This window comes from Streptomyces sp. NPDC001530, from assembly GCF_042894545.1.
Taxonomy (GTDB): domain Bacteria; phylum Actinomycetota; class Actinomycetes; order Streptomycetales; family Streptomycetaceae; genus Streptomyces.
This window is the reverse complement of sequence record NZ_JBIAVS010000031.1, coordinates 1-57,671: the sequence shown is the minus strand read 5'-3', so window position 1 is coordinate 57,671 and position 57,671 is coordinate 1. Positions and strand designations below refer to the sequence as shown.

General features: G+C 69.1%; 38 protein-coding genes and 2 pseudogenes (1 of these 40 running past the window's edge). 18 read left to right on the top strand and 22 right to left on the bottom strand.

What is annotated here, in order from left to right; genetic code table 11:
* On the top strand, positions 1 to 2,997 hold the 3' portion of the coding sequence (locus ACFY0T_RS43605; protein WP_388884081.1) for a GH92 family glycosyl hydrolase. Its footprint begins 828 nt before the window's first position; only the last 2,997 of its 3,825 coding nucleotides appear in the window; its start codon lies off the left edge, out of view; it ends in the stop codon at positions 2,995 to 2,997.
* 71 nt (positions 2,998 to 3,068) lie between these two features.
* Here ACFY0T_RS43605 and ACFY0T_RS43600 read toward each other — a convergent pair whose 3' ends face one another.
* A complete protein-coding gene (locus ACFY0T_RS43600) occupies positions 3,069 to 6,338 on the bottom strand; it encodes a GH92 family glycosyl hydrolase (protein ID WP_388884079.1) in 3,270 nt (1,089 codons plus the stop codon).
* Between the two features lie 359 nt (positions 6,339 to 6,697).
* Positions 6,698 to 7,770: pseudogene (locus ACFY0T_RS43595) on the bottom strand (lytic polysaccharide monooxygenase).
* A gap of 927 nt (positions 7,771 to 8,697) precedes the next feature.
* On the opposite strand from ACFY0T_RS43595, the gene ACFY0T_RS43590 reads away from it, so the two are divergent.
* Positions 8,698 to 11,370, top strand: coding sequence for a tetratricopeptide repeat protein (locus tag ACFY0T_RS43590; RefSeq protein WP_388884077.1), 2,673 nt, complete (start codon positions 8,698 to 8,700; stop codon positions 11,368 to 11,370).
* A gap of 18 nt (positions 11,371 to 11,388) precedes the next feature.
* Here the strand turns inward: ACFY0T_RS43590 and ACFY0T_RS43585 are convergent, their stop codons facing one another.
* The 7 genes and pseudogenes from ACFY0T_RS43585 to acnA form a co-directional block, all read right to left on the bottom strand.
* Complete coding sequence (locus ACFY0T_RS43585) at positions 11,389 to 12,933, bottom strand: hypothetical protein (protein WP_388884075.1); 1,545 nt, start codon at positions 12,931 to 12,933, stop codon at positions 11,389 to 11,391.
* Positions 12,930 to 13,622: an aspartate/glutamate racemase family protein gene (locus tag ACFY0T_RS43580; RefSeq protein WP_388884073.1), complete on the bottom strand. Its 693-nt coding sequence runs from the start codon at positions 13,620 to 13,622 to the stop codon at positions 12,930 to 12,932. Before ACFY0T_RS43580 ends, ACFY0T_RS43585 begins: the two co-directional genes overlap by 4 nt.
* Entirely contained in the window at positions 13,619 to 14,719 is a 1,101-nt protein-coding gene (locus ACFY0T_RS43575) for a MalY/PatB family protein (protein ID WP_388884071.1), read from the bottom strand. The genes ACFY0T_RS43580 and ACFY0T_RS43575 overlap by 4 nt, the downstream gene beginning before the upstream one ends.
* A gap of 52 nt (positions 14,720 to 14,771) precedes the next feature.
* Positions 14,772 to 15,566 carry a serine O-acetyltransferase gene (locus tag ACFY0T_RS43570; RefSeq protein WP_388884069.1) on the bottom strand — a complete coding sequence of 265 codons (795 nt, stop codon included), beginning with the start codon at positions 15,564 to 15,566 and terminating at the stop codon, positions 14,772 to 14,774.
* Positions 15,563 to 16,462 carry a PLP-dependent cysteine synthase family protein gene (locus ACFY0T_RS43565; RefSeq protein WP_388884067.1) on the bottom strand — a complete coding sequence of 300 codons (900 nt, stop codon included), beginning with the start codon at positions 16,460 to 16,462 and terminating at the stop codon, positions 15,563 to 15,565. Before ACFY0T_RS43565 ends, ACFY0T_RS43570 begins: the two co-directional genes overlap by 4 nt.
* A gap of 235 nt (positions 16,463 to 16,697) precedes the next feature.
* Positions 16,698 to 16,859 (bottom strand): annotated as a pseudogene (locus ACFY0T_RS43560) (ATP-binding protein); the annotation flags it as partial.
* Between the two features lie 240 nt (positions 16,860 to 17,099).
* The gene (gene acnA, locus ACFY0T_RS43555; protein ID WP_388884065.1) at positions 17,100 to 19,814 is read right to left on the bottom strand and encodes an aconitate hydratase AcnA; all 2,715 of its coding nucleotides are present in this window, start codon (positions 19,812 to 19,814) and stop codon (positions 17,100 to 17,102) included.
* 328 nt (positions 19,815 to 20,142) lie between these two features.
* On the opposite strand from acnA, the gene ACFY0T_RS43550 reads away from it, so the two are divergent.
* The 3 genes from ACFY0T_RS43550 (at position 20,143) to ACFY0T_RS43540 (ending at position 22,663) form a co-directional block, all read left to right on the top strand.
* Entirely contained in the window at positions 20,143 to 20,718 is a 576-nt protein-coding gene (locus ACFY0T_RS43550) for a hypothetical protein (protein WP_388884063.1), read from the top strand.
* 153 nt (positions 20,719 to 20,871) lie between these two features.
* Complete coding sequence (locus tag ACFY0T_RS43545) at positions 20,872 to 21,069, top strand: DUF4236 domain-containing protein (protein ID WP_388884061.1); 198 nt, start codon at positions 20,872 to 20,874, stop codon at positions 21,067 to 21,069.
* A gap of 64 nt (positions 21,070 to 21,133) precedes the next feature.
* Positions 21,134 to 22,663 (top strand): helix-turn-helix domain-containing protein, encoded by a 1,530-nt coding sequence (locus tag ACFY0T_RS43540; protein WP_388884060.1) that lies wholly within the window; start codon positions 21,134 to 21,136, stop codon positions 22,661 to 22,663.
* A gap of 132 nt (positions 22,664 to 22,795) precedes the next feature.
* On the opposite strand, the gene ACFY0T_RS43535 is transcribed toward ACFY0T_RS43540, so the two are convergent.
* The 5 genes from ACFY0T_RS43535 to ACFY0T_RS43515 form a co-directional block, all read right to left on the bottom strand.
* Complete coding sequence (locus ACFY0T_RS43535; RefSeq protein WP_388884058.1) at positions 22,796 to 23,413, bottom strand: hypothetical protein; 618 nt, start codon at positions 23,411 to 23,413, stop codon at positions 22,796 to 22,798.
* 55 nt (positions 23,414 to 23,468) lie between these two features.
* Positions 23,469 to 23,771: a hypothetical protein gene (locus ACFY0T_RS43530; RefSeq protein WP_388884056.1), complete on the bottom strand. Its 303-nt coding sequence runs from the start codon at positions 23,769 to 23,771 to the stop codon at positions 23,469 to 23,471.
* Positions 23,768 to 24,910 carry a hypothetical protein gene (locus tag ACFY0T_RS43525; protein WP_388884054.1) on the bottom strand — a complete coding sequence of 381 codons (1,143 nt, stop codon included), beginning with the start codon at positions 24,908 to 24,910 and terminating at the stop codon, positions 23,768 to 23,770. Before ACFY0T_RS43525 ends, ACFY0T_RS43530 begins: the two co-directional genes overlap by 4 nt.
* 44 nt (positions 24,911 to 24,954) lie before the next feature.
* Entirely contained in the window at positions 24,955 to 25,179 is a 225-nt protein-coding gene (locus tag ACFY0T_RS43520; protein ID WP_240634269.1) for a hypothetical protein, read from the bottom strand.
* 173 nt (positions 25,180 to 25,352) lie between these two features.
* On the bottom strand, positions 25,353 to 33,989 hold the full coding sequence (locus ACFY0T_RS43515; RefSeq protein WP_388884051.1) for a DNRLRE domain-containing protein: 8,637 nt from the start codon (positions 33,987 to 33,989) through the stop codon (positions 25,353 to 25,355).
* 305 nt (positions 33,990 to 34,294) lie between these two features.
* On the opposite strand from ACFY0T_RS43515, the gene ACFY0T_RS43510 reads away from it, so the two are divergent.
* The 4 genes from ACFY0T_RS43510 to ACFY0T_RS43495 all read left to right on the top strand — a co-directional run bounded on the left by ACFY0T_RS43510 (position 34,295) and on the right by ACFY0T_RS43495 (position 39,332).
* Positions 34,295 to 34,834 (top strand): hypothetical protein, encoded by a 540-nt coding sequence (locus ACFY0T_RS43510; protein WP_388884049.1) that lies wholly within the window; start codon positions 34,295 to 34,297, stop codon positions 34,832 to 34,834.
* A gap of 55 nt (positions 34,835 to 34,889) precedes the next feature.
* Entirely contained in the window at positions 34,890 to 36,440 is a 1,551-nt protein-coding gene (locus ACFY0T_RS43505; RefSeq protein WP_388884047.1) for an N-acetylmuramoyl-L-alanine amidase, read from the top strand.
* Between the two features lie 466 nt (positions 36,441 to 36,906).
* The gene (locus ACFY0T_RS43500; RefSeq protein ID WP_388884045.1) at positions 36,907 to 38,880 is read left to right on the top strand and encodes a serine/threonine protein kinase; all 1,974 of its coding nucleotides are present in this window, start codon (positions 36,907 to 36,909) and stop codon (positions 38,878 to 38,880) included.
* A gap of 104 nt (positions 38,881 to 38,984) precedes the next feature.
* Positions 38,985 to 39,332, top strand: a complete 348-nt coding sequence (locus tag ACFY0T_RS43495) for a VOC family protein (RefSeq protein WP_388884043.1) — start codon at positions 38,985 to 38,987, stop codon at positions 39,330 to 39,332.
* A gap of 78 nt (positions 39,333 to 39,410) precedes the next feature.
* Here the strand turns inward: ACFY0T_RS43495 and ACFY0T_RS43490 are convergent, their stop codons facing one another.
* On the bottom strand, positions 39,411 to 39,839 hold the full coding sequence (locus tag ACFY0T_RS43490) for a DUF6299 family protein (protein ID WP_388884041.1): 429 nt from the start codon (positions 39,837 to 39,839) through the stop codon (positions 39,411 to 39,413).
* A gap of 411 nt (positions 39,840 to 40,250) precedes the next feature.
* On the opposite strand from ACFY0T_RS43490, the gene ACFY0T_RS43485 reads away from it, so the two are divergent.
* Complete coding sequence (locus ACFY0T_RS43485; protein WP_388884039.1) at positions 40,251 to 40,445, top strand: DUF5999 family protein; 195 nt, start codon at positions 40,251 to 40,253, stop codon at positions 40,443 to 40,445.
* Positions 40,446 to 40,482: 37 nt separating this feature from the next.
* On the opposite strand, the gene ACFY0T_RS43480 is transcribed toward ACFY0T_RS43485, so the two are convergent.
* Positions 40,483 to 40,881, bottom strand: a complete 399-nt coding sequence (locus tag ACFY0T_RS43480; protein ID WP_388884037.1) for a RidA family protein — start codon at positions 40,879 to 40,881, stop codon at positions 40,483 to 40,485.
* A complete protein-coding gene (locus ACFY0T_RS43475) occupies positions 40,878 to 42,017 on the bottom strand; it encodes an acyl-CoA dehydrogenase family protein (protein WP_388884035.1) in 1,140 nt (379 codons plus the stop codon). The genes ACFY0T_RS43480 and ACFY0T_RS43475 overlap by 4 nt, the downstream gene beginning before the upstream one ends.
* A 128-nt stretch (positions 42,018 to 42,145) precedes the next feature.
* Here ACFY0T_RS43475 and ACFY0T_RS43470 point away from each other — a divergent pair, with 128 nt between their 5' ends.
* The 5 genes from ACFY0T_RS43470 (at position 42,146) to ACFY0T_RS43450 (ending at position 47,499) form a co-directional block, all read left to right on the top strand.
* Positions 42,146 to 43,822: an AMP-binding protein gene (locus ACFY0T_RS43470; protein ID WP_388884033.1), complete on the top strand. Its 1,677-nt coding sequence runs from the start codon at positions 42,146 to 42,148 to the stop codon at positions 43,820 to 43,822.
* 15 nt (positions 43,823 to 43,837) lie between these two features.
* Positions 43,838 to 44,680: a PaaX family transcriptional regulator C-terminal domain-containing protein gene (locus tag ACFY0T_RS43465; RefSeq protein WP_388884031.1), complete on the top strand. Its 843-nt coding sequence runs from the start codon at positions 43,838 to 43,840 to the stop codon at positions 44,678 to 44,680.
* A gap of 136 nt (positions 44,681 to 44,816) precedes the next feature.
* Positions 44,817 to 45,368 carry an adenylyl-sulfate kinase gene (gene cysC, locus ACFY0T_RS43460; RefSeq protein WP_388884029.1) on the top strand — a complete coding sequence of 184 codons (552 nt, stop codon included), beginning with the start codon at positions 44,817 to 44,819 and terminating at the stop codon, positions 45,366 to 45,368.
* Positions 45,365 to 46,285, top strand: coding sequence for a sulfate adenylyltransferase subunit CysD (cysD, locus tag ACFY0T_RS43455; protein WP_388884027.1), 921 nt, complete (start codon positions 45,365 to 45,367; stop codon positions 46,283 to 46,285). The genes cysC and cysD overlap by 4 nt, the downstream gene beginning before the upstream one ends.
* 2 nt (positions 46,286 to 46,287) lie before the next feature.
* Positions 46,288 to 47,499 carry a sulfate adenylyltransferase subunit 1 gene (locus tag ACFY0T_RS43450; protein WP_388884025.1) on the top strand — a complete coding sequence of 404 codons (1,212 nt, stop codon included), beginning with the start codon at positions 46,288 to 46,290 and terminating at the stop codon, positions 47,497 to 47,499.
* Between the two features lie 160 nt (positions 47,500 to 47,659).
* On the opposite strand, the gene ACFY0T_RS43445 is transcribed toward ACFY0T_RS43450, so the two are convergent.
* Together ACFY0T_RS43445 and ACFY0T_RS43440 are read right to left on the bottom strand one after the other, a co-directional pair.
* The gene (locus ACFY0T_RS43445; RefSeq protein WP_388884023.1) at positions 47,660 to 49,927 is read right to left on the bottom strand and encodes a bifunctional salicylyl-CoA 5-hydroxylase/oxidoreductase; all 2,268 of its coding nucleotides are present in this window, start codon (positions 49,925 to 49,927) and stop codon (positions 47,660 to 47,662) included.
* Positions 49,928 to 49,934: 7 nt separating this feature from the next.
* Positions 49,935 to 50,762: an enoyl-CoA hydratase family protein gene (locus ACFY0T_RS43440; RefSeq protein WP_388884021.1), complete on the bottom strand. Its 828-nt coding sequence runs from the start codon at positions 50,760 to 50,762 to the stop codon at positions 49,935 to 49,937.
* A gap of 329 nt (positions 50,763 to 51,091) precedes the next feature.
* Here ACFY0T_RS43440 and ACFY0T_RS43435 point away from each other — a divergent pair, with 329 nt between their 5' ends.
* The gene (locus tag ACFY0T_RS43435) at positions 51,092 to 51,544 is read left to right on the top strand and encodes an ATP-binding protein (RefSeq protein ID WP_388884019.1); all 453 of its coding nucleotides are present in this window, start codon (positions 51,092 to 51,094) and stop codon (positions 51,542 to 51,544) included.
* Here ACFY0T_RS43435 and ACFY0T_RS43430 read toward each other — a convergent pair.
* From ACFY0T_RS43430 to ACFY0T_RS43420, 3 genes are all read right to left on the bottom strand, one after another.
* A complete protein-coding gene (locus ACFY0T_RS43430; protein WP_388884017.1) occupies positions 51,504 to 52,946 on the bottom strand; it encodes an amino acid permease in 1,443 nt (480 codons plus the stop codon). The two genes, ACFY0T_RS43435 and ACFY0T_RS43430, sit on opposite strands and share 41 nt — an antisense overlap.
* A gap of 139 nt (positions 52,947 to 53,085) precedes the next feature.
* Positions 53,086 to 54,093: an ornithine carbamoyltransferase gene (argF, locus tag ACFY0T_RS43425; RefSeq protein WP_388884015.1), complete on the bottom strand. Its 1,008-nt coding sequence runs from the start codon at positions 54,091 to 54,093 to the stop codon at positions 53,086 to 53,088.
* A 95-nt stretch (positions 54,094 to 54,188) separates the two neighbouring features.
* Positions 54,189 to 55,412, bottom strand: coding sequence for an arginine deiminase (locus ACFY0T_RS43420; protein WP_388884013.1), 1,224 nt, complete (start codon positions 55,410 to 55,412; stop codon positions 54,189 to 54,191).
* A 164-nt stretch (positions 55,413 to 55,576) separates the two neighbouring features.
* Between ACFY0T_RS43420 and ACFY0T_RS43415 the strand changes: the two genes are divergently transcribed.
* Both ACFY0T_RS43415 and ACFY0T_RS43410 read left to right on the top strand, forming a co-directional pair.
* Positions 55,577 to 56,656, top strand: coding sequence for an SPFH domain-containing protein (locus tag ACFY0T_RS43415; protein WP_388884011.1), 1,080 nt, complete (start codon positions 55,577 to 55,579; stop codon positions 56,654 to 56,656).
* The gene (locus ACFY0T_RS43410; RefSeq protein WP_388884009.1) at positions 56,653 to 57,546 is read left to right on the top strand and encodes a hypothetical protein; all 894 of its coding nucleotides are present in this window, start codon (positions 56,653 to 56,655) and stop codon (positions 57,544 to 57,546) included. The genes ACFY0T_RS43415 and ACFY0T_RS43410 overlap by 4 nt, the downstream gene beginning before the upstream one ends.
* The last annotated feature ends 125 nt before the right edge of the window (positions 57,547 to 57,671 follow it).

The window sequence follows — 57,671 nt, the reverse complement described above, 5'->3', positions numbered from 1 at the left end:
GCGTACTCGTACAACAAGGTCTTCGACGTCAACGTGGCCGTCGGGCGCGACACCGAGCTGTCGTACCGGATCTTCCCGTCGATGGCGGACGGCGACCGGGACTACGACGCGACGAACGTGGCTGTGGACCTGGTCTTCACCGACGGCAGCTACCTCAGTGACCTGGGCGCGACGGACCAGCACGGCTTCGCACTGACGCCGCAGGGGCAGGGCGCGGCCAAGGTGCTGTACGTCAACCAGTGGAACAACGTCGCCTCGCGGATCGGTTCGGTCGCGGCCGGAAAGACGGTGGACCGGATCCTGCTGGCGTACGACTCGCCGAAGGGGCCCGCGAAGTTCCGCGGCTGGCTGGACGACGTCTCGCTGCGGGTGAAGCAGCCCGAGAAGCCGAAGGCGCATCTGTCCGACTACGCGTCGACCATCCGCGGCACCAACTCCAGCGGCGGCTTCTCGCGCGGCAACAACTTCCCGGCGACGGCCGTCCCGCACGGCTTCAACTTCTGGACGCCGGTGACCAACGCGGGTTCCCTGAGCTGGCTCTACGACTACGCCCGGGCGAACAACTCGGACAATCTACCCACGATCCAGGCGTTCAGCGCGAGCCATGAGCCCAGCCCCTGGATGGGTGACCGGCAGACCTTCCAGGTGATGCCGTCGGCTGCGTCCGGCGCCCCGGACACCGGCCGGGAGGCCCGCGAGCTCGCCTTCCGGCACGAGAACGAGACCGCGCGCCCCTACTACTACGGGGTGACCTTCGAGAACGGGCTCAAGGCGGAGATGGCGCCGACGGACCATGCGGCGGCGCTGCGCTTCACCTACCCCGGTGACGACGCGAGCGTGATCTTCGACAATGTCACCGAGCAGGCGGGGCTGACGCTCGACAAGGAGCACGGGATCGTCACCGGCTACTCGGACGTGAAGTCCGGGCTGTCGACGGGGGCGACGCGGCTGTTCGTCTACGGGGTGTTCGACGCGCCGGTGACGGACGGGGACTCGTCCGGGGTCAAGGGGTACCTCCGCTTCAAGGCCGAGGACCACACCGTCACCCTGCGCCTCGCCACCTCACTGATCAGCGTCGACCAGGCGAAGGACAACCTCCGCCAGGAGATCCCCGACGGCACGTCCTTCGGGACGGTCAAGGAGCGGGCGCAGAAGCAGTGGGACAGGCTGCTCGGCAAGGTCGAGGTCGAGGGCGCGACACCGGACCAGCTGACGACGCTGTACTCCAGCCTGTACCGGCTGTATCTGTACCCCAACTCCGGCTTTGAGAAGGTCGGTTCGAAGGACCAGTACGCCTCGCCGTTCTCACCGATGCCGGGTCCGGACACCCCCACCCACACCGGAGCGAAGATCGTCGACGGCAAGGTGTACGTCAACAACGGCTTCTGGGACACCTATCGGACGACCTGGCCGGCGTACACGCTCCTGACGCCCAGTCAGGCGGGTGAGATGGTCGACGGCTTCGTGCAGCAGTACAAGGACGGCGGCTGGACCTCGCGCTGGTCCTCTCCCGGATACGCGGACCTGATGACCGGCACGTCGTCGGACGTGGCGTTCGCGGACGCGTATGTGAAGGGTGTCGGCTTCGACGCGGAGTCGGCGTACGACGCGGCCCTGAAGAACGCGACCGTCGTCCCGCCGACGTCGGGCGTGGGCCGCAAGGGCATGACGACCTCGCCCTTCCTCGGCTACACGAGCACCGACACCCACGAGGGGCTGTCGTGGGCGCTGGAGGGCTACCTCAACGACTACGGCATCGCGAAGATGGGCCAGGCCCTCTACAAGAAGACCGGCGAGAAGCACTACAAGGAGGAGTCCGCGTACTTCCTCAACCGCGCCCAGGAGTACGTGAACCTCTTCGACCCGAAGGCCGGCTTCTTCCAGGGCCGTGACACGAAGGGCGACTGGCGGGTCGAGTCGTCGAAGTACGACCCGCGTGTGTGGGGCTACGACTACACGGAGACCAACGGCTGGGGCTACGCGTTCACGGCGCCCCAGGACTCGCGGGGTCTGGCGAACCTGTACGGCGGCCGCAGCGGCCTCGCGGAGAAGCTCGACGCGTACTTCGCGACGCCCGAGACGGCCTCCCCGGAGTTCGTGGGCTCGTACGGCGGAGTCATCCACGAGATGACCGAGGCCCGTGACGTACGGATGGGCATGTACGGGCACTCCAACCAGGTGGCCCACCACGTGAATTACATGTACGACGCGGCGGGCCGGCCGTGGAAGACGCAGAAGAACGTCCGCGAGGTCCTCTCCCGCCTCTACACCGGCAGCGAGATCGGGCAGGGCTACCACGGCGACGAGGACAACGGCGAGCAGTCGGCCTGGTACCTCTTCTCCTCGCTCGGCTTCTACCCGCTGGTGATGGGCAGCGGCGAATACGCCGTCGGCTCCCCGCTGTTCACCAAGGCGATCGTCCACCTGGAGAACGGCGAGGACCTGGTGGTCAAGGCACCGAAGAACAGCGCGAAGAACGTGTACGTGCAGGGTCTGAGGGTCAACGGCAAGACGTGGACGTCGACTTCACTCCCGCACTCGCTCATCTCCCGTGGTGGAGTGCTGGAGTTCGACATGGGATCCAAGCCGTCCTCGTGGGGCACCGGCAAGAACGCGGCACCCGTGTCGATCACGCAGGACGACAAGGTGCCCGCGCCGCGCACGGACGCCCTCAAGGGAGAGGGAGCGCTCTTCGACAACACGTCGGCGACGGACGCGACGGCCACCACCGTGGACCTGCCCATCGCCGCTGACACCAAGGCAGTTCAGTACACCCTGACGTCGTCCTCGGACCACACCAAGGCTCCGAGCGGCTGGGTCCTCCAGGGCTCGGATGACGGCACGCAGTGGACGGACGTGGACAAGCGCTCCGGCGAGTCCTTCACCTGGGACAAGCAGACCCGCGCCTTCACGGTCGCGGACCCGGGCACGTACACGCACTACCGCCTGGTCCTCGACGGTGAGGCGACGCTCGCGGAGGTGGAACTGCTGGCCTGACGCACACCCCCACGGGAGAGGGGCGGGCGCGGAGTGATCTCCGCGCCCGCCCCGCGTTCATGTGGTGCGGTTCAGCTCACCGCGAGCGTGAAGACATGCAGGTCGGCGTTGTCCGGCAGCGTCACGCTCTTGATGGTCCTGCCGGACGGGGCCTGGAAGGGCTTGGTGGCGAAGACGTACGTCGTCACCGGATCCTTGTCGGCGCCCGCGACGTTGCGGTACGCGGCCTTGGCGACGGTCTCGTTGCCGTACTGGACGGTGCCGGCTCCGCCGCCGACGGTCCAGTCGGTGAAGGAGAGGTCGATCGAGTCCGTGGTGCCGTCGGTGTAGGTGACAGTCGCCTTCGTCTGCTGGTTGCCGTTGACCGCGCTGCCGATGAAGGACAACTGGCTTGACGCTCGGGTGAGTTCGATGCTCTGGCCGGTCGCCGAGGCGTTGTCGGGGCGGCCGGAGGGGGAGGCGGGCCAGGTGTAGCCGAGGCCGTCCACGGTGCCCTGCTTGCCGGGGGTCAGGCCCGCGTCGGCGAGGGCCTGACGGGAGTAGCTCCAGCCACCGCCGTCGTAGTCGGCCTCGTCGTGGTCACCGGTGTCGTCCGAGATGCCGGTGTTGTTGTACGCGGCGAGCAGGGTCCCGGGGGCCGCGACGGTGAGGGCCACCGGCTGCTCGTACGAGGTGTCGGTCGAGGTCACGGTGACCTTGACGTCGTAGAAGCCCTGCTGGGCGTCCTCGCCCGCCGACAGGGTGATCTGCTGGGCGCCGTCGGTCACCGCGCCCTCGGCGGGAGTCGCCGTCACACCGTCCGGCACGTCCACGCGGAAGCGCACCTCGGGACCCGCGCCGCCGCTCAGGGCGAGGGCGCGGATGTCGAGCTTCGTGCTGCGGCCGGGCGCGAGCGTCGCCGTGGTCGGGCCCACACCGATCTGGTACGGCTGCTCGCCCTCGCGGAAGGAGGGCGGAGCGGCGGCCTCGGAGCTGCCCCACTGCTGGTCGGGGGTGTCGCTCAGTGTGTAGTCGAGTGTGCCGCCGTCCCGGACGAAGGAGGCCGGGAGCCAGGGCCGGTCGCTGGTACGGCCGTTGACCTTCAGGGAGTGGATGTACGGGGCGTCGGCGGCCGCGCCCTGCGCTCGGATCTCGATGTCGGCGCCGCCCGGCCGCTCTATCTCCACGCTCGGGAACAGCGGTGAGGACAGGGTGAGTTCGGCGCGGGAGGGCACCTGGGGGTACATGCCGAGCGAGGAGAAGACGTACCAGGACGACATCGCGCCGAGGTCGTCGTTCCCTGGAATGCCGCCCGGCTGCGTCGACCACAGCCGGCTCATCGCCGCGCGGACGGTCTGCTGCGTCTTGTAGGGCGCGCCCGCGTAGTCGTAGAGGTACGGCACGTTGATCGACGGCTCGTTGTCCAGCTCGGACTTGTCGCCGCCGCTGCCCGTGAAGGCCCAGCTGCCGTCGGCGTTGTGGAAGAAGGCGTCCAGGCGGTCGAGGGCCTTGTCGCGGCCGCCCATGGCCGCGAAGAGCCCGGCCGGGTCGTGCTGCACCATCCAGGTGTACTGGGCCGCCGTACCCTCCACGAATCCGTTGCCGGTCGCCGGGGTGAAGCCGGTGACCCAGCTGCCGTCCGCCTTGCGGTTGGCGATGTAGCCGCCGCTCGGGTCGGCCGCGATGTTGAAGTTGTTCTGCCACCACTGGGAGCGGCGGACGAAGTCGGCGGCGGTCTTCTTCTCCCCCGCTGCCAGGGCGAGTTGGGAAATCGCGAAGTCCGCGCCCGACATCTCCAGGGTCTCGGCGGCGCCGCCCCAGGCATTCGACACGGACGGCATGTAGTGCTGCTTCAGGTACTTGTCGAGCGATGGCCGCTGGCCCACCGACAGGACCGGCTTGCCCGCCGACGAGAGGTCCTGCTCGGTCGGTACGGTCGCCGCCCGGACCAGGGACTCCAGCGCGCCGCGCAGATCGAAGTCCGTGCCGCCGAAGGCCCGGATGCCCGCGAGCGCGGCCGGTGACGGGTCGCCGTTCATGACGTGGGTGCCCCTCGCGCCGTGCAGCCAGCGGTCCCAGACTCCCCCGTTCTGCCGGGCGAGTTCGAGCAGCGACTGCGCGATGTCGGAGCCGGTGTCCGGGTTGAGGAGGGTGAGCAGCTGCACCTGGGAACGGTAGACGTCCCAGCCGGAGAAGGTGCCGTACTGCGCCTGGTGGCCGCGGCCGACGACATGGACCTTGTCGTCGGGGCCTCGGTATCTGCGGTCGGCGTCGCTGATGACGTTCGGGTGCAGGAGGGCGTGGTAGAGAGCGGTGTAGAAGGTGGTGCGCTGGTCGTCGGTGCCGCCGCCGACCCGGACGGCACCGAGCCGGTCGCGCCAGGCGCGGTGGGCGGAGTCCTGGACCGAGGCGAAGGACCGGGACGGCGGGTTCTCCGCGGCGAGGTTGGCCTCGGCACCCGCCTGACTCACGTACGAGATACCGACCTTGACGTTCACCGGGTCCGTGCCGGGCGCGAACTCCACATAGCCGCCGGCGCCCTTGCCCGCGACGGGCCGGCCGCCCTGCCCGAATCCGCCGGTGCCGCCGCCGGCCTCCGTCGCCCCCGGGCTCAGCTTGTCGTCCCGCCAGGTGCCGGTCGCCTTGAAGTCACGGTCGAAGCGGGCTGTGAAGTAGAGGGTGTAATAGGCGCGTTGCCCCTCCGGGTCGAGGTAGCCGCAGAAGTTTCCGGAGGTGACGGACCCGGAGACCGTGCGCGTCGCCGGGTCGATCTTCAGGGACGAATCCGTCGAGCCGACCTCGGAGTTGGCGGTACGGATCAGCAGGGAGGCGGGTTTGTCGGCGGGGAAGGTGAAGCGGCCCGAGCCGGTGCGCGCGGTCGCCGTGAGGTCGGCGGTGACACCGGAAGCGAGCCCGACCTTGTAGTGGCCGGGCTCCGCGGTCTCGTCGGCGTGCGCGAAGTCGGCCGCGTACACGGCGTCCTTGGTGTCGCCCGCCGGCGAGGAGGTGACCTCACCGGCGTACGGGAAGAACGGGATGTCGCCGCTGCCGCCCGCGCAGCCCGTGCCGGACATGTGGGTGAGGCTGAAGCCCCGGATGCGCGTGGCGTCGTACTGGTAGCCGCCCGGCGCGGCGGTGCGGGTGGCGTCGCCGCGGGTGTTCTCGGGGCTCCAGGAGAGCATGCCGAAGGGCACGACGGCGCCGGGGAAGACATTGCCGCCGTTCTTGGTGCCGATGAGCGGATCGACGTACGCGGTGGGGTCCCGGACGAGATCAGGGGGAGCGGTGGCGGCCACCGCGGGGGTGATCCCACCGGCCGCCAGGGCGATGGCCAGCAGGACGGATGACGGACGGAAACGCATGACGCGGCCCCTCCTCCTTCGGACGGGTCGCGCACCACGGGTCGCACAAGCCGCAGGGACAGTAACGTGCGCCACGGGCACCACGGAAGACCGCGTACAGTCCGGCAGATGGCAGACGCACCTGGCACACATCTCAATGGACCTGCGCACACGTCGACCGGTGCCAACTGGCTTGACATCGTTGTCCGTTGAGGCGGTAGAGTCATGTACAGACCATTCGACAACGTTGTCGCTCACCGCGATCACACAAGCCATGCACCATCCCGGGCGGGGCCTCCCCCGATCCCGCCCGGGCTCGCGGACCGGGTGAGTCCCGAACAGCCCACCCGGTCCGCCCTGAGCAGCTTGAGATCAAGGGATCAACCCACCCGACAAGAAGGGTTGTTGACGGATCGTCACCGGAGCTCGAGACGACGTACCCGAACGTCGCGCTCCTGCCCGGATCCAGCGCCCCGTTCCAGTCGGCGTTGTGCACCATCACCTCCTGGCCGTTGTACGTCGCGTTGCCGTTCCACAGGCTGACGACCGACTGCCCGCTCGGCAGTGTCCAGTCGACCATCCAGCCGAGCATCGGCACTTCGCCGGTGTTGGTGACGGTCACCTCGGACTGGTAGCCGCCGGACCAGCTGTTGGTCGTACGACGGGTGGCGGAGCACTCGCCAGGGACCGGGTCGGTCGGGTTGCCAGGTTCGTGAATGCCCGTCACTTCGCCGTCGCCGCCGTCGAAGACGACGTCGGAGCAGGAGTAGAAGGTCTCCGCGCTGTCCGAGCGCTGCCAGACCATGTAGATGATGTGGCGGCCCGACTTGTTCGCCGGGAGCTTGCCGCTCCAGGAGTAGTTGGCCTCGACCGTGCCCGGGGTGCCGTTGAGCGGCGGGTGGTCGACCGTGAGGAACGGCTGGTCCTCCATGTCGTTCCAGGTGAGCGTCTTGGTCGGGTCGAAGCCGTCCTTGGTGATGTAGACGGAGAACCAACCCGGGTGCGCGGCCCAGGCGTTGTACGAGAAGTCGACCGTCGCGCCCGAGGTGAGATGGGTGAGTGGCCAGTCGCCGCGCGGCAGATTGAACCCCGTGAAGTTGGTGTTGCCGCCGCTGCACAGCTCGCCGTCGGGGACGAAGCCGCGGGTGCGCCCTGCACCGTCCGAGCGCAGCACCGAGAACCAGTTGTAGAACGGCGTGGTGCCGCTCACCTGCTGCGCCGCCTTGCAGGCCGGGTTCACGGGTTTGATCTCACCGGTGTCGGTCAGCCCGTCCTGCCAGCACAGGAAGGTGCGGCTGCCGGGCTTCATGGGGGTGCCGTGGGCCTCCGCCCTGCCGCCTGTCATCGCGACCAGGGTGAGGGCCGGGACGACGGTGAGTAGGGCGAGGAGGATGAGGAGGAGGGGTCGGCGGGGAGTGGGCCGCGGTAATCGCGGGATTTTTGTCATAGCCATGACACTTCAACGCCCCTTCGCTCGATGGTCGTGAGGAACGTGCGAATGAAGGCGCGTGGGGTGGGGGCGATCCCGGGGGCGGGTTCCGGTCCACCGGGTGTGGGAGCGCTCCCACCTCACTCGGTGGTGAAGTTAGCGCGGACCGGGACCGCTGTAAACGCCTGACGCACGAGGGCCGCGCCTGGGGTGGGTGCGGCCCTCGCGTGGACGGAGAAGCTGGTGATGACGGAAAATGGATGGCGGTTACGTCTGTCGTGGGGCGGTACGTCAGTGGTGGTGCGGCGAGGTCAGCAGGTGCTGACGCCGACTCATTGCCGGGCGCTCTGGCGCCGCCCGGGCCCACCGCCCGGGGCGCCGGAGGCCGAGGGGTCGCCGTGCCGGTTTCGTCGTCGGCGAGTGCGGCCCAGGCTCCGGCGCCGCCCATGGTCGCAACCGCCGCGGCACCACCGGCGAGGAAGACCTCCGCATGAAGGTACGGCGGCTCGCGTGAGCGCGTCTGCCCTCCCCATTGTCGAGCTCCGTCATCGTCGCAGGCTCCCTTCGCCATGGGCACGTCCACTACGGACGTCCGCGCGCCACCGACTCTCGTGGGCGACCGAGGCGCGAAATCGTCTCGAATCGACCAGAGAATCGAAATGCATATTCAGGGATGCCCAGGCGCATCACCGTTACCAATAGCCACCAATGGCAAGTCCGTTCGATTCAGAAATGTTCTCGGACGTGCTTGCACATAGCGGCAGGGATTCCTGGTGACGGGGCGACGGATGTGCAGAAAGTCGAATACGCAAGGGTCTATGCAGAACATGTCAGTCAATGATTTAGTCAACGACAATGCCCGCCGAGAGCATCGCCATTCGTCCTCGACTGAGGAACGGCACATCGGCTCTCATGGGGCGGGCGACCAGATGTTGCCGTTTTCGGGGGATTATGGCCACACATCTCAAACCAGTCCTGCTCGCCAGTGGGGCGGCTTTGGCCGTGGCGCTGCCAGGCATCCTCGCCGCGGCGCACCTCAAGTCGCCTGTGGTGGTGGCCAGTTCCGTCGGACTGGCTGCCGTGGTGACTGTGTTCGCGGGCTTCTGGAAGGACGAGCTCCTCCAGACATTCCAGCGGGATCGGAACCATGCGACCTTCGTACGCGACGGATGCCTCACCACCAAGGGGCACATGCCTCTGGTCCGCCAGGTGGTCGAACCGACGTGGCTCGGTGTCCATGCGGCGCGCGGCGTCACAGGGCGAGGAACGACGAGCCAACCTCCGTACGTGCCGCGCGACATCGACGACGAGCTGCGGGAGCACTTGGCTGCGGGGGCCTTTGTCCTCATCGTCGGAGACTCGACGGCGGGAAAGTCCCGTGCCGCATACGAAGCGCTCGCGGCAACTCTGCCGCATCACACGCTGGTCGCCCCGCAACAGCGCACCGCCCTGCCTTACGCGATCGAGCAGACGGCCGGCACACCGCGTGTCGTCCTCTGGCTCGACGACCTGGAGCGGTTCCTCGGCGACGGCGGCCTGACCCGGAATCTGATCACCAGGTTCCTCGACGCAAACGGTCAGCACCGCGTTGTCCTGGCGACGATCAGGTCGTCGGAGCTCGACACGTATGTGCGTACGGACAATGGCTCACGTCCCCTCAATCGCAATGTGCTGGACGCGCTCGCCCTGGCTCACCGTATAGACCTTCCCCGCATGTTCTCCGCGGCGGAGCGCAACAGGGCCGAGACCCGCACCTGGGATCCGCGGATCACGGCGGCATTGAGCCACGCGGACCGGTTCGGTATCGCGGAGTATTTGTCGGCCGGTCCGGAACTGTTGCACTTATGGCACGCCGCTCGCGACGGAGGGCCTCACACGCGTGGTGCCGCCCTCATCTCGGCTGCGGTCGACTGTCGCAGGGCAGGCGTGACCGCCCCACTGCCACGGCCCATTCTCGAGGAACTGTCCGTGCACTACCTCCCCAACCGGGGCGGCATCCCCTATCAGGGCGAGGCATTGAGTCATGCGTGGGCCTGGGCCACCGAGGTCCGCACGACGACCGCGCTCCTCACCGCGGTCGGCACGGACACGGTCGAGGTGTACGACTATCTCGTCGACGAAACAACGCGCACGGCCGCTTCCCCGGTCTCCGACATCACCCTCACGACGACACTCCGTTTCGCGGACGCGGCCGACGCCATGCGGGTGGGGACCATCGCCCGGGCCCACGGCAAATACGGGATCGCTCTGAGTGCGTACGAGGAAGTGCGGAACGCACGAATCGCCTCACTGGGTGAAGAAGACCCAGAAACGCTGACCAGCAGAGGGAACTATGCAGCTGTACTGCGGGTACTGGGCCGACTGCAGCAAGCCGAAGCGGAACACCGGGCGGTTCTGGAAGCACGGATCCGTGTTCTGGGCATGGACGACCCAGCCACCTTGGTGAGCCGGAACAACCTTGCTCTCGTACTCCACGACCTGGACCGTCTGGAAGAAGCCGAGGAGCAGCACCGGATCGTCAGCGACATACGCAAACGTGATCTGGGGGAAGACCATCCGGCAACTCTTACGAACCGCAACAATCACGCCTTCGTGCTGCACGACCTCGGACAGGCCACCGCGGCCGAGGCGGAGCACTGCGCCGTGCTCATGGCATACAAGAGGCTGCTCAGCGCCGCCGAGGCCGAAGCAACCGCCGGCTCTCCCAATATCGCCGCCCTGCTGAGGTCGTTGGGCAGGCTGGAGGACGCCGAAGCCGAGCATCGTACGGTCCTCGACACCAGTACCCGGGTCTTCGACCCCGACCATCCCGATGCACTGACGAGCCGCGGCAGCCCGACGCTGGTCCTCCACGCCGTCGAGAGGCTCGACGAGGCGGAAGAGATGCACCGTTCGGTCTTCGAGGGGTACGCCCGTGTCCTGGGCCCCGACCACCCCTCCACCCTCACCAGCCGTGAGAATCTGGCCGTGGTCCTGCATGCTCTGGGGCGCGTGGCCGAGGCAGAGGCGGAACACCGGGCCGTCGTGGAGAACTTCTCCAGGGTGCTGGGCCCCGACCACCCCTCCACCCTCACCAGCCGGTCGAACCTCGCGGTGGTTCTGCAAGCTCTGGGGCGAGCGGCGGAGGCAGAGACGGAACACCGGGCCGTCGTGGAGAACTTCTCCAGGGTGCTGGGCCCCGACCACCCCTCCACCCTGACCAGCCGGAACTACCTCGCGGCCCTGCTCCTGTCTCGAGGCAGGACCGCGCAGGCCGAGATCGAGCAGCGGACGGTGTTGGAGGGATTCCTGCGTGTCCTGGGCCCCGACCATTCCTCGACGTTGACGACTCGCGGCAATCTGGGCGTCGTGCTGCACGCGCTCGGCAGCTTCGCGGAGGCGGAAGCAGAGCACCGTGAGGTCCTGGAGAGGTTCACCCGGCTGCGTGGCCCCCACCATCCATCGACATTGACGAGTCGTTCGAATCACGCGGCTGCCATGCACTCCATGGGGCAGGTGGCGGAGGCCGAGGCAGAGCACCAAGCAGTGCTGGAGGGGTTCATCCGCGCGCTCGGCCCCGATCATCCCCGTACTGTGCGCGCCCGGGAGCTGCTGGGGCGTGGCAGGGGCCGCCGGTCGCGCTGAACAGCCTGGAACAAAGTCTCAGACGACCGCCTCGGGGAACTGCGCCACGCGGTTCCCCAGTGACTCAAGGAGCTCGGTGAACTCGCTCATGAGTAGGTCGCACTCGTCTGCCGAACGGCCGATCACCGTGGCACCCACCTTTCCGAAACGGCCGAAAGCAGGCCATAGATGGGGCACCACACCCCGTTCCACAGCTGAGTTCAGGGAGAGCCGAGGTGAACGCCGCAATGCCCCGATCAGCTCTTCGGTGGACAGCCCCCGGCAGGACGGTACGAGCACGCTGTCTGTTGCACGGAAGCAGACGTCATGGCCATCACGGTGTCTCAGCTCCCCCGACGTATCCCGAGCCAGCGGGACCACGGCCCGTACGGTCCTGTTCGGATGTGTACTGCCCGTCTGCCGCACGTTGATCTCTGTGGCGAAGAGCGACGGGGTCACGCTTCCTGCGCCGAACGACGCCACAATGAAGTCAACGCCGACATGGCCGACCACACCTCGCGCCGCCAGAGCCGAAAAGACCTGTGCTGCCTGGCGTGCCACTTCATCGCGGTACGTGCGGTCGGCCGGATACCGACAGCCGAGGAAGTCGCCGCTGACACCCACGTGTTGATCGTGGACGCCCAACGACTCCACACGGATCCGGGTGTCTTGCCCTCTGCTCAGAAAGGCGAGGGCGCTCGGATACCTCAGTCGGCCGGCCGACGCACTCCTGACGTGCTGCTCCACTATGGCGCCTTCCTGGCGCAGCCAGTTCAAGAAGTGCGCTCGCCGCACACCCGGGCCCATGGGCCGCAACGTGGTGCACAGTTCCCTCTCGATAGCGGCCGGGCAGTCGGTGCCTATCGCGACGAGGGCGTTCCCATGACCCGAGCCGAAACCGCGGTCGAGCTTGACGACCCAGTTGCCCGGGCCGTGGGCCCGTACCAGTGCGGACAGCCGCGCAGCGAGGGAAGCGACATCATGGTCGGCCACGTATGAGCCCGGCAGGTGGCTCACACCGGCCGACCGGAACAGTTGTCGGCTTCCTGACTTGTCTCCCCACCCGAGCATCTGAGGGTCTGCCTCGAGCAGGTTGGTGCCAAGGGCTCGCGCGAGGGCGGCCATGCGCCGACTCGATGCGAAACACGCGAGCCCCTCCACCGTGTGGCCCGAGCGACGGGCAGCATCGAGAGTCCGCCGCAGCCGCCTGACGAGACGGGCATCGTCGAGGACCTTCTCGCTCAGATGCCGGTCGCTGTCGTCGTCGATCTCGACCAGGGCGTGGCGGGCACGGCGGTCGTCCGCGCAGGCGGTACTCGACGGCACGACGCCCAGAAGGTAGTCCTCAACCCCGGCGCCCACGGGCGGAGCCTGCAGCATGATCAGGGCAAGGCCGTTGTCCGACGCCACGTTCAGGGATTCCCACAACCCTCGTGAAGAGGAGAGCCAGCGCCCCACTCCGAACGACATCTCCTGAGCGGAGAACTCCTGGGACGGACAGACGATGCGCACTCGCAGCCCTGAGCGTGTCGCCAGCGTGGCGTCCAACCGGTCGAGAGGTGCTGCCGGCGTCTTGGCCGTCATGCGCCGAGTGCCCACTCCAACGCTGTCTGGACATGGATGAGCGTGGTGTCGAAGACGGGCAGCGGACTGCTGTGTTCGTCGATCAGGAGACCGATCTCCGTGCAGCCCAGAATGACCGCTTGGGCCCCTTTGCGGGCCAATGACTCGACGATCCGGACGTAGGTTTCCCGAGAGGAGTCAAGAACTTGGCCTCGGCACAGCTCGTGGTAGATGATCTTGTGGACCAGTGCCCTCTCCTCCGCCTCGGGCACCATGACCTCGAACCCTCGCTCCACCAGGCGGTCCCGGTAGAACGCCTGCTCCATCGTGTAGCGCGTACCGAGGAGGGCCACCTTCTCGACACCCGCTCCCTGCAGTGCGGTTGCGGTCCCGTCCGCGATGTGAAGTACCGGGACATCGACGCTGGCTTGAATCGCCGGGTAGACACGGTGCATCGTGTTCGTACAGATCAGGATGCAGTCGGCCCCCGCGAGTTCCAGCTGTTGAGCACGCTGCCCGAGATACTTCCCGGCTTCCTCCCACGCACCCCTTTCCTGCAGTCTTTCGATTTCGGCGAAATCGACGGAGTGCATCACGCACGCGGCGGAGTGGAGGCCTCCGAGTCGATCCCGCGTCCCTCGATTGAGTTGTTGGTAGTAATACGCTGTTGACTCCCAGCTCATACCGCCCAACAAGCCAATGACCCTCATGCGCCCCATCCTTTCCTACCGCCCGCCTCAAGTGCGTGGCGAAATCTTTCGAGTATCATTTCGAGCCGCGCCTCGGATGTTCCGAAATTAAGCCGGACAAACCCTCCAAACGGCGATCCAAAGACCGTACCAGGCTGAAGCGCGATCTTCGCCGCATTCAAAAAGTAGGTGTACGGATCAGGATCTACCCGCGCTGCCCGTAGATCGATCCACGCAAGGTACGTGGCGGCCGGCGGCTTGAAGGACACTTGCCCGAACTGTGACAAAAATTCTATCAAGTTAGCCCGATTGGCACTCAATTGCGCCTGGAGTTGTTCCAGCCATTTGTCGCAGTGCTCCCATGCCGCAATCGTCGCAGTCAACCCCAGTGCGCCGGCACCGCTGCGCAGATGCCACGGCAACCTCCGGAACCTCGTGTGCAGCTCTTCGCTGCCGAAATGTCCGACGGCGCAGCGCAGGCCGGCGATATTGAAAGCCTTCGCGGCCGACGTGAACACGATGGTGCGCTCGGCGGCGTCACCGACCGAGGAGATCGTCCGACAAGCGGTGCCCTCATAGGAGATCTCGGCATGGACCTCATCGGCGAAGATCACCGCGTCGCTGTCCGCGGCCAATCCTGCGAGTGCCTCCAGCGTGCGCAGGTCGAATACATGCCCTGTCGGGTTGTGTGGTTGGCAGAGCAAGATCAGCCGGATCCGCCGCGACCGAACCACTGCCGCCAACGCTGCCGCCGCCCCGTCCTCGCCCAGGTTCCCCACGGGGAGGAGCACCGGCCGGCGTCCGAGTGACCGAATCGCCTCGATGAAGGGCGGATAGGTCGGGGTGTGAGTGAGGATGTGGTCGCCCCGTTGTGTGAACGCGAGAATCACACAGCACAGCGCTTGAATAATCTGTGCGCAGACCTCGACCGCCTCCGGGTTCGCGCGCCATCCCCGACGCGTTGCCATCCGTTCCGCGAACAGGTGCGCCAATCGGGAGGGCGCGCCGCCGGTGTAGTCGGGGTAGCCGAGGTCGGATCGGCCGACAGCATCACGCAGCGCGGCCCGGATGGGTGGCGCGACGGCGAAGTCGAGTTCCGCGATGTCCGCCGGGATCACTCCGGGGTCGGCACGGCCCCATTTGAGACTCAGGCCAGACCGTAATTGATCGTCAGAGAGCGCAACTAGGCGCATCGTCGCTCGCCCCCAAAGGCGCCGGGCCAACGCCCGGGGCGGCCTCCACGCTGTCGCCCCCCACCCGTACCCTGCTGCTCCGGGCCGTGATCTGCAGCGTGGAGAGGACGCGGATCCTGGAACCCGCGGGCACGTCCGCGGTGATCCTGGCGCCGGATTCGATCCGGCAGTCGTCCCCAATGGTCACTGGACCGAAGACCGCCACGTTGCCGGCGATCTCCACCCGGTCACCGACGTGGGGATGCCGCCGACCAGCACCGCGGTCCGCCCGGCCGGTGATCGACCGGCTGCCCAGCACGACGTTCTGCAGCAGATAGCAGTCGGCGCCGATGCGCACCTGTTCGCCGATGACCGTCCCGTAGCCGTGGTCAATGACCATCCGGCTGCCGATCACGGCTGCCGGATGGATTTCGACACCGGTTTCCACCTTCGCCGTCTCCGAGATACATCGCGCGGCTATCGCGATGCCATGATCCGGATGCTGACCACCGGGCATGGTGGCTCCGATCCGATGCAGCTCATGAGCCACACGATGGGCCAGCAGAGCCCGGAAACCGAGGTAACTCTCGTACACATAGACCACGCTCGACCGCGCCGCCGGATCCCGGGCCGCGAGGGCATACAGATCTTCGAGCACCTTCAGCGGTACGTTCGACATCAACTCCTGCGCCCTTGCCGGACCGAGCCCGGCCCGTGTGAGCCGCTTCCCCACCGGACGCAGTATTCGCCTCATATCCGCCTGGATCCGTTGGATCGACACCGTGTTCTTCATTCGTAGTCCTCTCCGCGGTCGTACAGAAAAGAGACGAAGACGACCTTGGTCGACACGGTATTGAGGTCCGAGGAACTGACCTTGCGGACTGCTGCGAAATTGGCACAACTACTCGGACCGACCATGATCCTGTGATCTTCGGCGAGTCTGCGCTCGGCCTCGGCAACCTCTTCATCGGTGACGGGAACTATCTCGTCCAGATCGGCGCTCGGAAAGAACGGGGCGGGCTGACCGACCGAGAATCCCTGGAGTGCGTGGCAGCCATGACGATCCGTTTTCAGATCGCAGTTCGGTGGCTCGACCCCGATCACCAGGATCCGGCGAAACCACTGGCCGAGGGCGGCGGACACCCCTCGGGCCGTCGCTCCGGTACCGAGCCCGCTGACCAGGCAGACCACGGTGTCCCGGCCGTACCCACGGCTGATCAGCTGAGCAAGGATCTCGGCCCCGGTTCCCTGTTCGTGCGCCGCCGGATTGGCTGGGTTTCCGAACTGGTTCAGATAAAAATAGCGCCCGGGATGCTGTCGCAGGATCAGCTGGACAACCGCCTCATTGTCCGCGCACTGCGGATACATGACTCCACGGTCTATTACATTGGCCCCCCACCGCGCAGCCAGCTCCTTCTTGATTTTCGAATAGCCGGGGTCCGTGACCAGAGTAAGTCCATACCCTCTGATTGCCGCCTCTATCGCAAGACCGATGCCCAAATTTCCGCCGGTCCGCTCGAGCAGGATCTTTCGACCACCCCGCACGACATGCCCCCGGCGTTCGGCGTCTTCGACCAATGCGCGCGCCACTCTCGCCTTGTGGCTACGTCCGGGGTGCAGGAACTCGCATTTGAGAAATATGCCCGGCGCCGCTTCGAAGAGAGGCGTGGGCAGCGGAGTGTCCGACATAATCGGATGGTAGTCCTGTGCTTTGCGCACAGCAAGCCAGAACGGATATTTCAGGCAAGCCACCGTTCAGGGCGACGAGACAGAAGTGGAATGTTTAATTCTGGTGTTGCGACCGGGACTCAATAAAAATGGGCTATTTCGTGGAGCCCTTGTTTCCCGATGTGACATGTCTTGACCAATTGCCCGCGTTGGGCCATCGAGTCGGCAGGGACTCCAGGGGAGCCACGGGGGACATACGCGAGCGGGACGCGTCGAGGCGGGTGAAGCGCTCGAAGACCCTGGGCAGGAGCGAGCGCGGGATGCCGGGACCGTCGTCGCGTACGCGGATGACGCGTCGGACGTCGGTGGACTCCACCGAGGCAATCACCGTGGTGCCAACAGGTGTGTGCACACGGGCGACGGTACGCCCGTCCAGGGGTGCACCTCGCGGGTGTCCTTGTCCAGTGCAAGGTCGACGCGTACGAGCGCGGACGCGTCGGGTGCCGCCTCCGCGGGACCGGCCCAGCGCAGCAACCCGAGGGACGGCTGTGTTCCACCTGAGCCCTGCCGATGTCCTCGGGAGGGCGGCGAGGGGGAAAGGCGAAGGGCCGCACCCCCGTCACCGGGGATGCGGCCCTCAACTGCCGTACTGGCCCGCTTACTTGCGGATCAGGTTGCGCAGCACGTACTGCATGATGCCGCCGTTGCGGTAGTAGTCCGCCTCGCCGGGGGTGTCGATGCGGACGACCGCGTCGAACTCGACGCCGGTGTCGGTGGTGACCTTGACCGTGCGCGGGGTGGTGCCGTTGTTCAGCTCCTCGACGCCGGTGAAGGAGAAGGTCTCCTCGCCGGTGAGGCCGAGCGACTCGGCGGAGGCGCCCTCCGGGAACTGGAGCGGGAGCACGCCCATGCCGATGAGGTTCGAGCGGTGGATGCGCTCGTACGACTCGGCGATGACGGCCTTGACGCCGAGGAGCGCGGTGCCCTTGGCGGCCCAGTCGCGGGACGAGCCGGAGCCGTACTCCTTGCCGGCCAGGATGACCAGCGGGATGCCCTGCTCGATGTAGTTGCGCGAGGCGTCGTAGATGAAGGAGACGGGGGCGTCGTCCTTCGTGAAGTCGCGGGTGTAGCCGCCCTCGGTGCCCGGCGCGATCTGGTTGCGCAGGCGGATGTTGGCGAACGTACCGCGGATCATGACCTCGTGGTTGCCTCGGCGGGAGCCGTACGAGTTGAAGTCGCGGCGCTCGACGCCGTGCTCCGTCAGGTACTTGCCCGCCGGGGTGTCGGCCTTGATCGCACCGGCCGGGGAGATGTGGTCGGTGGTGACCGAGTCGCCCAGCTTGGCGAGGACGCGGGCGCCGGCGATGTCGGAGACCGGGGTGGTCTCCATCGTCATGCCCTCGAAGTACGGGGGCTTGCGCACGTAGGTGGACTGCGGGTCCCACTCGAAGGTGTTGCCGGTCGGGATCGGCAGCGCCTGCCACTGGGCGTCGCCCGCGAAGACGTCCTGGTAGGACTTGTTGAACATGTCCTCGCCGATGGCGTTCGCCACGACGTCGTTGACCTCGGCCTCGGTGGGCCAGATGTCGGACAGGTAGACCGGCTTGCCGTCCTGGTCGGTGCCGAGCGCGTCCTTGGTGATGTCCACCTTCATGGAGCCCGCGAGGGCGTACGCGACGACCAGCGGCGGGGAGGCCAGGTAGTTCATCTTGACGTCGGGGTTGATGCGGCCCTCGAAGTTGCGGTTGCCCGAGAGGACCGAGGTCACGGCCAGGTCGTGGTCGTTGACCGCCTTGGAGACCTCCTCCGGCAGCGGGCCGGAGTTGCCGATGCAGGTGGTGCAGCCGTAGCCGACGAGGTTGAAGCCGACCTTGTCGAGGTACGGGGTCAGGCCCGCCTTGTCGAAGTAGTCGGTGACGACCTTCGAACCCGGGGCGAGGGTGGTCTTGACCCACGGCTTGCGGGTCAGGCCCTTCTCCACGGCCTTCTTCGCGACAAGCGCGGCGGCGACCATGACGTACGGGTTCGAGGTGTTGGTGCAGGAAGTGATCGCGGCGACGGTGACGGCGCCGTGGTCGATCTCGTACGTCGAGCCGTCGGCGGCCGTGACCAGGGTCGGCCGGGTCGGGACGCCGTTGTGCTCGGCCGGGGCGTCGGAGGCCGGGAAGGACTCCTTGCCCGCCTCGTCGTCCTCGTCCACGTAGTTGCGGACGTCCTGCGCGAACTGCTCCTTGGCGTTGGCGAGGACGATGCGGTCCTGCGGGCGCTTCGGACCGGCGATCGACGGGACGACCGTGGAGAGGTCGAGCTCCAGCTTCTCCGAGAAGTCGGGCTCGGCGGCCGGGTCGAGCCAGAGGCCCTGCTCCTTGGCGTACGCCTCGACGAGCGCGACCTGCTGCTCGCTGCGGCCCGTCAGCTTCAGGTACTTCAGGGTCTCGCCGTCGATCGGGAAGATCGCGGCGGTGGAGCCGAACTCCGGCGACATGTTGCCGATGGTGGCGCGGTTCGCGAGGGAGGTGGCGGCCACGCCCTCGCCGTAGAACTCGACGAACTTACCGACGACACCGTGCTTGCGGAGCATCTCGGTGATGGTCAGCACGAGGTCCGTGGCGGTGGTGCCGGCGGGCAGCTCACCGGTCAGCTTGAAGCCGACGACGCGCGGGATGAGCATCGAGACCGGCTGGCCGAGCATCGCGGCCTCGGCCTCGATGCCGCCGACGCCCCAGCCGAGGACACCGAGGCCGTTGACCATGGTGGTGTGCGAGTCGGTGCCGACGAGGGTGTCGGGGTAGGCCTGGCCGCCTCGGACCATGACCGTGCGGGCCAGGTGCTCGATGTTCACCTGGTGGACGATGCCGGTGCCCGGCGGGACGACCTTGAACTCGTCGAAGGCGGTCTGGCCCCAGCGCAGGAACTGGTAGCGCTCCTTGTTGCGGCCGTACTCCAGCTCGACGTTCTGCGCGAACGCTTCGTTCGTGCCGAACTTGTCGGCGATGACGGAGTGGTCGATGACCAGCTCGGCCGGGGCCAGCGGGTTGATCTTCGCCGGGTCGCCGCCGAGCTCCTTGACGGCCTCACGCATGGTGGCGAGGTCGACGACACAGGGCACGCCGGTGAAGTCCTGCATGATCACGCGGGCGGGCGTGAACTGGATCTCCTGGCTGGGCTGGGCCTGCGAGTCCCAGTTGCCGAGGGCCCGGATGTGGTCGGCGGTGATGTTCGCGCCGTCCTCGGTGCGGAGCAGGTTCTCCAGCAGCACCTTCAGGCTGTACGGAAGGCGAGCCGAGCCTTCCACCTTGTCCAGCCGGAAGATCTCGTACGACTCGTCGCCCACCTGCAGCGTGCTGCGGGCGTCGAAGCTGTTCGCCGACACGACAGTCTCCTTCATTGATGTGCGCGTTCCCACCGCATCCTGCCGCCACGACGTCTTGGCCGATCCGCTAAGGTAAGACTAAGTTAGGTAACCCTTACCAGGGTGGCGGCTGCGGTGCACCTCGGCAGATATCTCGATGTCGAGATAACTCTAGTACATGGGCGCGGGCTGGTCATGCCCGGCCTCGCTGTGGCGTTTCTGTTCACGAGAGGTCCCCCGTTTATTCAGTGACACACTCCCACTCTCGGTGATTGACTCCACGGCCGTGAGCGATCCCAACGATCCCGTCGAGCCGAGCGCACGTGTCGGCCCACGAGAAGGCGTGACCATGCCGGGAGCGGATCGGGGCGGACCGCTTGTCCTGACGGGGCCGGCCGGGGCCGGGAAGAGCACGCTCGGCCTGGAGCCGGCGACGCGGACCGGGAGTCCCTTCGTCGACCTGGACGCGACCGCGGAGCCCTACTACGCGGAAGTGGGCTGGAGCATCGCGCGGCTGCGCGAGCGCATCGCCGCGGTGGGGCGGCTCGCGGCCGAGGCCGAGTGGGAACCGGCTCGGGCGCACGCCGTCGCGCGAGCCGTCGCGGACCATCCGGACGCCGTGATCGCCCTGGGCGCCGGCCACACGAGCTACACCGACGGCGGGTCCCTCACCGCGGTCCGCGTCGCACTGAGCCGGTGCCGTGAGGTGATCCGCGTCCTGCCCTCCCCCGACCGCGAGGCGTCACTGGCCGCGCTGCGGCGGCGCTGCGCGCAGGACAAGGGGCGCTCCTGGACCGTCGACGGGCACGACTTCCTCGCCCACTGGCTCGACGACCCGGGCGCACGGGACTTGGCGACCCGAACCGTGTACACCGAGGGCGAGACGCCCGAGCGGACAGCGGCACGGCTGGTGCGCCACGACTGACGTCCGGCACGGCTGGTGCGCCACGACTGACGTCCGGCACTCCCGGTCCGATGCCCGAGCATCGAGGAACCGGTGGCGTTCTGCCATCAGTTCGCCGAGTCGGGGTATCCGAGCCGAGTCGGGGAAACCCGGCGGACCCCGAAGGGAGGCACGATGCCCCTCACATTCCGCAAGAGCTTCCGGATCCTTCCCGGAGTGCGCCTGAACATCAACCGGCGCTCCTGGTCCATCACCACGGGCGGCGGGCGCGGGCCGCGGCACACCCGCAGCAGCACCGGACGACGTACGACATCGGTGGATTTGCCCGGACCTTTCGGATGGCGTCGTACCCGTACCACCAGGCGTCATTGACGACCCATCACCCGAAGGAACCCCCCAGGAGGCGCCATCTCATATCTGAGATAGCCTCAACCTCATGACAGACGACTACCTCGTACGCATCGGCAAGCTCATCCGTGACGCCCGTCAGCACCGGGGCTGGACACAGTCGCAGCTTGCCGAGGCGCTCGGCACCAGCCAGAGCGCCGTCAATCGCATCGAGCGCGGCAACCAAAACATCAGCCTTGAGATGATCGCCCGAATCGGTGAAGCCCTGGACAGCGAAATCGTCTCGCTGGGCTATGCGGGTCCGATGCATCTGCGCGTCGTCGGCGGACGTCGTCTGTCCGGCTCGATCGACGTCAAGACCAGCAAGAACGCGTGCGTGGCGCTGCTGTGCGCGACGCTCCTGAACAAGGGGCGCACGGTGCTGCGCCGCGTCGCCCGCATCGAAGAGGTGTACCGCCTTCTGGAGGTGCTCGGTTCGATCGGCGTCCGCACCCGGTGGATCAACGACGGCGTCGACCTGGAGATCGTGCCGCCGAGCGAGCTGGAGATGGAGGCGATCGACGCCGAGGCCGCCCGCCGTACGCGGTCCATCATCATGTTCCTCGGCCCGCTGCTGCACCGTATGGACGGCTTCAAGCTGCCGTACGCGGGCGGTTGCGACCTCGGAACGCGCACGATCGAGCCGCACATGATCGCGCTGCGCCGCTTCGGGCTCGACATCGCCGCCACCGAGGGGCTCTACCACGCACAGGTGGACCGCGCGGTCTCCCCCGACCGCCCGATCGTGCTGACCGAGCGCGGCGACACCGTGACCGAGAACGCGCTGCTCGCCGCGGCCCGCCACGACGGCGCGACCGTCATCCGTAACGCGTCCTCCAACTACATGGTCCAGGACCTGTGCTTCTTCCTGGAGGCCCTGGGCGTACGGGTCGACGGCATCGGCACGACCACGCTCACCGTGCACGGCGTGCCGAACATCGACGTCGACGTGGACTACTCGCCCTCCGAGGACCCGGTCGAGGCGATGAGCCTGCTCGCCGCCGCCGTGGTCACCGAGTCCGAGCTGACGGTGTGCCGGGTGCCGATCGAGTTCCTCGAGATCGAGCTCGCGGTACTGGAGGAGATGGGCCTCGACCACGACCGCACGCCCGAGTACTTCGCCGACAACGGCCGTACGCGCCTGGTGGACCTGACCGTCCGGCCCTCCAAGCTGGAGGCGCCGATCGACAAGATCCACCCGATGCCGTTCCCGGGTCTGAACATCGACAACGTCCCGTTCTTCGCGGCCATCGCGGCCTCCGCGCAGGGCAAGACGCTGATCCACGACTGGGTCTACGACAACCGGGCGATCTACCTCACGGACCTCAACCGCCTCGGTGGCCGACTCCAACTCCTCGACCCGCACCGCGTGTTGGTCGAGGGCCCGACCCGCTGGCGCGCCGCCGAGATGATGTGCCCGCCCGCGCTGCGGCCCGCCGTGGTCGTCCTGCTGGCGATGATGGCGGCCGAGGGCACCTCCGTGCTGCGGAACGTGTACGTCATCAACCGCGGCTACGAGGACCTCGCCGAGCGGCTCAACTCGATCGGCGCCCAGATCGAGATCTTCCGGGACATCTGAGCGCTCTCTGACAGAAAGCCGCCGCGCCCGGCCTGACCTGCGCAAATGCGGGTCGGGAAGGGGCGTAGCGGCCCCTGTGGGATCTCTCTGGGACTTTGGGCCGGAACGGAGCTGTTCCCAGAGCGGCTCGGGCTACGCGAAGACCGCGTCGATGGCGGCGTTGCTCCCAGACACAAGACCTGTCCGGGGTGTCTCCTCCAGCGCGGCGATCACGCCGGACTCGGCCAGGGCGGGCTTCCAGACGCAGGAGTTGAGGCAGTTCCGGTTGATCGCCATGCGCTCGCACCCAGTTACCAGGAGGTTGTACGTCCTCGGCCGCCGGTGCTTGGCTTCTACCGGCGTCGGGCAGGGGCCATCGCGGACCTTGCGGCCCTTGGGGAGCGCGAAGCACAGCTTCGTCCGCACCATCTTGACCTGGCGTCGGACATGGACGGCTTCCTCGTCGAAGTCGATGTCCTCCATGCACAGGCCGAACGCCTCTCCTTGGCCGAGGCCAAGGCCCGTGCCGGTCTCGACGAGGACCCGGTAGCGCTCCGGCAGAGCTGTGCGTACCGCCAACACGCGCTCGGGCGGCCAGGCGTCGACCCGGCCCGGCGCGGCTGCCGACGGGCGGACCGTACTTGCGCGGCATGGATTGCGTGCGAGTCGGCGGTCCTCGACGGCGGCCTGGAGTACGCCGGCGCACGCGGCGAGGGGCCGGCAGCGGCAGCAGTCCCAGGACCTGGCCCGCCGCCGTGCGCCGGATGGCACGGTTTGGCATGTGCCCCCCTCTTCAGCACGGCTGCCGTGTCTGCGCTCCGCTGCGTCAGAGCTGTCCGGCGACGCCGATCACCCGGTAGACGCACACCAGGAGGATCGCCGCGCAGATTCCCCTGGACAGCAGGCGCCGCGACAGCGAGGTCACGGCCACCAGCGCCGAGACGGCGGCCATACCGACGCAGAGCAGCACTCCGACGGCCCCGTCGTTGTCCCGCCGTCCGGGGAACGCCGCCGGGTTGTCGGCCTCGACCGTCATGGCGAAGCTGAACAGCACCAGGAGCGCCGCCACCGCATAGAGCACGGCGGCACCGAACGACTGGGCGACGGAGTCCGCTCGCCCCGCGGTCATCGGCTCACTCTTTCCGGCTTCGGTCGAGGAGGCCACACACCGCGACGCCTGTCACCAGGAAGGCGCCCATGGCCGACAGGAGGGCGACCTCCTGGTACGACGGTGGGGTCCAGCCGGACCGCGACCGCGGCGGCGCCCGCGAGGACCACGCAGCGATGCGCGCCACCAGGCCGAGCAGGGCGGCCCGGCGACGCCTCGCGCGCCGCGCCCACGCACGCCACCACCGCCGTCACGGACCGGCGGCCAGGGCCGTCAGGGGAGTGCCGAAGAGGAGCCCGTAGCGGATCTCCAGGGCCGGCACGAAGAACACCGTCAGCCAGTGGCGCAGGGCGTGCACCACGAAGGACAGCGTCGGAGTGGCGCCGCCGGTCACCCGGGACGCAGCCCGGCCGGCACCACCAACGCTGCCGACGCGAGCGGCAACCGGTCGTCCAAGCGGCGCAGTTTGTACAGCAGCGCGGTGCCGTAGGCGACCAGCACCAGCGCGCCGAGCGCCCCCAGTGAGCCGATGAACACCAGCAGGCCCGGCGCGGTGGCCGGACCCGCGAGGTCGCCGTGTCACGGCCGGCCAGGCGCGCGAGCAGCACGGGGGTGACGACCGCGGACACGGCACGGATCACCAAGTCGTCGACGGTGTACGGATTGCGCAGATCCCACTCGACCAGGCAGAAGACGGCCGTGTACGACACTGACGCCGACGGCGGCAGAGCCGAGCGGGCGATACGGCGGTACAGATCCGCGTCCAGCCAGCGCACCACCGTCGCGAACGCCAGCAGGACGAAGGGGAGTTCCAGGAAGGCCGTCACCCGCAGCACGCTCGGCGCGAGCAGTTCGGGCGCCGGGAAGTGCGCGGCGAGGGTGCGCAGGGCGGGGTTCGCCGACGCCAGGTCGAACCAACCGGCGGGCAGATAGCGCGAGATGAAGGAGGGGTCGCCGTCGTGCACGCGCAGCACGTAGACCGTGAACAGCACCTGATTGACGTAGACCAGACCGGTCACCAGCGCCGGCGCGGCGGCGGGTGAGACGGAGCGGCCCGCCGCCGCGGCTGGAGGGCCGGGGCGGCGGGCCAGGACACGCGGGGTGATCGCGAGGGCCGACACGGCCGACGCGACCACCACCACGTCCACGAGTACCCGCATGTTCATCACCCGTGCAGGTATACCTGCGCGGACGTGCCGTTCGCTCAGAACCGGCGCGGACCCTCGAAATTCCAGTGCTCGATCAGGGAAGGAACCTGGGTCCAGACCACGATGAGCACTACCAGAAGACTCAGGGACACTCCCCAGGCGGCCTTCCACCTGCGGGACACCACGGCGGCGGCCAGCAGAAAGACGGCGGCGAACAAGAGGATGAAGTTGGCCCCCGCAACGTCGTCGGGGTCACTCGTGGGTCCGATTTCCTCGCCCACGAACGGAAGGCTCAAGGCCAACCAGAACAACGTGGCAAGGTACAGGCACGCGGCAACGACCGCCCTGGACCACAGGCCCCCTCGACTTTCAGGGAAAACCACTCGCCAGTCCTTTCCATTCGAAACTCGGTGTGCTGCACCCGGACCCGGGTGCAGCACACCGACCGTGGACCCTACCCCAGGAGATCTCGCAGCATCGGCTGCCACCCGACTATGCGAGTGCCGTAGCTCCTCGAACTGCGAGCGGTGGCATAGAAGTCAGGCCCGCCCTGATAGTAGGCACCGACATTCTGCGTGTCCGCGTCCGTGAAATCTCCCGCCCCTTGGCCCGGAGCAACCTTGTCCCGGGCGTCGGACAGATACCTTGCCGCCAGGAAAATGTTCTGGACATTGTCCTGGAGCGAACTCTTGATCTCACTCCGCTGATAACCGCTCAGATTACGGGGGTCATATCCGAGCAATTCGGCGGCTGCGTCGATCTGCATGCTGATGTTGCCGTACGAGGCGTCGTCACCGTTCATCACCTCTCCCGCGAGGTCCGTGATCGGCGGCTTGCCCGAGACCTCGTTGTAGGCGACACCGGCCAGCAGCGTAGCCGGGATGTCGTTCTTCGCCGCGGCAGCCTTGATGGTGTCCGCGTATGCGGCGACGAAGTCCCCCTTGTACTGGGCCCGGTCCTCGTCGACACCACCGAAGACCCAGTTCCAGAGCTGCTGCGCCCCGTCCCAGTCGCTCCAGACGTCGAGGTCCTTCTGCGAACCGTAGTGGTCGGAAAGCCCCATCAGCTTCAGGTGCTCCATCGAGAGCTGCTTGGTGGGCGTGCTGCACGCCGGCGGACAGCCGGCGCCGATGGTGACCAGCGTGGAGTCGGCGGCAGGGGTCTTCGCCCCTTCGGCCATCTCATGCTTGATCATCGGGGTTTCGCGGTAGACGCCTCCGCACATCCCGGTGATGTCGCAGCTGGTGTGCCCGTCCATCTCGATGAAACTGCTCGGGTTGCCGCCGGCGAAGGCGTACCGGTTGCCGGTGAACGGGTCGGTGCCGAGGCCCATGTCGGCGAGTGCGCCGTTGTACATGTCCCGCGTGGTGAAGCGGTTCAGGCCCGGGTTGTAGTCGCGGAAGCCCATGTCGTACGTCTCGGACTGGGCGTCCCAGCGCTTGGCGTTGAAGCGGTACGGGTTGTAGGCCTCCTTGGTGGGGTCGGCGGCGTCGGGCTTGTCGATGCCGGTGAACTCGGAGTCGTCGTCCTTGCCGTAGGCGGTGTAGCCGTACGTCGCCTTGGTGTTGCCGTCCTTGTCGGTGAGCGTCTCGACATCGGTGTGGTTGTTGTAGCCGTAGTAGCCGTCCTCACTCGTGCCGTCGGTGTTGTGCTTGACCTGCGACAACCGCTCGCCCCACGGGCTGTACTGGTAGGACTTGGTCAGCTCGCCGGCCACCTTCTCGTCCAGGACCTCGCCGGACAGGCCGAGGTAGGTGAAGTCGGTGGTCTTGCCGTCGGCGGTCTTGGACGCGGTGCGGTCCAGCGGGTCGAACGTGTACGTCGTCGCCTTCAGCGTGCCGGTGTCGTCCATCTTCTCGGACTTCACGACGTGGTCGAAGCCGTCGTAGGTGCTGCGTTCGATGATCTGGCTGCCCGAGGTGACCGATTCCTGGCGGCCGAACGGGTCGTAGTTGTAGTTCGCCGTGGTGGTGCCGGTGGTGGCGGTCAGCAGGCGGTTGCGGTCGTAGTCGTAGTCGGTGGTGGTGTTGTCGACGGTCTGGCTGATGACGTTGGCGTTGTCGTCGTGGACGTACGTCTCCGTCCCCGCGCCGTTACCGGTCTTGACCGACTCCTTGAGGCGGTCGGCCGGGTCGTAGCTGAAGTTCGTGGTCGAGTCGAGGTAGGCCGTGTTGTTGTCGGCGTTCATCTTCTTCGCCACGTCCTGCGCCTTGTTGCCGTTGGCGTCGTAGGCGTAAGTGTGGGAGGAGACGAGGGTGCCGTTGGCCTTCTTCTCGGCCGACGTCTTCAGCGCGGCGTTGAGGTAGTAGGTGTAGTCGACGGTGTTGCCGTTGGCCTTGGTCTCCTTCAGCGGCTGGCCGCGGTCGGTGTAGGTGTACGACGCCACCTTCGGCGACGCGTCTGTCGGGGTCTTGCCGACGGAGACCGTCTTGACCAGTTCGCGCAGGTCGTAGCTGTACTTGGAGAACTGGTCGGGGTGGGTGATCGTCTCCGGCTGGCCGTTGGCGTCGTAGGTGTACGACGTGGCCTTCTTCTCGGTGCCGGAGAGCGCCTCGGTGACCTTCTGGACCTGGTTGAGGCCGGTGTAGGCGACCGTGTAGGCGTCGATCTTCGCGGTCGACGAGGTGTCGTCGATCTTGGTCAGGTTGCCGTTGAGGTCGTAGGTGTAGGCGAAGTTGTTCTTCTCCGTGTCCGCCGGGTCGCCGGTGGTGTCACGCACCAGCTTCACCCCGTCGGCGACCGTGATGCCGCCGCTGTTCTGGAACAGCTGCAGCTTGGCCGCGTTGCCCTGCTTGAAGGAGAACGACCCCAGCGACACCCAGGTGCCCTGGTTCGCGGTCGCGTTCTGGTCGATGGTCTTGTCGGTCGTGCCGGTGGAGTGCGTCACGGTGTACTTCGCCGTGGTCGCCGCCCCGGTGACCTTCGGGAACTTCACGTACGCGGTGTACGTGCCGTCCTTGGGGATGTTCAGCGTCCAGGTGAACGCGTCCGTGCCGGTGCCCGCCGCGTGCGTGGCGTGGTCGTAGCCGTGCTGACCGGTGATGTCTCCCTTCGCCCAGGTGCCGGTCTTCGAGGTGTTCTGGGTGTCGGAGTTGTCGACCAGGACGACCGACTTGCCGGCCGGGACACCGTCGTCGGAGCGAGCCTTGACGGAACCGTCCGCGTAGTACGACCACGTCATCGTGCGGTTGGAGGAACCGCCCGCCGAGGTCAGGGTGCGCTTGGTCTGCTGCCCCAGTTCGTTGTAGTCGTAGCTGGTGGCGATGTCCCACGGGTCGGTGGAGGATTCCACCCAGCCGTTGTCGAAGTAGCTGTAGTTGGTGTCGTTGCGGACCGTCTCACCCTCCGACGGCGGCAGTGACGTCTTCGACACCCGGCCCACCTTGTCGTACACGGTCTGCGTGTAGACGTTGGGGTTGTTGTAGCGCGAGTCCGCCGGGTCGTACGGCTGGTACTGCTTGACCGGCCGGTTCAGCACGTCGTACTCGGTACGGGCGGTGAACGCCGTGGTGGTCCCGGCCGCGACGGCGCGCGGCGTGATCACCTTGGTGGTGTTGCCGACCTGGTCGTACTCGTACTTCGTCGAGCGGGTCGTGGTGCCCTCGTAGGGGACCTTGACCTCGCTCTTCATGCCGCGCTCGTCGTAGGTGACGGTCGTGGTGTTGTTCTCTGCGTCCGTGGTCGAAGTGACCAGCGAGTCCTTGTCATAGCCCCGCTTGTTGGTCTTGCCGGCCGCGTCCGTGACGACTGTGACCCGGTGGTTCAGGTCGTAGGCCGTCTTGGTGGTGTAGTCGGTGGTGTCCGCGGTCGCGTTCTTCTTGGGGTCGATGACCGTGACGACGTTGCCGACGTTGTCGTACTCGTAGGAGACCTTGTCACCGGCCGCGTTGACCACGGAGGTGAGCTCGTAGATCTCGTCGTAGTGCTGGGTGGTGACGTAGTCGGTGGTGTCCGTCGTCGTCGCCGTGCCCTTGGGCTCGGTCGTCGTCTTCAGATTGCCGACCCTGTCGTAGGTGTACGTCGAGGTGCGCGGGTCGGTCAGGTTGTTCGCCGGCGCCGTCGCCGACTTGACCTGGTCCGCGTCGTCGTACACCGCCGTCGACACCGAACCGTTGGGTCCCGTGGCCTTGGTGACGTTGTCGTTGGCGTCGTACTCCGGAGCCGGAGTGGTGATCAGGACACCGCTGTCCTGCTTCTTCGGCGACGTGCTGACCAGCGGACGGCCGAACGTGTCATAGGTCTGCGTCGTCACCTTCTGGTTCGCGTCGGTGACCTGCCTGACCTGACCGCGTTCGTCGTAGACGAAGTCCGTCGAGTCGGACTTGGCGTCGGTGATCCGGTTCGGATAGCCGGCGGGGCCGAAGTCGAAGAACGTCGTCGGGTTGCTGTTGGCGTCCGTCGACTTGGTCAGCTGACCGTAGGCGTTGTACTCGTACTTCGTGGTGTAGTCGTCCACCGTCGCGGTCGACACGCCCTTGGGGTCGGTGACCGTCTTCAGGTTGCCGAAGGTGTCGTAGCCGAACTGCCAGGCGCGGCCCTCGGGCGACGTCTTGCGGAACAGGTCGGCGGCGAAGCCGTCGGCACGAGTCTGGTACTCGTACTTCGCCGCGTTCGCCGGCCACTTGGAGGGGTCCGTCACACAGGCGGTCACCTGGTCCGGCACACCGGCCTTGTTGTTCTCCGCGTCGCGCTGCCAGAGCGGGTAACCCGTCTTCTGGTCGTAGCAGTACGCGGTCTTGGCGCCGTTGTCCTCCTCCAGGTACGTGACGTTGTTGTCCGCGTCCCAACTCATCTTCGTGACCTGGGACTTGGCGTTCGTCGTCTGCACCGGGCGGCCGAAGTCGTCCGTGACGTGCTTCGTCACGTGCGTCTCGGCGTCCGTCACCGTGGTGTCGGTGTGCTTGGAGTTCGCGGTGTTCACCGCGTACGCGAAGGTCGTGTCACCGCCCAGCCGGTCGGTGATCTTCTTGGTCCACCAGTGGTACTTGGGGTCGTCACCGGCCTGTGGCGCGTAGTAGTCGAGCACCGTGTCATGGCCGCGCGGGTCCTTGATCCTGACCAGCTTGACGTTCTTGTTGCCCTGGATGGCGTCGTAGGTGAACGCGTACACCTTCGGCTGGGACGAGCCCGCGCCGTCGGTGAGCTTCGTCAGCAGGCCCTGGTCGGAGTACTCGAAGGTGAGCTTGCGCGTCGAGATGTCCGTGATCGACTGGACGTGGTCCTCGACCTTCGGGCTGCTCGCCTCGGCCTTGGTGTAGTAGTCGACGGTGAGCGACTGACGGCCGGACGGGTCCGTGATGTAGCTGAGGAACTTGGTCGGCTTGTTGTTGGACTTGCGCTCCTCGTACGTGTATGTCTGCGTGTTGCCGTTCTTGTCCACGATGGACGTCAGATAGCCGTCGCAGCCGAAGAGGAAGCGGGTGCCGTCCGGACGCATCAGCGTCCACGCGTCCGGCTCCGGGTCCTTGTCCGGGTTGCAGTCCAGGCCCGGCTTCATCGTGATGCGGTAGTGGACACCCGCCGGGGCCTTCCAGGAGCCGTCGGCCTGCTTGGTGAAGACGTGGGTCGTGCCGTCACCGTCGGGCAGCCGGATCTCGGTCGGGTTCGGGTTGGGGTGGAAGTCCAGCGGCGCGCCCAGCCGGATCGGACCGGCCAGCTGCGCCGACCAGCCGCCACCGAGCACGGTGTCGGACGTGTCCAGCGAGTTGTAGGCGAAGCGGCCGAACGTCGTCAGACCGCGTCCCGGGTTGGAGAACGCGTTGTACGACCACACGCTGTTGCCGGAGGCGACGTTGTTCATCACCGTCGACCCGGCACCGGTGTTCTTGCCCGTGTAGGAGTAGAACTTCTCCAGACCGAGGGAGTTGGAGGTCGGGTCCTCCACCGCCACGTTCTGCTTCAGGCTCGGGATGCCGCCGGTCCCGGCGGACAGCCAGCTGCCGTCGGAGATCTTGCGGACGTCCCAGCCGAGCACGTAGTCCGTGCGCTTGTTGCCGTTGTCGCTGTTGATCGGCGTCTTGACCTGCGCCTGCAGCACGGTCGACTGGCCGGGGGACAGGGCCGGGACCGGCGTCGAGACCTGGTTTCCGCCGTTGGTGACGTCCGTGCCGTCGGGCAGCTTCCAGGTGTACGACAGCTCCCGCTCACCCGCCGCCCACGCGGTGTTGGTGGTGTTGGTGAGGGTGAACTCGACCGTGTAGGTGGAGTTCGGGGTCATCCGCGCCGGGGTCTTGGGGGCGTAGTACGTCGACTCGGTGGTGGAGTCGATGTAGCTCACGACCAGACGCGGACGCAGCTTCTTCTCGGGCGCCTCGGAGGACAGGAACACCGTGCGCTCCTGCTTCACCGACTCGTCCGCCGTCTTCAGCAGCACACCCTGGTTGGAGCCGGGGGTGCTGACCCAGCTCTGCACCAGGGAGGTGGCGCTCCAGTCGTGGCGGGCCGGGTCGTTGCTGAGCGCGGGGACCGTGTCGGCGACGGTGGCACCGAAGTCACCGCCGGCGGTGGTCCAGTTGGTGGTGGCGTTCGCCTTCACCCAGGTCGCCGACGCCTCGTCGAAGTCGCGGGTCAGCGGTCGCATCTCGTAGACGGCGCCGGTGTTCTCCGTCGTCGTCTGCGTGCCCCACAGCCGCAGGGTGGCGTCGAGGACGCGGGCGCTGGTGGGGATGTCCGACAGGGCGGGGAACTTCAGCAGGCCGCGCGTGGTGCCGTAGGTGGGGGAGTTGTTGCCCACCGCCAGCCACTTCTGCGCCACGCCGTCGGTCAGGGTGTCGTGCGGGGTCGTCGACTCCGTCTGGGACAGCGTGGTGTCCTGCCCTGCCTCGACGATCTTCGTGGTGCGGCCCGCCTTGGGTAGCCGGACCAGCTGCGTCGGCGCGCCGATCACCTGTCCGTCCTTGGTCTTGACCGCGACCATGTAGTAGTACGCGCGCCCGAACGGGTCCGCGCTGTCGGCCGCGGTCGGCGTCGCCGAGGTGTCCGTGTACGCCGTCGAGGACGAGGACACCGGCGCGACCAGGGTGGCCGAGGACGGCGTGAACGTCTGGTAGATCGAGCGGTGCACCTGGTACTCGACGATGTCGTCACCGGTCGCCGTCGAAGGGTCGTTGTACGCCGACCACTTCAGCTCGGCACCAGTGGCGTGGATCGTCGTCGGCGCGTCCAGGTCCACACCCGGGCGCCCGTAGGTCAGCACCAGACGCGGGTAGTTGGCGGACTCGCCCTCGTAGGCGTACTCGCTGCCCTCGTAACGGGGGCCGCCCTTGGGGGCGGTGGACGACTCGTCCGCGGCCTTGACGACGAAGCCGTAGTTCGTGTTGACCCCGTCCATCCAGGACTGAACCGTCTTGGTCACCGGGAAGGAGTGCCAGACGTTCACCTCGGAGGGCTGCTTGGTGACCACACCCCCCTTGGTGAACCGCACGGCGTCCGCGATGACCGAGGTGGTCGTCGAGGCGGGACCGTCACCGAGGACGATCTTGCCGGCGGTACCCGCCTTGAACGGGTGGGTGCCCAGCGTCTTCCACACCCCGGCCGAACCGGCCTGCTGGTTGACGCTGTAGGCCTGGCTGCCGCCGTTGTAGGTGACGGTGTACGGCGCGTTGGTCGCCCGGTCCGAGGCGGGCACGTAGTGTGCCTGGACCTGGTAGTCGCCGTCCTCCGGCAGGTTCGGCTGCCAGGTGTAGGTGTCCCCGGCGACCGTGTCCTTGTTGTACAGGTAGTCCTGGTTCACCGCGTACTGCGTGTACGCCGTGTTCCCGGACGCCGGCCAGGAGCCCCGGGCGGCCGTGGTGCCCGCGTCACCGTCGTCCACCAGGACCGAGGTGCCCGACAGCTCACCGGTGATGCCGTTCGCGCTGTTCCAGGTCGCGGTGTCCTCACGCCAGTCCTGGGTCGCCCGGTGCGCCTCCAGGTTCACCTCGGTGTCACCGGCGGTGTGCGTCTGGTCGTAGTAGAGCTTCAGGTCGGCCGAGTCCAGCCTCGTGCCCGCCGGCACCCCGGTCAGAGGGAACTTCAGCAGGGCACGCGAGCTGCCGGTGGTGGTGTTGCCCACCGACAGACGCCAGTTGGTGTCGTAGTTCGACCCCGGACCGTCCGAGGAGATCATCACGTCCTGCGCCGTCGCCGGCGTCGGGGCGATCTGGATCGTCGGGTCGATCGTGACCGGGTACTGCCGCTTCGGCGACGCCAGCCACTTCGCGTCGGGGGTGACGGTCAGCTTCCAGGCCTTGCCGTCCCGGGTCAGCTGCTGGCGTACGGCGGTGGAGTACGCGGTGCCGTACGGCGACCCCGCGTCCTTCTTCGCGTCCGCCATGAACGGCGCCGGGATGACGAGGACCGGGTTGGTGCCCTCGCCGTAGAACGCGATCGAGCCGTCCTTCGCGGCCTTCGGCGTGAGCCCGTCGGCGTCCAGCGTGAAGGTGAACTTCACCGGACCGTCGGGACGTTCGGCCAGGGTGATGTTCTCCTTCACCCGGCCCGCGCCGACCTCGTACGACAGATCCGCGCCCGCCACCGCGTCGCGGTAGGTGACGGTCTCACCCTTCGCCACCGGAGTCAGGGACGCGGCCGTGGCCTCCAGGCCCAGCGTCACCGCGTGGCCGTCGGCGGACTCCACCCGCATCAGCCGGTCCGGATCGCTGCCGAACCAACTGCTCGCCGCATTCGAGGTGTTGGAGAACTCGTAGCCGTCCCGGCCGCTCTTGCGCACCCGGGCGTCGATGTCCCGCCACGACTTCCCCGACCGGTAGGCGGTCGGCACGGCCGACACCTCGGCCTGCACCCGTCCGTCGGACAACTGCCAGAAGCGGGCGTTCGCCGTGCGCCTGGCGGTCAGTTCCTTGACACGCTTCGCCTTCGGCGCCACCCTGCCCTTCGGCAGCTTCTGCCGGTCGGCCACTCCTGCCTCGTCGTGTGACGACGGCTTGTCCAATTCCACGTCGTCGTCCGCGAACCAGCTCTTGATGCTGTCGACGATTCCATCGCCGTCACCATCCGAGCCGGACGCGGCATAAGCCACCTGTGGCAGCAGTGAGGTCGTCACCGCGGCTGCCACAAGGCACGCCAGTGCCCTGCCCAATCTGGGACTCACGCCAAACCTTTCCATCGACGGTCGTTGAAATCCACCGCATTTCCCGAGCTATCCCTAAGAGGGCCGGCCGAGGGCATACGCAGTGGCGGCCGGAGGTCTAGTGATCCAACTGATGCAAAGTCAAGTGCCAAGACAATCCATCCACTTGGCGCGGTAGTCCCTGCAAAACGGCCATACGGGCGCGGGCTGATGTCCGATATTTCCGCTCGCTGGAAAAGGGCCGACGCCGTGGGGTATAAACCCGCCTGGCCTCAGTCCGCGCGAGCTGAGTACATCGGTAATTCACCTGTCGAGGGGGGAAATGAATGGGCGACAACAGCTCGAAATCCGACGAACTACCCGACGCCGAAGAGCGGGCACAAGCCGAAGAGCGTCCGCAGGGCGGGGAATCCGGCGCCAAGGCCGTCCGCCCGGACCGCGCGGGGGTGATCACGGCCGCCGTGGCGTTCGCCGCGTGCGGCGGACTCGTGCTGTACGGGGTGCTTTCCCCGGGCGGCGAGGAGAAGAAGAAGCGCGAGGTGCCCACCGCTTCGGTCACCTACGAGGTGACCGGCACCGGCACCGCCGACATCACCTACCAGGCGCGCAGCGAGTCCGGGAAGGCGACCGTCGTGAAGGCGGCCGCCCTGCCCTGGCGCAAGACCGTGCCCGTCCCGCTCGGCCGCAGCCCCGTCGTGAGCATCGTGCTCGGTGAGAAGGGCGGCCAGGCCCGCTGCGCCGTCGCCGTGCAGGGCCGGCACATGCAGAGCGCCACCGCGAGCGGCGGTTTCGGGCGCGCCACGTGCACCGGGACGCTGCCCAGCCCGAGTTCGAGCCCGAACCCGGCCGACGCCGCCGCGGGCTGACCGCGCACCCCCCTCGCGCCCCACAGCAAGCGACAGCGAAAGAAGAGGGAGGGCCATGAGCCCCAGAAGATCCCGCGCGCGCCGCACGCTCGGCCGTTCACGCACCACTTGGCTGGCCGTCGGCGCCACCGTGCTCGGCGGCGCCGGGCTGGCGACGGTCGCGGTCGCCTCCGTTCCCGGCGACGGCTCGGGTACCGAGGACACGGCCCGCCCGGCGAGCGCGCAGACGATGGCGTTCGGTGGAACCGGCAGGACCAAGCGCACGCTGCCGCGCACCGAGACCAAGACCTTCTCGCTGATCGGTGTCTCCTGGGCGGACCACACCAAGCGCTTCGACGGCACCGCCCAGATCCGTACCCGCAGCGCCGAGACGGGCGAGTGGGCCGACTGGCGCGACCTGGACTTCGACACGGTGGCGCCGGAGACGGACGAGACGAGCGCCGTCGACACGCGCGGCGCCTCGGAGCCGTTGTGGGCGGGGCCCTCCGACGGGGTCGAGGCGCGCGTCCTGGCCGACGGCGCGCAGACGGCCGTACCCGAGGGGCTGCGCCTGGACCTGGTCGACCCCGGCACCACGCCCAAGTCCAAGGGCACCGGCGCCGCGAAGCCCGGCAAGACCACGGCGACGACGGCCCCCGCCGGGTCCGAGGAGGCCCCCGCACCGGTGCCCTCCACCAGTTCCCCGGAGACGGTCCCGAGCGTCGGCGACGACACGGCGACGCCGAGCGCGCCCGCCGAGTCCACGGCCGGTACGACCGAGCCCGCCGCCTCGCCGACGGACACCGCGTCCGCCGAGCCGAGCGCACCCGCCGAGACCACGACGCCGGCCGAGTCGCCGACGCCCGCCGACCCCACCACACCGGCCGAGTCGCCGACGCCCGTCGACCCCACCACGCCCGCCGGTTCGCCCACGCCGACCGACACGGCGGCGCCGGAGCAGTCCACGCCGCCCGCCGAGCCGAGCGCGCCCGCCGAGTCCACCGCCCCGGCCGGACCCACCGCGCCGGCGATCCTCACCCGCGCCGACTGGGGCGCCGACGAGTCGCTGGTGAAGGACCCCGCCGAGTACCTCACCAAGGTGGAGGCCGTCTTTGTCCACCACACTGCGGGCACGAACGACTACACGTGTGCCGACTCGCCCGCCATCATCCGCGCGATCTTCGTCTACCACGTGCAGACGAACGGCTGGAACGACGTCGGCTACAACTTCTTCGTCGACAAGTGCGGCACGGTCTTCGAGGGCCGTGCGGGCGGCGTCGACAAGCGGGTGCGCGGCGCCCACACCTACGGCTTCAACGGCGTCTCCTCCGGCATCTCCCTGCTCGGCGACTACGAGAACGGCGGCACCCCGACCCCCGAGGCGCTGTCGGCCATCTCCGACGTCGCCGCCTGGAAGCTGGGCCTGGACGGCGTCGACCCGCAGGCCCAGGTGACGCTCACCGCGGCCGGTGACACCGGCGTGTACAAGACCGGCGAGAAAGCCACCCTGCACACCATCTCCGGCCACCGCGACGGCTACGCCACGCTGTGCCCGGGCCAGGTCCTTTACGACCGCCTACCGGACATCCGCACCCGGGCGGCTGCTTCCCCGTACGCGGCCAAGTGACCCCGGCGGCCCCGCACACGTCCGGCGTGTGTGCGGGGCCGCCGCCATATCCGTACGTCCGCGTTCAGCTCCCAGCTTGCCGCCACGGCACTGGTGGGAGGCTCCTGGGACTTATCTGGGACCTCCGGCTGCGTCAACGGGCACGACCGTGAAACACCTGAAAGGCCATTCGTACTGGTCAGCGCCCCGACCGCCCATCGCACCAGGTCTCGCGGGGCCGCCGGGTCTTTTCCGGGACATCCAGGGAGCGGTTGGCTGACGGTCCGTCGGCCAACGTTACGCCCACCTGAGACCCCGTCAGTCTTCACGGAGAGCAGCGGGGTCTTGGTCGTTCTCTGGTGCCGGCAGGGCATACGAAGCCGGAGCGGCTCCATCGAATCCGCCCGCGTCGAAGTGGCACGGAACCAGCTCCGAGGGACCCATGATGCAATGGGGCCACAGAGTAGATCTCGGGGTGGAGTGGCGCGTGTTGAGCAACGGTGGGCCCGGCGCGGGGAGTTTCCAGCCGCTGGAGGACGGCGATCCGCAGGTCGTGGGCGGCTACCGGCTGGTGGCGCGGCTCGGGTCCGGCGGGATGGGGCGGGTCTATCTCTCGCACACGCCGGGCGGGCGGGCCGTCGCGGTCAAGGTGATCCGGCCGGAACTGGCCGAGAACGCCGAGTTCCGCAAGCGGTTCCGGGCCGAGGTGGCCGCGGCGAGCCGGGTGCACGGGCTCTATACGGCTCCGGTCGTGGACAGCGACACCGACGGATCCATGCCGTGGTGTGCGACCGCCTATGTGCCGGGGCCGTCGCTCGCCGATGCGGTGCACGACCACGGGCCGCTGCCCGTCGACACCGTGCTGCGACTGATCGCCGGTGTCGCGGAGGCACTGCAGGCGGTGCACCGCGAGGACATCGTGCACCGGGACCTCAAACCGTCGAACGTGCTGCTCGCCGCCGACGGGCCGCGCGTCATCGACTTCGGTGTCGCGCGGGCCGCGGACGCCACGTCGGTGACGCAGAGCGGTATGGCCCTCGGCACGGTCGCCTATATGGCGCCGGAGCAGGTGCTCGGCGGGGAGGCCGCCGCCTCGGCCGACGTGTTCGCGCTGGGGCAGACCGCCGTGTTCGCGGCGACGGGCGGCGCCGCCTTCGGGGGCGGGGACCCGCACGCGGTGCTCTACCGGGTGGTGCACGAGCAGCCCGACCTCAGCCAAGTGCCGGGTGAAATACGAGAGTTGGTGGCGTGGTGTCTGCGCAAGCCCGCCGCCGAGCGACCTTCCGTCGAGGAGATCATCCGCTCCGTTCAGACGATCCAGGCGCATCGCGGTGACGACGCGCGGTTCACGTCCGGGGCGTGGCTGCCGGGGGAACTGGCGGCGGGGATAGCGGCTCGGACCGAAGAGGCCCATCAGGCCCGAGCGGGAGTGGCTCCGGGCGCTCAGGGTCCCGGCGGTTTTGCGCCCACGCCCGGCGGTTCCGAGCCGGGCGGCTTTGTGCCCGCGCCCGGCGGTTCCGAGCCGGGCGGTTTTGGGCCCGCACCCGCCAGTTCCGGGTCCGGCGGCCTCGGGCCCACGCCCGGCGGTTTCGGGCCCCCCATGGCCTACTCCCCCACCTCGCCGTCCCATGCCGCGCTGCCCGGGCCGTTTGTGATGGGGCCGGGAGCCGCGCAGGGTGCGTACGCTCCGCCCGCATGGCCGCAGCAACAGGAGCCGGCCGCCGCGCAGACCTCCTCGGTGGCCACGGGCGGCAAGGGCGGCAAGGCCCGGGTCTGGATGCTGTCGGCGGCTGCCGTCGTGCTCGTCGCCTGTGGAGCGACCGCCGCGCTGCTGCTCGTCCCGGGGGACGGCGACAAGAACGACGACCGGGCGCAGGAGGTGGCCGCGTCGCGGTCGGCTTCGACCGCCGAGGCGTCACCGTCGACGTCCGGCTCCTCGTCCGCCAAGGCCTCGAAGAAGCCGAGGCCCAGCAAGTCCGCGCTTCCGCCCAGCCCTTCGGGGCCCGCGACGCCCACCCGGGCCGCGACCTCGGCCCCCGCGAGCGCCGCGTCCAGCGAGCCCGCGGCACCGAAGGCCCCCGTCCCGGTGACGTACTCCGGGATCCGGATGACCGCGAGCCACGACCTGTATCTGGCGGACACCCCGGTGCGGTCCAAGGCGGACGACGGGAAGTCCGACGAGGATCTGACGTACGCCGTCTACTCCGCGGGTGCGGTCCTCGCCCCCGGCACCACCTCCGGCAGCTCCCTCGCCCTGCTGCCCGTGGGGCGGCAGGGGAGTCTGGACGCGTGCAAGGCGGCGACCGGCTACAAGAGTTACATCTGGGTCAAGGACCTCACCGTCGGCCAGCAGATGTGCGTCATCAGCGGGACGGGACACGTGGGGCTCGTGACGTATCGGGGCTCGTCCGGGACGACGTACGCCACCCTGGACGTGAAGGTGTGGCGCAACGCGGCCTAGGGAACGGGGAGTGCCGAACTTCGGCCCCGGCTGCGCCCGGCAGGGCGCCTCGATACGCTGACTCCGCCCTCAGAAGCATCCGACCTGACCACCGGAGCCGCGAGATGCACGTTCGACGAGTCGTACCCAACATCCAGTCGGTCGCCCCGAAGGAGAGTGCCGAGTTCTACGGCCTGCTCGGCTTCGAGGAAGTCATGAACCTCGGCTGGATCGTGACACTGGCCGCCGCCGAGAACCCCGCCGTCCAGGTCAGCCTGATGGCCGACGACGCGACCGCCCCCGTGGCACCGGACCTGAGCATCGAGGTCGAGGACGTCGACGCGGTGTACGCCGAGGTGCGAGCGAGCGGTGCCGAGATCGTGCACCCGCTGACCGACGAGGAGTGGGGCGTACGGCGCTTCTTCGTCCGGGACCCCAACGGCCGCGTGGTCAACGTCCTCAGCCACCGCTGACGCCGCATCCCCAGCTGACGCCGCCGCCACAGTTGGCGCCGCCGCCCCTTCCCGGAGCGGCGGCTCCCGTGCCCGTGCTCACCCCTCGATCAGGGTGATGTCCTGCTGCCGGGTCGCGTGGAACGTCGGCAGCGGGAGGCCCGATGCGGTGCTCAGTTCCATCAGGGTGGCCTCGACGTGGGCGGTGCCTGGGGTGAGGGTGCCGAGTTCGCGCTTCTCCGAGTTGGTCCAGCGGTGTTCCGCACCGTCGCAGACCGCCGCGGTGCCGCCGATGCCCTGGCGCACACGGGGATCGTCCTGCGACACCGAGGAGGAGACGAACACGGGCCCGGCGGCGCTCAGACAGCGATAGGTGCCGGAGAGGGTGATGGTTCCGTCGGCCGCGACGTGGCCGGTCGAGTCGACGGTCACCTCGTCGTTCGGGTCGGACAGGGCGACGCCGGAGGGGGCGGCGAGCAGGAGCAGTGCGGCGCCGGTGGCGGCGCCGATGACCTGGCGCACGGACATGGGAGTACCTCCTGGAAGGGGGCCTGGAAAGGGCGCTCCACAGGTACCGGTCCGGCGCACCGACGGCGGTGATCGTCACCCTTTGGTGGCGAGTCCGCACCGTCTTCGGCGGCGAGTCCGCACTGTCTTCGGTGCCGCGTCTGGACCGTCTTCGTGGCGAGTCCGCACCGCCATCGGTGCCGAGTCCGCACCGCCATCGGCGCCGCCTCCAGACCGCCTTCGGCACCGCCTCCAGACCGCCATCAGTGCCGAGTCCGCACCGTCCGTCTTGGGGACGTCCGAGAGTTGTCCGCGTGTTGTCACGCTTCACGGCCGGCTGTTCCGATGAGTTCGCCGCGCGCGCATGGTCTAAGCATGCGAGGGCGGCGACACCGCCGCCGAGACCCATCGCATCCGACGTGGAGGTGCGCCATGTGTTCCCACCAGTCTTCGTGCCCGTCCGCGGACTCCCACACCCCGCACATCGTGGCGGCTCACCCCGAGCAGGGCTGGAACCTGCTGTGCAACGGCGCGATCGTCTTCGACGACACCGGCGAACTGCTCCCCGACGGCAGCGTGGTCGCTCCGCACCGGGTGTTCGTCGAGCAGCTGGCCGTCGCGGCCTGATCCCTCCGCCAGGGCGTCGCGGCCCCCGCCCGGGCCCCTACGGCAGCACCGCGAAGCCGTCGAGTTCGACCAGGGCCTGTTCGTCCCAGAGGCGGGCGGCGCCGATGACGGCCATCGCGGGATAGTCGCGGCCCGCCAACGCGTGCCAGATGCGGCCGAGTTCGGGAGCGTGGGCGCGATAGTCGGCGACATCGGTGGCGTAGACCGTGACCCGCGCGAGGTCGGCCGGGGCTCCGCCCGCGGCGCGCAGCGCGGTCAGCAGATTCGTCAGCGCCACCTCGAACTGCTCCGGCAGCGTCTCGCCGACCACCTTCCCGTCCGTGTCGAGCGCGGTCTGGCCTGCCAGGAAGACGACACGGCTGCCGCCGGCGACGACCGCGTGGGAGAAGCCGGTGGGCGGGGAGAGCTCGGGCGGGTTGACGCGCTCGGCGGTCATGAGGTCTCCGTTTCCTGTCCGGTTCCCCGGTACAACTCCTTGGCGATGACCGCCCGTTGGACCTCACTCGCGCCCTCGTAGATACGGGGTGCGCGGACCTCCCGGTAGAGGTGTTCGAGGAGATGACCGCGGCGCAGGGCGCGGGCGCCGTGCAGTTGGACCGCCGTGTCGACGACGTACTGGGCCGTCTCGGTGGCCAGCAGCTTCGCCATCGCCGCGCGCTTGGGTACGTCGGGGGCCCCTTCGTCGTACGCCGCCGCGGCCGCGTACACCATCAGGCGGGCCGCCTCCGTGCGCAGTGCCATCTCGGCGACCTGGTGGGCCACCGTCTGCAGGTCCTTCAGCTTCCCGCCGAACGCGTCCCGTCCGGCCGTGTGCGCGAGGGTCGCGTCGAGCGCGGCCTGCGCCATGCCGACCGCGAAGGCGCCCACGCTCGGTCGGAACAGGTTGAGGGTGTGCATGGCGACCCGGAAGCCGCGGTCGGTCTCCCCGAGCACGTCGTCCGCCGTCACCGGAACGGCGTCGAAGGCGAGGGCTCCGATGGGGTGCGGCGAGAGCATGTCGAGCGGTTCGCCGGTGAGGCCGGGGCGGTCGGCGGGGACGAGGAAGGCGGTGACGCCGCGGGCCCCGGCGTCGGGGGTGGTCCGCGCGAAGACGGTGTAGAAGTCGGCCTCGGGCGCATTGGAGATCCAGCACTTCTCGCCGGTCAGCCGCCAGCTCCCTGAGCCGTCCTTGTCCGCCCGCAGCGCCAGCGCCGCCGCGTCCGAGCCCGCGCCCGGCTCGCTCAGAGCGAAGGCGGCGACCGTGGTGCCCTCGCGGACGCCGGGCAGCCAGCGGTCCCGCTGGGCGTCCGTGCCGCAGGCGTGCACCGGATGCGCGCCCAGGCCCTGAAGGGCGAGCGCCGTCTCGGCCTCCGTGCAGGTCTGGGCCAGGGACTCGCGCATCAGGCACAGGTCGAGCGCGCCGGAGGTGAACAGCCGGGCGAGCAGGCCGAGTCGGCCGAGTTCGGCGACGAGGGGGCGGTTGACGTGGCCCGGCTCGCCCTTCTCGGCCAGTGGGCGCAGCCGCTCCGCGGCCAGCGTGCGCAGCTCGGCACGCCATGCGGTTCGCGCCGGATCGAGTGAGAATGCCGTCATTGCCGGTCCCCTCTCCCCTGCCGGGTTACCCCCGCAGGCTATCGCGAACCGTTGACTGTCGTCACCAACACGATACGCTCCTGGTGCGAGCCCACCACGACGCCCACCAAGGCAAGGGGGGAACCGCCATGGACCCGAGGGACACCTTGGAGCCGACGACCTCGGCCCACGTCGACACCTTCCCGCGCGACCACCTCCCGCCCCCCGAGCAGTGGCCCGAACTCCACTTCGAGCTGCCCGAGCTCCGCTACCCCGAACGGCTGAACTGCGCCGCCGAGCTCCTCGACCACGCCCGTCCCGAGCGCCCCGTCTTCCGTACGGCGTCCGGCGACCTGTGGACGTACGGACAACTCCGCGCCCGAGTCGACCGCATCGCCCATGTGCTCACCGGCGAACTGGATGTCGTCCCCGGCAACCGGGTGCTGCTGCGCGGCCCCACGACACCGTGGCTGGCCGCGTGCTGGCTCGCGGTACTGAAGGCGGGCGCGGTTGCGGTCACCGTGCTGGCGCAGCAGCGTCCGCACGAGCTGCGCACGATGTGCGAGATCGCGCGGGTGACGCACGCGCTGTGCGACGTCCGGTCGGTCGACGACCTGGCCAAGGCGGGGATCCCGGGGCTGCGGGTCACCCCGTACGGCGGTGACGCGCCCGACGACCTGCTGCTGCGGATCACGGGCGCGTCGGACGAACCCTTCACGGCCGTGGCCACGGCCGCCGACGACGTCGCGCTGATCGCGTTCACCTCGGGCACGACCGGCCGGCCCAAGGGCTGTATGCACTTCCACCGCGATGTGTTGGCCATCGCGGACACCTTCTCGAAGCATGTGTTGCAGCCACATGAGGACGATGTCTTCGCGGGGAGTCCTCCGCTGGGTTTCACCTTCGGGCTCGGCGGCCTCGTCGTCTTCCCGATGCGCGTCGGCGCCAGCTCCCTGCTGCTCGAACAGGCGGGCCCCAAGCAGCTGCTGCCCGCGATCGCCGAGCACCGCGTCTCCGTGCTGTTCACCGCGCCGACCGCGTACCGGGCGATGCTCGCGGAGCTGGACGGGTACGACACCGGGTCCTTGCGGCGCTGTGTGTCCGCGGGCGAGAACCTGCCCGCCGCGACCTGGCAGGCCTGGCACCAAAGCACCGGGCTGCGCATCATCAACGGCATCGGCGCCACCGAACTGCTGCACATCTTCATCTCCGCCGCCGACCAGCACATCCGGCCCGGCACCACGGGCATCCCGGTACCGGGGTGGCACGCGCGCGTGGTCGACGCCGACGGGACGCCGGTGCCGGACGGCGAGCCCGGGCTGCTCGCCGTGCGCGGCCCGGTCGGCTGCCGCTATCTCGCCGACCCACGGCAGCGGGAGTACGTACGCGGCGGCTGGAACATCACCGGCGACACCTATGTGCGCGACCCCGACGGCTACTTCCGCTATGTCGCCCGCGCCGACGACATGATCATCTCGGCGGGGTACAACATCGCGGGCCCGGAGGTCGAGGACGCGTTGCTGCGCCACCCGGACGTGGTCGAGACGGCGGTGGTGGGGCGGGCCGACGAGGCGCGCGGGCAGGTCGTGGTGGCGTACGCGGTGCTGCGTCCCGGCGCGCGCCGGGACCCGGGAGCGCTGCGCGCCTTCCTCAAGTCCGAGCTGGCGCCGTACAAATGCCCCCGCGAGATCGTCTTCCTGGACGCGCTGCCGCGCACCGCGACGGGGAAGCTCCAGCGGTTCCGGCTGCGTGGAGTCGCCGGTCCGGACGTCATGTCGCCGCCCGTCCCGGAGGGTGACGTGTCCACGGGCGGCGATCCCAAGTGATCTTCGCGGACTAGAGTGATCAACGTGTCAGAGCAGCACGCCCCCCGGTCCCTCATCGTCACGTTCTACGGCGCGTACGGCCGCTTCATGCCCGGCCCCGTGCCGGTGGCCGAGTTGATCCGGCTTCTCGCCGCGGTCGGCGTCGACGCGCCGTCCGTACGGTCGTCGGTGTCACGGCTCAAGCGCCGCGGCCTCCTCGTGCCGGCGCGCACCGCGACGGGCGCGGCCGGGTACGCGCTGTCGGCGGACGCGCGGCAGCTGCTGGAGGACGGCGACCGGCGGGTGTACGCGACGGCGCCTCCCGAGGACGAGCGCTGGGTGCTCGCCGTCTTCTCCGTGCCGGAGTCCGAGCGCCAGAAGCGGCACGTCCTGCGCTCGCGGCTCGCCGGTCTCGGCTTCGGGACGGCGGCCCCGGGGGTGTGGCTCGCCCCGGCGCGGCTCTACGAGGAGACCCGGCACACCCTGGAGCGGCTGCGGCTCGACCCGTACGTGGAGCTGTTCCGCGGGGAGCACCTGGGCTTCGCGGCGACGGCCGACGCGGTCGCGCGCTGGTGGGACCTGGCCGCGATCGCCAAGGAGCACGAAGCGTTCCTCGACCGGCACGCGCGCGTGCTGCACGCCTGGGAGCGGCGCGCGGACACCCCGCCCGAGGAGGCGTACCGCGACTATCTGCTCGCCCTCGACTCCTGGCGGCACCTCCCGTACGTCGACCCGGGGCTGCCCGCCGCGCTGCTGCCCCAGGACTGGCCGGGCGCCCGCTCGGCCGCCGTCTTCCGGGCGCTGCACGAGCGGCTGCGGGACGCGGGGGCGGTCTTCGCGGACGTGCCCGCGCGGCCCGAACCCGCCGGTGACGGGTGAGCTCGCACCCCAGCCGGGCGTGACCTCAGCTACATCATCAGTCGCTAAGGGAACCCTCAGCCTCCTCCGTCCCTCTTCTCATGTTTCTTACCTAGCGTCGTGAGCCGCACGCCGGGACAGGAAGAGGACAGCACGTATGACCACCACGGCAAGGGCTCAGGGAGCCACCGTCTGGCTCACGGGCCTGCCGAGCGCGGGCAAGACGACCATCGCACGCATGCTGGGCAGCCGCCTGAAGGCCGAGGGGCACCGCGTGGAGGTCCTCGACGGTGACGAGATCCGCCGCTTCCTCTCCGCCGGCCTCGGCTTCTCGCGCGAGGACCGCAACACCAACGTGCAGCGCATCGGCCTGGTCGCCGAGGTCCTCGCGCGCAACGGCGTCCTCGCCGTGGTGCCGGTGATCGCGCCGTACGCCGACAGCCGCGAGGCCGTCCGGGGGCGGCACGAGGCGAGCGGGACGCCGTACATCGAGGTGCATGTCGCCACCCCGGTCGAGGTGTGCAGTGAGCGCGATGTGAAGGGGCTGTACGCCCGGCAGGCGGCGGGTCAGCTGCGCGGGCTGACCGGTGTCGACGATCCGTACGAGCCGCCGCTCGACCCGGCGCTCACGCTCGAGACGCATCTGCAGACGCCGGAGGAGTCCGCGGCGTCCGTGTACACGGTGCTGGCGGCGCGGGGGCTCGTGTGACGTCCACGACGGCTGAGCGTGCCTTTACGCTGTCACACCTGGACGCGCTGGAGTCCGAGGCCGTCCACATCTTCCGCGAGGTCGCGGGCGAGTTCGAGCGGCCGGTGATCCTCTTCTCCGGCGGCAAGGACTCCATCGTCATGCTGCACCTGGCGCTGAAGGCGTTCGCGCCGGCGGCAGTCCCCTTCTCGCTGCTGCACGTGGACACCGGACACAACTTCCCCGAAGTCCTTGAGTACCGCGACCGTGTGGTCGCCGCACATGGGTTGCGCCTCCATGTGGCCTCCGTGCAGGACTACATCGACCGCGGTGTCCTCAAGGAGCGCCCGGACGGCACCCGTAATCCGCTGCAGACCGTGCCGCTGACCGAGAAGATCCAGTCCGAGCGCTTCGACGCCGTGTTCGGCGGCGGACGCCGCGACGAGGAGAAGGCCCGCGCCAAGGAGCGGGTGTTCTCACTGCGCGACGAGTTCTCCCAGTGGGACCCACGCCGCCAGCGCCCCGAGCTGTGGCAGCTCTACAACGGCCGCCACGCACCCGGCGAGCACGTCCGCGTCTTCCCGCTCAGCAACTGGACCGAGCTGGACGTCTGGCAGTACATCGCCCGCGAGGGCATCGAGCTGCCCGAGATCTACTTCGCGCACGAGCGTGAGGTCTTCAAGCGGTCCGGCATGTGGCTGACCGCCGGCGAGTGGGGCGGCCCCAAGGACAGCGAGACGGTCGAGAAGCGGCAGGTCCGCTACCGCACCGTCGGCGACATGTCCTGCACAGGCGCCGTCGACTCCGACGCGACCACGCTGGACGCCGTGATCGCCGAGATCGCCGCCTCCCGGCTCACCGAGCGCGGTGCCACCCGCGCCGACGACAAGCTCTCCGAGGCAGCGATGGAAGACCGCAAGCGCGAGGGGTACTTCTAGACATGACCAGCACCACCATCGACACCCTGCGGTTCGCCACGGCGGGCTCCGTCGACGACGGCAAGTCCACGCTCGTCGGACGTCTGCTGCACGACTCCAAGTCGGTCCTGACGGACCAGCTGGAGGCCGTGGAGCGCGTTTCGCAGAGTCGCGGCCAGGACGCCCCCGACCTCGCGCTGCTCACCGACGGCCTGCGCGCCGAGCGCGAGCAGGGCATCACCATCGACGTCGCGTACCGCTACTTCGCGACCGCGCGCCGCCGGTTCATCCTGGCCGACACCCCGGGCCATGTGCAGTACACCCGGAACATGGTCACCGGCGCGTCCACGGCCGAGCTGGCCATCATCCTGGTCGACGCGCGGCACGGCGTGGTCGAGCAGACCCACCGGCACGCCGCCGTCGCCGCGCTGCTGCGCGTCCCGCATGTCGTGCTCGCCGTCAACAAGATGGACCTCGTCGGGTATGAGGAGAAGGAGTTCGAGCGGATCGTCGAGGACTTCGCGGGCCACGCCGCCGAGTTGGACCTGCCCGGCTTCACGCCGATCCCGGTCTCCGCGCTGTGCGGCGACAACGTGGTGGAGCGTTCGGCACACATGGGCTGGTACGAAGGTCCGGCACTGCTGGAGTTCCTGGAGACCGTGCCGGTGGGCTCCGACGTGTCGGCCGCTCCGGCGCGCTTCCCGGTGCAGTACGTGATCCGGCACGGCGAAGTCCGCCACTACGCGGGACAGTTGGTGTCCGGGGCGCTGCGCGTCGGCGACCGCGTCACGGTGCACCCGTCCGGTGAGAGCTCCGAGATCGCCGGTATCGACGTACTCGGCAGGGACGCGGACATGGCGTACGCGCCACAGTCGCTGACGCTGCGCCTGGCCGACCAGCGCGATGTCTCGCGCGGCGACATGATCACCGCCGGGCCGGACGCGCCGGCGCTCACGCAGGACGTCCGGGCGGCCGTCTGCCATCTGGCCGACCGTGCGCTGCGGGTCGGCGACCGGGTGCTGGTCAAGCACACGACGCGGACCGTGAAGGCGATCGTCAAGGACCTGGGCGGCGCGGCGGAGTTGACCGCGAACGGCCTCGGCAGGATCACCCTGCGCACCGCCGAGCCGCTGGCGCTCGACGACTACGCCGACTCGCGCCGCACCGGCGCGTTCATCCTGGTCGACCCGGCGGACGGTGCGACGCTGACGGCCGGGATGGCCGACCTGTCCTGACCGCGGATGGAGTTCGCTCCCTCCGCCCTCTACCCGTCCCGACCTGGGGCTCCGCCCCGGACCCCGCTCCTCAAACGCCGAAGGGGCTGAATCCTGCCGGTGCCGGGAGGTTGTGGCCCGTCCGGCGTTCGCCCAAACGCCGGACGGGCCGAGAACTCCCTCAAGTCCCCAGCGTGAGCCGGGGCTTGGGGGCATCCGTGCGTCCGGTCTGCGGGCGCCGGCTGCCCGCGCGGTAGGGCATCGGCCAGGCGACGCCCGGACCCTCGTACCCCTGCTCGGCCGCCGCGTGCAGGGTCCAGTGCGGGTCGTACAGGTGCGGCCGGGCGAGCGCGCACAGGTCCGTACGCCCCGCCAGGATCAGGGAGTTGACGTCGTCCCAGGAGGAGATCGCGCCGACGGCGATCACGGGGATGCCGGTCTCGTGGCGGATCCGGTCCGCGTACGGCGTCTGGTACGACCGCCCGTACTCGGGGCGCTCGTCCGGCACCACCTGGCCCGTCGACACGTCGACCGCGTCGGCGCCGTGGGCGGCGAAGGCCCGCGCGACCTCGACGGCGTCGTCCCCGGTGGTGCCGCCCTCGGCCCAGTCGGTTGCGGAGATGCGGACGGTCATGGGCCGTTCCTCCGGCCACACGGCCCGTACGGCGTCGAAGACTTCGAGCGGGAAGCGGAGTCTGCGGGCGAGCGAGCCGCCGTACGCGTCGGTGCGCCGGTTGGTCAGCGGGGAGAGGAAGCCGGAGAGCAAGTAGCCGTGGGCACAGTGCAGTTCGAGCAGATCGAAGCCGCCGCGCGCCGCCCGCCAGGCCGCTGCCGTGAACTGCTCGCGGAGATCGGTGAGTTGGGCGCGGGACAGCTCGCGGGGTGTCTGGCTCTCCGGCTTGTACGGGATCGGGGACGCGGCCACCAGCGGCCAGTTGCCGTCCTCCAGCGGCTCGTCGATGCCCTCCCACATCAGCTTGGTCGAACCCTTGCGGCCGGAGTGGCCGAGCTGCACGCCGATCGCGGTGCCCGGCGCCTGCGTGTGCACGAAGTCGGTGATCCGCCGCCAGGCCTCGGCCTGCCGCCCGGTGTAGAGGCCCGCACAGCCGGGGGTGATGCGGCCCTCGGCGCTCACGCACACCATCTCGGTCATCACCAGTCCGGCGCCGCCGAGTGCCCGCGCCCCCAGGTGGACCAGGTGGAAGTCGCCGGGGACGCCGTCCACGGCCGAGTACATGTCCATGGGCGAGACGACGACGCGGTTGCGCAGGGTCAGGCCGCGCAGCCTCAGCGGTGTGAACATCGGCGGTGTGCCGGGCGGGCAGCCGAACTCCCGCTCGACCGCCGCCGTGAAGTGCGTATCACGCAGCCGCAGGTTGTCGTGCGTGACGCGGCGGCTGCGGGTGAGGAGGTTGAAGGCGAACTGGCGGGAGGGCTGGTCGAGATAGCGGGTGAGGTTCTCGAACCACTCCAGGCTGGCGCGCGCCGCCCGCTGCGTGGAAGCGACGACCGGGCGCCGCTCCTCCTCGTACGCGCCGAGGGCCGCCGGCAGACCGACGTGCTCCTCCAGACAGGCGGCCAGCGCGAGCGCGTCCTCCACCGCCAGCTTCGTGCCGGAGCCGATGGAGAAGTGGGCGGTGTGCGCGGCGTCGCCGAGGAGGACCAGGTTCCGGTGCGACCAGCGGTCGTTGACGACCGTGCGGAAGGTGGTCCACGCCGACTTGTTGGACCCCAGGGACCGGCCGTCCAGCGCGTCCGCGAAGATCTTCGCGCACCGCTCGACGGACTCCTGCTCGTCGAGGTCCGCGAACCCGGCGGCCCGCCACACCTCTTCGCGCATCTCCACGATGACCGTGGAGGCATCGGCCGCATACGGGTAGCCGTGCAGCTGCATCACGCCGTGCTCGGTCTCGGCAATCTCGAAGCGGAAGGCGTCGAAGGCGAAGTCGGCGGCGAGCCAGATGTAGCGGCACCGGTGCTCTTCGACGGACCGCCCGAACACCTCCGCGTACGCCGCGCGCGTGAGGCTGTGCACTCCGTCGGCGGCGACGACCAGGTCGTACGCCGTCATCAGCTCGCCGGCCGGCGGGGCCTGCTCCCGGAAGCGCAGCTCGACGCCGAGCGAGCGGCAGCGTTCGTGCAGGATCTCGAGCAGCCTGCGCCGGCCGAGCGCGGCGAAACCGTGACCGCCGGAGGTGTGGCGCACTCCCCGGTGCACGATGTCGATGTCGTCCCAGCGCACGAACTCGTCCTGCAGCGCCGCGTACACGACCGGGTCGGCGTGCTCGATACCGCCGAGCGTCTCGTCGGAGAGGACCACACCGAAGCCGAAGGTGTCGTCGGGGGCGTTGCGCTCCCAGACGGTGATCTCGCGGGTCGGGTCGAGACGTTTGAGGAGAGCGGCGGCATAGAGGCCGCCTGGGCCGCCGCCGATCACCGCCACACGCATCGCGTGCTCACCTCCCCCGCCACTTCGGCGGCCGCTTCTCCGTGAAGGCGGCATGGAACTCGGCGTAGTCCTCGCCGTTCATCAGCAGGGCCTGGGTCGAGGCGTCCAGTTCGACGGAGGCGGCGAGCGGCATGTCGAGCTCGGCGGTGAGCAGGGCCTTCGTCTGGGCGTACGCGAGGGCCGGCCCCTCGGCGAGGCGGCGGGCCAGCCGCTGTGCGGCCTCGTCCGCGCTGCCCTCGTCGGTCAGCTCGCTGATCAGGCCGATCCGCTCGGCCTCGGGCGCGCGCACGGGTTCGCCGAGCATCAGCAGCCGGGTCGCGTGGCCGAGGCCGACGACCCGGGGCAGCAGATAGGCCGCGCCCATGTCGCCGCCGGAGAGCCCGACGCGGGTGAAGAGGAAGGAGAAGCGGGCCGAGGGGTCGGCGACCCGGAAGTCGGCCGCGAGCGCCAGCACGGCTCCCGCGCCCGCCGCGACCCCGTGCACGGCCGCGATCACCGGGAACGGGCATTCCCGTACGGCCCGTACGACCTGTCCGGTCATCCGGTTGAAGTCGAGGAGCTGGGCGGTGTCCATCGAGAGGGTCGCGCCGATGATCTCGTCGACGTCACCTCCGGAGCAGAAGCCGCGCCCCTCGCCGGCCAGTGCCAGGGCACGTACGGATCGCTCGCGGGACAGCTCGGCGAGCAGGTCGCGCAGGTCGGCGTAGGCGCCGAAGGTGAGCGCGTTGAGTTTCTCGGGGCGGGCCAGAGTGACGGTGGCGACCCCGTCGGCGATCTCGCACCTCAGGTGCTGCCAGTCGGGGGTGCGGGCGGCGGAGCCGGTGAAGGGACTCATGACGTGCGGCCTCCTCGGGCGGGGGCGGCGCTCTGCGACTACTCCACGAAGTTATCACTCCTTCGTGACTGTCGTCAGGAGTGCGCGATAAGACGGTTGCCGGGTGACCGCTGACCGTCACTGAGTCACGGCTCATCGATAGCCGCGTAACGGTGGGCGCAGACCGTGCGAGGTGGGCCGTTGGTCTGGGTACGCAGCCGTATGTCGGGCCGAACGCCGGGCCGAACGTCCCGAGAGAACACCCGCCGATGTCCCGAAATAGCCCGCCGAGCGGCTCCGTTCGGCGGCCCCGTACCATTCACGAAGTTGAAAGCAGGACAGCCTGCTCCATGAACGGACCCGCCTTGTACGACATCCCAGCCCCCGCCTCCTGGCGCATCGCACTGCCGCACACCGTCGCGGCCGTGCCCGTCGCCCGCGCTCTGGTCCGCACCGCGCTGGCCGAGCTGGAGCACGCGGCCGACAGCGACACCGCGGAGCTGCTGACGGCGGAGCTGGTGGCCAATGCTGTGGAGCACACCGCCGGGGACGGTCCCATAGAGCTGGTCGTGGAGCTGATGCCGACCGGCTGCCAGGTCGAGGTGCACGACCCGGACCCGGCGCCGCCCGGCAGTCTCACGATCCCGCACCCGGCCGGCGAACCCGACCCCTGGCAGGAGCACGGGCGCGGCCTTCTGCTGATCCGCGCCCTCAGCTCGTCCTGCGGTCACCGCCCCACCGGCTCCGGCAAGGCGGTCTGGTTCAGACTGCCTGTAGTGCCTCGCCAGCGACGGCCGTCCTAGCCGCGGCCAGCCTGGAGTTGCGGCGCCCGTAGAGGACGTACACCAGGAATCCGGCCACGAGGAAGCACGCGAACTGGATCCAGGTCGTCCAGCCCGTCTCGTACATCAGATACAGACAGAAGCCCACGCCGAGCAGCGGGACGACGGGGTAGAGCGGCACCCGGAAGGTGCGGGCGAGGCCCGGCTCGCGGCGGCGCAGCGCGATCACCGCGACATTGACGGCGGCCATGACGGCGAGTGTGCCGATGGTGCACAGGTTGACCGCGGCGTCGAGCGACGCGAAGGCCGCCGGGACGGCGAAGACGACCGCGACGATCAGGGTGCCCGCCACCGGCGTCGAGGTCTTCGGCGAGATCTTCTCGAAGACGCGGGGGATGAGTCCGTCACGGGACATCGACATGAGGATGCGGGTCTGCCCGTACATCACGGCGAGGACGACCGAGGCGATGGCGACGACCGCGCCGAAGGCGATGACTCCGCCGCCGACGCTGGAGCCGGTGACCTCGTTGACGACGTACGACAGCGCGGCGGGCCGGCCGCCGACCTCGTCCCCACCGATGGCGCCGATCGCCGCCACGGCCACGGCGCAGTACAGCAGCGTGACCAGGCCGATGCAGATCAGGATGGCGATGGGGATGTTGCGGCGCGGGTTCTTGGCCTCCTCGCCCGCCGTGGTGATCGCGTCGAAGCCGATGTACGAGAAGAACGCGGCCGTGGTGCCCGCGCCGATGCCGCCGAGTCCGGCCGGCGAGAACGGCGTGAGGTTGCCGTCCTTGAAGGCGCTGAACCCGATCGCGCAGAAGACCACCAGGATCGCCAGCTTCAGCACGGCCATGGCCGCGGTCGCCCGGGCGCTCTCGCGCACGCCCCGCATGAGCAGGACCGCGGCCAGCGCGATCACGATGACCGCGGGGATGTTGACGACCCCACCGTCGGCGGGTCCCGCCGAGAGGGCCGCGGGCAGCTGCCAGCCGGTGAGGCTGCCCAGCAGCTCGTTCACGTACTGGCTCCAGCCGACCGCGACGGCCGACACGGAGACGCCGTACTCCAGGAGCAGACACCAGCCGACCAGGAAGGCCGTGCTCTCGCCGAGTCCGGCGTAGGCGAAGGAGTACGAGGATCCCGAGACCGGGATCGCGCCGCCGAGCTCCGCGAACGCGAACGCGGTGAAGACGCAGGTGATCGCCGCGAGGATGAAGGAGACGACCACGGCGGGTCCGGCCTGGGCGACCGAGTCGGACAGACCGACGAAGATTCCGGTGCCGACGATCGCGCCGAGGCCGAAGCAGACGAGCTGGAAGAGGCCCATGGTGCGCTTGAGGCCATGGCCTTCGAGGTCGGCGCCCGATTCGGCGACGAGGAGCTCGGGGGACTTGATACGGAGGTTCCGTGGAGCGGGCATGCGGGTGGTGCTCATTTCCGGTGGTGCGGGTGCGACGGGGTGGCGTCGCGCGGCGGCCGCGGAAGGGGTGGTTCCGGGCCGCCGGTCAGGATAAGGCCTGCGGGACCGCAGGTCGGGCCGGTGCGGGCGGGGACGCCGCTCAGGCCAGGGTCGCGACGAGGATCGCCTTGATGGTGTGCAGCCGGTTCTCGGCCTCGTCGAAGACGACCGAGTGCGCCGACTCGAAGACCTCGTCGGTCACCTCGAGGGAGTCGAGGCCGTGGGCTTCGTGGATCTCGCGGCCGACCTTCGTGCCCAGGTCGTGGAAGGCCGGGAGGCAGTGCAGGAACTTGACGTCGGGGTTGCCGGTGGCGCGCAGGACGTCCATGGTCACGGCGTACGGGGACAGGGCGCCGATGCGCTCGTCCCACACCTCCTTGGGCTCGCCCATGGAGACCCAGACGTCGGTCGCGACGAAGTCGGTGCCCCGGACGCCCTCGGTGATGTCCTCGGTGAGCGTGACGCGGCCGCCGCTGTTCTCGGCGAGCTTGCGGGCCTGCGTGACGATCTCGTCGGCGGGCCAGTACGCCTGCGGGGCGACGATACGGACGTCCATGCCGAGCAGCGCGCCGGTGATCAGATACGAGTTGCCCATGTTGAAGCGGGCGTCGCCGAGGTAGGCGAAGGCGATCTCGGTCAGTGGCTTGTCGCTGTGCTCGGTCATCGTCAGCACGTCGGCGAGCATCTGGGTGGGGTGCCAGTCGTCGGTCAGACCGTTGTAGACGGGGACTCCGGCGTACGCGGCGAGTTCCTCGACGGAGGCCTGGCTGTCGCCCCGGTACTCGATCCCGTCGAACATCCGGCCGAGGACCCGCGCGGTGTCCTTCACGGACTCCTTGTGGCCTATCTGCGAACCCGACGGGTCCAGATACGTCGTCGAGGCACCCTGGTCCGCCGCCGCGACCTCGAACGCGCAGCGCGTACGTGTCGAGGTCTTCTCGAAGATCAGCGCGATGTTCCTGCCCCGCAGGTACTGCGTCTCGGTCCCGGCCTTCTTGGCCGCCTTGAGCTCGGCGGCCAGCTCGATCAGACCGCGGAACTCCTCTTCGGTGAAGTCCAGCTCCTTGAGGAAGTGGCGGCCGGCGAGGGCGGTCGGGACTGTCGCCATGGGGGCGCTCCAGGGTTACGAAGACGAGGACCTTGGAATTCTATACGATGACCAACATTTCTATACGGAGCCTGTAGCCGGTCCATACAGCGGGCCTATACGGCCTCACGTTCGACGGGACAGCTCATGCACCGCGGCCCGCCCCTTCCCCGCCCCAGCTCGCTCCCCGGAATCTCGATCACCTCGATGCCCTGCTTGCGCAGATGCGTGTTGGTGGTCGAGTTGCGCTCGTACGCGACGACGACACCCGGCTCGACGGCGAGGACATTGCAGCCGTCGTCCCACTGCTCCCGCTCGGCCGCGTGCACGTCCTGCGTGGCGGTCAGCACACGAATCTCGCTCAGGCCCAGGGCCGCGGCGATCGCACGGTGCATGTGCTCCGGGGGATGGTCGGTGACCTTGAGTTCCTTGTCCCCCGCGCCCGGTTCGATGGTGTACGAGCGGAGCATGCCGAGCCCCGCGTACTGCGTGAAGATGTCGCCGTCGACCATCGTCATCACGGTGTCGAGGTGCATGAGGGCCCGCCGCTTGGGCATGTCGAGCGCCACGATGGTGCGCGCAGACCCCGCCGCGAACAGCTTGTGCGCGAGCATCTCGACGGCCTGCGGGGTCGTCCGCTCACTCATGCCGATCAGCACCGCGCCGTTGCCGATGACGAGCACGTCACCGCCCTCGATGGTGGAGGGGTAGTCCACCTGCCCCTCCGACCAGAGGTTGAAGGTCTCGTCGCGGAAGAGCGGATGGTGCCGGTAGATCGCCTCGAAGTGCACGGTCTCGCGCTGCCGGGCCGGCCAGCGCATGGCGTTGATGGAGACCCCGTCGTAGATCCAGGCGGAGGTGTCCCGGGTGAAGAGGTGGTTGGGCAGGGGCCGGAGCAGGAAGTCGTCGAGGTCCATGACATGGAAGCGCACGGAGGTCGGTTCCGCATGGGCGTCCAGGAACTCCCGCTTGGTCATGCCGCCGACGAGTACGGATGCCAGCTCCGAGGCGGGCAGGGTCTCGAAGGCGGCGCGCAGGTGATCGGTGGCGAGCGGGCCGTACTCCTTCTCGTCGAAGACCCGGTCCAGGACGAGCGATCTGGCCGCCGGGATCCCCAGGGCCTCGGTGAGCAGGTCACCGAAGAGATGGACGGTGACTCCACGGTCGCGCAGTACATCGGCGAACCCGTCGTGCTCCGCGCGCGCCCGGCGCACCCACAGCACATCGTCGAAGAGCAGGGCGTCCTTGTTGCTGGGGGTGAGCCTTTTGAGCTCAAGATCCGGCCGGTGCAGGATGACGCGGCGCAGCCGCCCGGCCTCGGAGTCGACATGGAATCCCATGCCTCCATCCTGACCATCCGGACGCCTGTTCACCCGCCGATCGACGCGACCCGCTCCACTTGATTTCGTCCCCTTGACGATAAGTACGCTCTCTCGTTATCGTCTTACTGACGACAACAAGGGACGAGAGATCGCCGGGATCGCCCGGCGACAAGGGGGTACTCATGGCCGACATCACCCGGCGACTCGGCTGGCGCCATCTGCGCGGGGCGCCGACCGCCCATGTCCGCCACCACCGGTCGGGCCGCCTGGTGCACGACGGAGCCGGACTCAGCTTCTGGTACCGCTCCCTGACCGCCGCACTCTCCGAAGTCCCGGTCGACGACCGCGAGTTGGCGATGACCTTCCACGCCCGTACGTCCGACTTCCAGGACGTCGCGGTACAGGCGACCGTCACCTACCGGATCAGCGATCCCGCGATCGCCGCCGCCCGCCTCGACTTCTCCATCGACCCCGACACGGGCGCCTGGCGTGGCACACCCCTGGAACAACTGGCCGGGCTGCTGACCGAGACGGCCCAGCAGCACGCACTGGACGTCCTGGCCCGTACGTCGTTGGCGGCCGCCCTGGTGGACGGCGTCGCGGCGGTACGGGAACGGATCGCGGGCGGGCTTGCCGCCGAACCCCGGCTGCCCGCGACGGGGATCGAGGTGGTGGCCGTACGGGTCGTCGCGCTGCGCCCCGAGCCCGAGGTGGAGCGGGCGCTGCGCACCCCCGCCCGCGAGCAGATCCAGCAGGACGCGGACAAGGCGACATACGAACGCCGTGCCGTCGCCGTCGAGCGGGAGCGCGCGATCGCCGAGAACGAACTCGCCAGCCAGATCGAACTCGCCCGGCGCGAGGAGCAGTTGGTCGACCAGCGCGGCACCAACGCGCGGCGCGAGGCCGAGGAGCACGCGGCGGCGGACGCCGTGCGCGCCGGGGCGGAGGCCGCGCGCACGGTCCGGCTGGCGGAGGCGGAGGCCACGCGGTCGCTGCGCCTAGCGGAGGCGGAAGCCACCCGCACGGTGCGGCTGGCCGGGGCCGAGGCGCAGGCCGCGCGGGAGGTCGGCGAGGCGCGGGCCGAGGCCCAGGGCGCCTGGCTGCGGGTCCACGCGGACGCGGACGTCGCCACGCTGCACGCCCTGACCGGCACGCGGCTCGCGGAGAACCTGCCGCGCATCGAGAGCGTCACCGTGTCACCGGACGTTCTGACGGGCCTGCTCGCCAAGCTGGGCAATGGGGCCTCCGGGGAACCGGCGTGAGTCTCGCGCCCCGGGTCGTCCTCGTCCATCGCACCACGGAGTACGAGGAGTTGGTGGCCCGGCACGGCACCCACGGGCAGGCGGCCTTCTTCCTCTCCTCCCGGGGGCGGGACATCGCCGAGGTGGCCGAGCGGCACCGGCGGGCGCGGGAGGCACTGGCCCAGGTGGTGTCAGCGGTTCCTCTGAAATGGCGTCAGGCAAGAGTGGAACGGGCCGACTTGGACCGTTTCCTGTTCGCCCCGGAGGACGTGGTGGTCGTGGTCGGCCAGGACGGGCTGGTCGCGAACGTGGCCAAGTACCTGGCCGGGCAGCCGGTCGTGGGCATCGACACCGATCCCGGGCGCAACCCGGGGGTGCTGGTGCGGCACCGCCCGAAGGACGCGAGCGCGCTGCTCGCCTCGGCGCGCGGGGGCCGGGCCGACGAGCTGACCATGGTCGAAGCGGTCGCCGACGACACCCAACGTCTGGTCGCGCTCAACGAGATCTATCTGGGAGCCGCGGGCCACCAGACGGCCCGCTATCGGCTGGGGCTCGACGAGTACGGGGGTGCCGTCGAGCTCCAGGCCTCCTCCGGGGTCCTGGTGGGGACCGGCACGGGGGCCAGCGGCTGGCTCCGCTCCGTGTGGCAGGAGCGGGGCGGCGAACTGCCGCTGCCCGGCCCCACGGATGAACGCCTCCTCTGGTTCGTCCGCGAGGCCTGGCCCTCGCCGGCCACGGGCACCTCACTCGTGTCCGGCCAACTCACCGCGTCCGCCCGGCTGTCCCTCACCGTCGAATCGGACCGGCTCATCGCCTTCGGGGACGGGATGGAGGGGGACGCGGTGGAACTGGTGTGGGGGCAGACGGTGCGGGTGGGGGTGGCGGGGGTTCGGTTGCGGTTGGTGGGGTGAGGCGGGGGGTTCTTCGCCCCCTCCGCCCCTGCCCGTCCCGAACCAGCCTTTCGGCTGCGGGTGGGTGGGGGCTTGTCGCGGGGGTGGCCCCCCCCCCCCCCTGGGGGGGGGGGGCGGGGGCCCCA

Coding starts and splice junctions, on each gene's coding strand:
- ACFY0T_RS43565 (WP_388884067.1), bottom strand. CDS start 16,462: ATGTCGGACACTCCGCTGCCCACGCCTCTCTTCGAAGCGGCGCCGGGC.
- ACFY0T_RS43600 (WP_388884079.1), bottom strand. CDS start 6,338: ATGCGTTTCCGTCCGTCATCCGTCCTGCTGGCCATCGCCCTGGCGGCC.
- cysC (WP_388884029.1), top strand. CDS start 44,817: ATGACCACCACGGCAAGGGCTCAGGGAGCCACCGTCTGGCTCACGGGC.
- ACFY0T_RS43470 (WP_388884033.1), top strand. CDS start 42,146: ATGGACCCGAGGGACACCTTGGAGCCGACGACCTCGGCCCACGTCGAC.
- ACFY0T_RS43485 (WP_388884039.1), top strand. CDS start 40,251: ATGTGTTCCCACCAGTCTTCGTGCCCGTCCGCGGACTCCCACACCCCG.
- ACFY0T_RS43570 (WP_388884069.1), bottom strand. CDS start 15,566: ATGAAGAACACGGTGTCGATCCAACGGATCCAGGCGGATATGAGGCGA.
- ACFY0T_RS43440 (WP_388884021.1), bottom strand. CDS start 50,762: ATGAGTCCCTTCACCGGCTCCGCCGCCCGCACCCCCGACTGGCAGCAC.
- ACFY0T_RS43585 (WP_388884075.1), bottom strand. CDS start 12,933: ATGACGGCCAAGACGCCGGCAGCACCTCTCGACCGGTTGGACGCCACG.
- ACFY0T_RS43540 (WP_388884060.1), top strand. CDS start 21,134: ATGACAGACGACTACCTCGTACGCATCGGCAAGCTCATCCGTGACGCC.
- ACFY0T_RS43580 (WP_388884073.1), bottom strand. CDS start 13,622: ATGAGGGTCATTGGCTTGTTGGGCGGTATGAGCTGGGAGTCAACAGCG.
- ACFY0T_RS43510 (WP_388884049.1), top strand. CDS start 34,295: ATGGGCGACAACAGCTCGAAATCCGACGAACTACCCGACGCCGAAGAG.
- ACFY0T_RS43545 (WP_388884061.1), top strand. CDS start 20,872: ATGCCCCTCACATTCCGCAAGAGCTTCCGGATCCTTCCCGGAGTGCGC.
- argF (WP_388884015.1), bottom strand. CDS start 54,093: ATGGCGACAGTCCCGACCGCCCTCGCCGGCCGCCACTTCCTCAAGGAG.
- ACFY0T_RS43550 (WP_388884063.1), top strand. CDS start 20,143: ATGCCGGGAGCGGATCGGGGCGGACCGCTTGTCCTGACGGGGCCGGCC.
- ACFY0T_RS43430 (WP_388884017.1), bottom strand. CDS start 52,946: ATGCCCGCTCCACGGAACCTCCGTATCAAGTCCCCCGAGCTCCTCGTC.
- ACFY0T_RS43450 (WP_388884025.1), top strand. CDS start 46,288: ATGACCAGCACCACCATCGACACCCTGCGGTTCGCCACGGCGGGCTCC.
- ACFY0T_RS43420 (WP_388884013.1), bottom strand. CDS start 55,412: ATGGGATTCCATGTCGACTCCGAGGCCGGGCGGCTGCGCCGCGTCATC.
- ACFY0T_RS43525 (WP_388884054.1), bottom strand. CDS start 24,910: ATGCGGGTACTCGTGGACGTGGTGGTGGTCGCGTCGGCCGTGTCGGCC.
- ACFY0T_RS43590 (WP_388884077.1), top strand. CDS start 8,698: ATGGCCACACATCTCAAACCAGTCCTGCTCGCCAGTGGGGCGGCTTTG.
- ACFY0T_RS43415 (WP_388884011.1), top strand. CDS start 55,577: ATGGCCGACATCACCCGGCGACTCGGCTGGCGCCATCTGCGCGGGGCG.
- ACFY0T_RS43505 (WP_388884047.1), top strand. CDS start 34,890: ATGAGCCCCAGAAGATCCCGCGCGCGCCGCACGCTCGGCCGTTCACGC.
- ACFY0T_RS43480 (WP_388884037.1), bottom strand. CDS start 40,881: ATGACCGCCGAGCGCGTCAACCCGCCCGAGCTCTCCCCGCCCACCGGC.
- ACFY0T_RS43490 (WP_388884041.1), bottom strand. CDS start 39,839: ATGTCCGTGCGCCAGGTCATCGGCGCCGCCACCGGCGCCGCACTGCTC.
- ACFY0T_RS43495 (WP_388884043.1), top strand. CDS start 38,985: ATGCACGTTCGACGAGTCGTACCCAACATCCAGTCGGTCGCCCCGAAG.
- ACFY0T_RS43530 (WP_388884056.1), bottom strand. CDS start 23,771: ATGACCGCGGGGCGAGCGGACTCCGTCGCCCAGTCGTTCGGTGCCGCC.
- ACFY0T_RS43445 (WP_388884023.1), bottom strand. CDS start 49,927: ATGCGTGTGGCGGTGATCGGCGGCGGCCCAGGCGGCCTCTATGCCGCC.
- ACFY0T_RS43435 (WP_388884019.1), top strand. CDS start 51,092: ATGAACGGACCCGCCTTGTACGACATCCCAGCCCCCGCCTCCTGGCGC.
- ACFY0T_RS43475 (WP_388884035.1), bottom strand. CDS start 42,017: ATGACGGCATTCTCACTCGATCCGGCGCGAACCGCATGGCGTGCCGAG.